Source organism: Caulobacter sp. LARHSG274 (assembly GCF_052871235.1).
On sequence record NZ_JBIXJO010000006.1, the window covers coordinates 113475 to 170228 of the forward strand.

At 67.8% G+C, this 56754-nt stretch carries 49 protein-coding genes (2 of these 49 running past the window's edge); 33 read left to right on the forward strand and 16 right to left on the reverse strand.

Going from position 1 to position 56754, the window contains the following annotated elements; all coding sequences use genetic code 11:
• The 5 genes from ACIPQB_RS13090 to ACIPQB_RS13110 all read left to right on the forward strand — a co-directional run.
• Positions 1-1811 carry the 3' portion of a flavin-containing monooxygenase gene (locus tag ACIPQB_RS13090; protein ID WP_446485676.1) on the forward strand. 16 nt of this gene lie to the left of the window's left edge, so only the last 1811 of its 1827 coding nucleotides appear in the window; the start codon falls outside the window, past its left edge; the stop codon is at positions 1809-1811.
• 60 nt (positions 1812-1871) lie between these two features.
• Positions 1872-3251: an aromatic ring-hydroxylating oxygenase subunit alpha gene (locus ACIPQB_RS13095; protein WP_446485677.1), complete on the forward strand. Its 1380-nt coding sequence runs from the start codon at positions 1872-1874 to the stop codon at positions 3249-3251.
• A gap of 346 nt (positions 3252-3597) precedes the next feature.
• The gene (locus ACIPQB_RS13100) at positions 3598-5331 is read left to right on the forward strand and encodes a thiamine pyrophosphate-binding protein (RefSeq protein ID WP_446485678.1); all 1734 of its coding nucleotides are present in this window, start codon (positions 3598-3600) and stop codon (positions 5329-5331) included.
• A gap of 89 nt (positions 5332-5420) precedes the next feature.
• Positions 5421-6848, forward strand: a complete 1428-nt coding sequence (locus ACIPQB_RS13105) for an aldehyde dehydrogenase family protein (RefSeq protein ID WP_446485679.1) — start codon at positions 5421-5423, stop codon at positions 6846-6848.
• A gap of 90 nt (positions 6849-6938) precedes the next feature.
• Positions 6939-8537, forward strand: coding sequence for an SMP-30/gluconolactonase/LRE family protein (locus tag ACIPQB_RS13110; RefSeq protein ID WP_446485680.1), 1599 nt, complete (start codon positions 6939-6941; stop codon positions 8535-8537).
• Between the two features lie 3 nt (positions 8538-8540).
• Here ACIPQB_RS13110 and ACIPQB_RS13115 read toward each other — a convergent pair whose 3' ends face one another.
• On the reverse strand, positions 8541-9350 hold the full coding sequence (locus tag ACIPQB_RS13115) for an IclR family transcriptional regulator (protein ID WP_446485681.1): 810 nt from the start codon (positions 9348-9350) through the stop codon (positions 8541-8543).
• A gap of 115 nt (positions 9351-9465) precedes the next feature.
• On the opposite strand from ACIPQB_RS13115, the gene ACIPQB_RS13120 reads away from it, so the two are divergent.
• Together ACIPQB_RS13120 and ACIPQB_RS13125 are read left to right on the forward strand one after the other, a co-directional pair.
• Entirely contained in the window at positions 9466-11034 is a 1569-nt protein-coding gene (locus tag ACIPQB_RS13120) for an acyl-CoA synthetase (RefSeq protein WP_446485682.1), read from the forward strand.
• 18 nt (positions 11035-11052) lie between these two features.
• Positions 11053-12204 carry an FAS1-like dehydratase domain-containing protein gene (locus ACIPQB_RS13125; protein WP_446485683.1) on the forward strand — a complete coding sequence of 384 codons (1152 nt, stop codon included), beginning with the start codon at positions 11053-11055 and terminating at the stop codon, positions 12202-12204.
• Between the two features lie 104 nt (positions 12205-12308).
• Here ACIPQB_RS13125 and ACIPQB_RS13130 read toward each other — a convergent pair whose 3' ends face one another.
• The 6 genes from ACIPQB_RS13130 to ACIPQB_RS13155 form a co-directional block, all read right to left on the reverse strand.
• Complete coding sequence (locus tag ACIPQB_RS13130) at positions 12309-13055, reverse strand: 3'(2'),5'-bisphosphate nucleotidase CysQ (protein ID WP_446485684.1); 747 nt, start codon at positions 13053-13055, stop codon at positions 12309-12311.
• Positions 13056-13063: 8 nt separating this feature from the next.
• Positions 13064-14992 (reverse strand): sulfate adenylyltransferase subunit CysN, encoded by a 1929-nt coding sequence (gene cysN, locus ACIPQB_RS13135; RefSeq protein ID WP_446485685.1) that lies wholly within the window; start codon positions 14990-14992, stop codon positions 13064-13066.
• On the reverse strand, positions 14992-15894 hold the full coding sequence (gene cysD, locus ACIPQB_RS13140; RefSeq protein ID WP_446485686.1) for a sulfate adenylyltransferase subunit CysD: 903 nt from the start codon (positions 15892-15894) through the stop codon (positions 14992-14994). The genes cysN and cysD overlap by 1 nt, the downstream gene beginning before the upstream one ends.
• Positions 15895-15982: 88 nt before the next feature.
• Positions 15983-17239 carry an alkyl sulfatase dimerization domain-containing protein gene (locus ACIPQB_RS13145; protein ID WP_446485687.1) on the reverse strand — a complete coding sequence of 419 codons (1257 nt, stop codon included), beginning with the start codon at positions 17237-17239 and terminating at the stop codon, positions 15983-15985.
• On the reverse strand, positions 17239-18249 hold the full coding sequence (locus ACIPQB_RS13150; protein WP_446485688.1) for a zinc-dependent alcohol dehydrogenase: 1011 nt from the start codon (positions 18247-18249) through the stop codon (positions 17239-17241). Before ACIPQB_RS13150 ends, ACIPQB_RS13145 begins: the two co-directional genes overlap by 1 nt.
• A 17-nt stretch (positions 18250-18266) precedes the next feature.
• A complete protein-coding gene (locus ACIPQB_RS13155; RefSeq protein WP_446485689.1) occupies positions 18267-19049 on the reverse strand; it encodes an SDR family NAD(P)-dependent oxidoreductase in 783 nt (260 codons plus the stop codon).
• 163 nt (positions 19050-19212) lie between these two features.
• On the opposite strand from ACIPQB_RS13155, the gene ACIPQB_RS13160 reads away from it, so the two are divergent.
• The 12 genes from ACIPQB_RS13160 (at position 19213) to ACIPQB_RS13215 (ending at position 33779) form a co-directional block, all read left to right on the forward strand.
• Positions 19213-20082: a helix-turn-helix transcriptional regulator gene (locus tag ACIPQB_RS13160; RefSeq protein WP_446485690.1), complete on the forward strand. Its 870-nt coding sequence runs from the start codon at positions 19213-19215 to the stop codon at positions 20080-20082.
• Positions 20083-20195: 113 nt separating this feature from the next.
• Positions 20196-21347, forward strand: a complete 1152-nt coding sequence (locus ACIPQB_RS13165) for a sulfotransferase family protein (protein WP_446485691.1) — start codon at positions 20196-20198, stop codon at positions 21345-21347.
• Positions 21348-21350: 3 nt separating this feature from the next.
• Entirely contained in the window at positions 21351-21818 is a 468-nt protein-coding gene (locus ACIPQB_RS13170; RefSeq protein ID WP_446485692.1) for a VOC family protein, read from the forward strand.
• 25 nt (positions 21819-21843) lie between these two features.
• Complete coding sequence (locus tag ACIPQB_RS13175) at positions 21844-22221, forward strand: VOC family protein (protein ID WP_446485693.1); 378 nt, start codon at positions 21844-21846, stop codon at positions 22219-22221.
• Between the two features lie 251 nt (positions 22222-22472).
• Positions 22473-24722, forward strand: a complete 2250-nt coding sequence (locus ACIPQB_RS13180; RefSeq protein ID WP_446485694.1) for a TonB-dependent receptor — start codon at positions 22473-22475, stop codon at positions 24720-24722.
• 162 nt (positions 24723-24884) lie between these two features.
• Entirely contained in the window at positions 24885-27539 is a 2655-nt protein-coding gene (locus ACIPQB_RS13185; RefSeq protein WP_446485695.1) for a TonB-dependent receptor, read from the forward strand.
• 294 nt (positions 27540-27833) lie between these two features.
• A complete protein-coding gene (locus ACIPQB_RS13190) occupies positions 27834-28526 on the forward strand; it encodes a TetR/AcrR family transcriptional regulator (protein WP_446485696.1) in 693 nt (230 codons plus the stop codon).
• A 162-nt stretch (positions 28527-28688) separates the two neighbouring features.
• Positions 28689-29672: an acrylyl-CoA reductase (NADPH) gene (gene acuI / locus ACIPQB_RS13195; protein ID WP_446485697.1), complete on the forward strand. Its 984-nt coding sequence runs from the start codon at positions 28689-28691 to the stop codon at positions 29670-29672.
• A 14-nt stretch (positions 29673-29686) separates the two neighbouring features.
• Positions 29687-30877 carry a MaoC family dehydratase gene (locus ACIPQB_RS13200; RefSeq protein ID WP_446485698.1) on the forward strand — a complete coding sequence of 397 codons (1191 nt, stop codon included), beginning with the start codon at positions 29687-29689 and terminating at the stop codon, positions 30875-30877.
• A 19-nt stretch (positions 30878-30896) separates the two neighbouring features.
• On the forward strand, positions 30897-32588 hold the full coding sequence (locus ACIPQB_RS13205; protein ID WP_446485699.1) for a class I adenylate-forming enzyme family protein: 1692 nt from the start codon (positions 30897-30899) through the stop codon (positions 32586-32588).
• Positions 32585-32998 (forward strand): nuclear transport factor 2 family protein, encoded by a 414-nt coding sequence (locus ACIPQB_RS13210; RefSeq protein ID WP_446485700.1) that lies wholly within the window; start codon positions 32585-32587, stop codon positions 32996-32998. The genes ACIPQB_RS13205 and ACIPQB_RS13210 overlap by 4 nt, the downstream gene beginning before the upstream one ends.
• 19 nt (positions 32999-33017) lie before the next feature.
• Positions 33018-33779: an SDR family NAD(P)-dependent oxidoreductase gene (locus tag ACIPQB_RS13215; RefSeq protein WP_446485701.1), complete on the forward strand. Its 762-nt coding sequence runs from the start codon at positions 33018-33020 to the stop codon at positions 33777-33779.
• A gap of 79 nt (positions 33780-33858) precedes the next feature.
• Here the strand turns inward: ACIPQB_RS13215 and ACIPQB_RS13220 are convergent, their stop codons facing one another.
• Positions 33859-34389 (reverse strand): cupin domain-containing protein, encoded by a 531-nt coding sequence (locus tag ACIPQB_RS13220; RefSeq protein WP_446485702.1) that lies wholly within the window; start codon positions 34387-34389, stop codon positions 33859-33861.
• A gap of 142 nt (positions 34390-34531) precedes the next feature.
• Here ACIPQB_RS13220 and ACIPQB_RS13225 point away from each other — a divergent pair, with 142 nt between their 5' ends.
• The 4 genes from ACIPQB_RS13225 (at position 34532) to ACIPQB_RS13240 (ending at position 38413) form a co-directional block, all read left to right on the forward strand.
• The gene (locus tag ACIPQB_RS13225) at positions 34532-35314 is read left to right on the forward strand and encodes a hypothetical protein (protein ID WP_446485703.1); all 783 of its coding nucleotides are present in this window, start codon (positions 34532-34534) and stop codon (positions 35312-35314) included.
• Between the two features lie 100 nt (positions 35315-35414).
• The gene (locus ACIPQB_RS13230) at positions 35415-36152 is read left to right on the forward strand and encodes an SDR family oxidoreductase (RefSeq protein ID WP_446485704.1); all 738 of its coding nucleotides are present in this window, start codon (positions 35415-35417) and stop codon (positions 36150-36152) included.
• A gap of 42 nt (positions 36153-36194) precedes the next feature.
• Positions 36195-37664: an aldehyde dehydrogenase family protein gene (locus ACIPQB_RS13235; protein ID WP_446485705.1), complete on the forward strand. Its 1470-nt coding sequence runs from the start codon at positions 36195-36197 to the stop codon at positions 37662-37664.
• On the forward strand, positions 37649-38413 hold the full coding sequence (locus ACIPQB_RS13240) for a TetR/AcrR family transcriptional regulator (RefSeq protein WP_446485706.1): 765 nt from the start codon (positions 37649-37651) through the stop codon (positions 38411-38413). Before ACIPQB_RS13235 ends, ACIPQB_RS13240 begins: the two co-directional genes overlap by 16 nt.
• A gap of 3 nt (positions 38414-38416) precedes the next feature.
• On the opposite strand, the gene ACIPQB_RS13245 is transcribed toward ACIPQB_RS13240, so the two are convergent.
• Genes ACIPQB_RS13245 through ACIPQB_RS13260 form a run of 4 tightly spaced genes read right to left on the reverse strand, consistent with a single transcriptional unit; the run spans position 38417 to position 42537 of the window.
• Positions 38417-39217: an enoyl-CoA hydratase/isomerase family protein gene (locus tag ACIPQB_RS13245; protein ID WP_446485707.1), complete on the reverse strand. Its 801-nt coding sequence runs from the start codon at positions 39215-39217 to the stop codon at positions 38417-38419.
• Positions 39218-39226: 9 nt separating this feature from the next.
• A complete protein-coding gene (locus tag ACIPQB_RS13250) occupies positions 39227-41434 on the reverse strand; it encodes an acyl-CoA dehydrogenase family protein (RefSeq protein ID WP_446485708.1) in 2208 nt (735 codons plus the stop codon).
• A gap of 28 nt (positions 41435-41462) precedes the next feature.
• On the reverse strand, positions 41463-42284 hold the full coding sequence (locus ACIPQB_RS13255; protein ID WP_446485709.1) for a coniferyl-alcohol dehydrogenase: 822 nt from the start codon (positions 42282-42284) through the stop codon (positions 41463-41465).
• A gap of 22 nt (positions 42285-42306) precedes the next feature.
• Complete coding sequence (locus ACIPQB_RS13260; protein ID WP_446485710.1) at positions 42307-42537, reverse strand: ferredoxin; 231 nt, start codon at positions 42535-42537, stop codon at positions 42307-42309.
• A 232-nt stretch (positions 42538-42769) separates the two neighbouring features.
• Between ACIPQB_RS13260 and ACIPQB_RS13265 the strand changes: the two genes are divergently transcribed.
• The 4 genes from ACIPQB_RS13265 to ACIPQB_RS13280 are packed head-to-tail and all read left to right on the forward strand — an operon-like array spanning position 42770 to position 46316.
• On the forward strand, positions 42770-44020 hold the full coding sequence (locus tag ACIPQB_RS13265) for a cytochrome P450 (RefSeq protein ID WP_446485711.1): 1251 nt from the start codon (positions 42770-42772) through the stop codon (positions 44018-44020).
• A 2-nt stretch (positions 44021-44022) separates the two neighbouring features.
• Positions 44023-44427 (forward strand): Zn-ribbon domain-containing OB-fold protein, encoded by a 405-nt coding sequence (locus tag ACIPQB_RS13270; RefSeq protein ID WP_446485712.1) that lies wholly within the window; start codon positions 44023-44025, stop codon positions 44425-44427.
• Between the two features lie 3 nt (positions 44428-44430).
• Positions 44431-45591, forward strand: a complete 1161-nt coding sequence (locus tag ACIPQB_RS13275; RefSeq protein WP_446485713.1) for a thiolase family protein — start codon at positions 44431-44433, stop codon at positions 45589-45591.
• An 8-nt stretch (positions 45592-45599) separates the two neighbouring features.
• Complete coding sequence (locus ACIPQB_RS13280) at positions 45600-46316, forward strand: DUF2889 domain-containing protein (RefSeq protein ID WP_446485714.1); 717 nt, start codon at positions 45600-45602, stop codon at positions 46314-46316.
• A 33-nt stretch (positions 46317-46349) separates the two neighbouring features.
• Here the strand turns inward: ACIPQB_RS13280 and ACIPQB_RS13285 are convergent, their stop codons facing one another.
• A complete protein-coding gene (locus ACIPQB_RS13285; RefSeq protein ID WP_446485715.1) occupies positions 46350-47216 on the reverse strand; it encodes a helix-turn-helix domain-containing protein in 867 nt (288 codons plus the stop codon).
• A gap of 433 nt (positions 47217-47649) precedes the next feature.
• Entirely contained in the window at positions 47650-48876 is a 1227-nt protein-coding gene (locus ACIPQB_RS13290; protein WP_446485716.1) for a CaiB/BaiF CoA transferase family protein, read from the reverse strand.
• 231 nt (positions 48877-49107) lie between these two features.
• Between ACIPQB_RS13290 and ACIPQB_RS13295 the strand changes: the two genes are divergently transcribed.
• Positions 49108-49899, forward strand: coding sequence for an SDR family NAD(P)-dependent oxidoreductase (locus tag ACIPQB_RS13295; RefSeq protein WP_446485717.1), 792 nt, complete (start codon positions 49108-49110; stop codon positions 49897-49899).
• Positions 49900-50252: 353 nt separating this feature from the next.
• A complete protein-coding gene (locus ACIPQB_RS13300) occupies positions 50253-50543 on the forward strand; it encodes a hypothetical protein (protein ID WP_446485718.1) in 291 nt (96 codons plus the stop codon).
• An 82-nt stretch (positions 50544-50625) separates the two neighbouring features.
• Here the strand turns inward: ACIPQB_RS13300 and ACIPQB_RS13305 are convergent, their stop codons facing one another.
• Together ACIPQB_RS13305 and ACIPQB_RS13310 are read right to left on the reverse strand one after the other, a co-directional pair.
• Complete coding sequence (locus ACIPQB_RS13305; protein ID WP_446485719.1) at positions 50626-51078, reverse strand: MarR family winged helix-turn-helix transcriptional regulator; 453 nt, start codon at positions 51076-51078, stop codon at positions 50626-50628.
• Positions 51079-51085: 7 nt separating this feature from the next.
• The gene (locus tag ACIPQB_RS13310) at positions 51086-52342 is read right to left on the reverse strand and encodes an acetyl-CoA C-acetyltransferase (protein ID WP_446485720.1); all 1257 of its coding nucleotides are present in this window, start codon (positions 52340-52342) and stop codon (positions 51086-51088) included.
• A gap of 269 nt (positions 52343-52611) precedes the next feature.
• Between ACIPQB_RS13310 and ACIPQB_RS13315 the strand changes: the two genes are divergently transcribed.
• The 4 genes from ACIPQB_RS13315 to ACIPQB_RS13330 all read left to right on the forward strand — a co-directional run.
• On the forward strand, positions 52612-54282 hold the full coding sequence (locus tag ACIPQB_RS13315) for an MFS transporter (RefSeq protein WP_446485721.1): 1671 nt from the start codon (positions 52612-52614) through the stop codon (positions 54280-54282).
• Between the two features lie 23 nt (positions 54283-54305).
• Positions 54306-55343 (forward strand): NAD(P)H-dependent amine dehydrogenase family protein, encoded by a 1038-nt coding sequence (locus ACIPQB_RS13320; RefSeq protein ID WP_446485722.1) that lies wholly within the window; start codon positions 54306-54308, stop codon positions 55341-55343.
• Between the two features lie 105 nt (positions 55344-55448).
• Entirely contained in the window at positions 55449-56204 is a 756-nt protein-coding gene (locus tag ACIPQB_RS13325; RefSeq protein ID WP_446485723.1) for an SDR family oxidoreductase, read from the forward strand.
• Positions 56205-56265: 61 nt separating this feature from the next.
• A protein-coding gene (locus ACIPQB_RS13330; protein WP_446485724.1) for a spinster family MFS transporter crosses the window boundary here: on the forward strand, positions 56266-56754 show its beginning. It continues 858 nt past the right edge of the window; the window shows 489 of its 1347 coding nt (coding positions 1-489); the start codon lies at positions 56266-56268; the stop codon falls past the right edge of the window.

The window sequence follows — 56754 nt, forward strand, 5'->3', positions numbered from 1 at the left end:
CCCGGACGCCCTTGGCCGAAGAAATCGATATCCCCGCGATGCGGGAGAAGTATCGGCACGAGCGCGACAAGCGCATCCGGCGGGAAGGCCAGGCGCAATATGTTCGTCCCACCGGCGGGGTGGTCGAGGACTATGTCACCGACCCGCACACGCCGGTCGCCCCGCGCGCGCCGATGTCCGAAGAGCTGGACGTCGTCATCCTGGGCGCGGGCTGGTCGGGGATCATGGCCGCCTACCACCTGGCCAAGGCCGGGGTGACCAGCTTCCGCAATGTCGACAGCGCCGGCGATTTCGGCGGCGTCTGGTACTGGAACCGCTATCCGGGCATCCAGTGCGACAACGAATCCTACATCTACCTGCCGCTGCTCGAAGAGACCGGCTTCATGCCGTCCAAGAAGTTCTCCGACGGCTGGGAGATCCAGGGCTACGCCAAGCGGATCGCCGAGACATTCGGCTTCGCCGACAAGGCGCTGTTCCACACCCAGACCAACGGGCTGCGCTGGGACGAAAGCCTCGGCCGCTGGCGGGTCTCGACCAATTGCGGCGATGAACTGCTGGCCCGCTTCGTGATCATCGCCAGCGGCGTGCTCAACATGCCCAAGCTGCCCGGCGTGCCGGGGCTGGAGACCTTCAAGGGCAAGATGTTCCACACCGCCCGCTGGGACTTCAGCTACACCGGCGGCGACTACCAGAACCCGGTGCTCGACAAGCTCGCCGACAAGCGCGTCGCCATCGTCGGGACCGGGGCGACCTCGATCCAGGCGGTGCCGCACCTGGGCAAATACGCCCAGCAGCTCTATGTCGTGCAGCGCACGCCTTCCAGCGTCGACGAACGCCCCAATCCGCCGACCGATCCCCAATGGGTCAAGTCGCTCCAGCCCGGTTGGCAGAAGGCGCGCCAAGCCAATTTCCACCGCGCCGCCATGGAGGCCTTCCTGCCCGGCGAGGAAGACCTGGTCTGCGACATCTGGACCGAGATCGCCCGCAACTTCGCCGCCGAGATGGCGGCCGAGGGCTGGCCGCAGCTGTCGCTGGAAGACTATGTCGCCAAGCGCGAGGTCGTCGACTATCGGGTCATGGAGCGCCTGCGCCGGCGGGTCGAGGCCCTGGTCGAGGACCCGGCGACGGCCGAGGCCCTCAAGCCCTACTACCGCTTCCTCTGCAAGCGGCCGCTGTCGAGCGACGAATATTATCCCACCTTCAACCGCCCCAATGTCGAGCTGGTCGATGTGTCGCTGACCAAGGGCGTCGAGCGGATGACCGAAAAGGGCTTCGTCGCCAACGGCAAGGAATACGAAGTCGACTGCATGATCTTCGCCAGCGGCTTCGAAGTGACCAGCGACCTGGATCGCCGCTGGGGCATCGACACGATCGAGGGGCGGGGCGGCCTGTCGATCTACCGTCACTGGGCCGACGGTCCCAGGACCTTCCACGGGGTGATGACCCACGGTTTCCCCAACCAGTTCTACATGGGCTACATCCAGGGCGGGCTGAACGCGTCGGTCACCGAGCAGAACGGCCGGCAGGGCTATCACATCGCCCACATCATCAGCCAGGCGCTGGCGCGCGGCGCCAAGGTGGTCGAGCCGACCCAGCAGGCGCAGGACGACTATGTCAGCCACTTCGAGTCGATGGAGATCGATGTGTCTTCGTTCGCGCACGAATGCACGCCCAGCTATTTCAACAACGAAGGCGAGGACAAGGCCAAGTGGCGCCTGTTCCGCGCCTATGGGCCGGGCTGGGACGCGTTCCAGAAGCTGCTGGAAGACTGGCGCGCGGACGACATGCCGGGGCTGGAATTCTCGAACTGACGGCCTCGGGCGGGCGGGGGCTCGTTTCAACCCGGGGGAAGAAGGCGGAGGACGAACGTCATGAACAAGCCGGTCAACATCGCCGTCGAAGATCTCGAAGAGCCGCTGACCTATCCGGTCGAGGCCTTCCTCTCCCGCGACTATGCGGCGGAGGAGGCCGACCGGCTGTGGTCCAAGGTCTGGCAGGTCGCCGGCCGGGTGGAGGAAATCCCGCAGGTCGGCGACTACATCACCTATGAAATCGGCGAAGAGTCGATCCTGATCGTTCGCGACGGTCCGGACTCGATCAAGGCCTACCACAATGTCTGTCCGCATCGCGGCCGCCGGCTGGTCGACGTGCCCGAAGGCGCCAACCGCGGCTGCGGCAAGAAGAAGAACTTCGTCTGCGGCTTCCACGGCTGGACCTTCGGTCTTGCCGGCAAGAACACCTACGTCCTCGATCCGCAGGACTGGAAAGGCGCGCTGACCGAAAAGCGCACTTCGCTGAACGCCATCAAGGCCGACAGCTGGGGCGGCTGGATCTTCGTCAACATGGATCCGGAATGCGGTTCGCTGCGCGACTATCTGGAGCCGGCCGCGGGCATCCTCGACCCCTTCCAGTTCGAGAAGATGCGCTACAAGTGGCGCCAGTGGGTGATCTACGACTGCAACTGGAAGACCGCGCTCGAAGCGTTCATGGAGCCCTACCATGTCGCCGGCACGCACCCGCAGCTGCTGGAATATGGCGAATACTACGCCTATAGCGCCGCCTACGGCCTGCACGGCGTCAGCGGCTTCGACGAGCGCGACGCCTCCAAGAAGACCAAGGAAAGCAGCAGCATCACCCGAGCCGGCAAGGGCGCCGACGCGCGGATCTCGACCTACGAGCTGCAGAACGAGATCTACCAGACCGTCAATAACGCCAGCACCACCGAGACCCTGGTCAATGCCGCCAAACGGCTGGTCGACGAGTTGCCGGAAGGCACGCCGCCGCAGGAGGTGATCAAGCACTGGCTGGCCTCGGCCAAGGCCGACGACGCCGCGCGCGGCGTCGAGTGGCCGACGATCACGCCCGAGCAGATGGGCCGGGCGGGCCTGGCCTGGAACATCTTCCCCAACACCGCCATCCTGCAGGGCGTCACCTTCGCCCTGTGCTACCGCACCCGCCCGTACGGCGACGATCCCAACAAGTGCATCTTCGAGTCCTACGCCATCGAGCGCTTTCCCGAGGGCCAGGAGCCCAAGACCGAATGGGTCTATGCCGAGGCCACGGCGGAGAACTGGGGCAGCGTGCTGGCCCAGGACTTTTCGAACATGGCCTGCGTGCAGAAGGGCATGAAGTCGCGCGGTTTCCGCGGCCCGTTGCCCAACCCGCACCAGGAGCGCAAGGTCACCAACTTCCACCGCAACCTGGCCCGCTACATGGGACGGGGCTCGCCGCGATTGCTCGATCGGGAGTGATCGGCGCCGGTCGATCCTGACGCATGACGACGCCCGGTTCCCGCAGAGGGAGCCGGGCGTTTTTCGTCGTCGTCGGCGCGCGACGAGGGGGCGATATCGCCCGGCCGCAGGGCCGAAATCCGGGCCGATCGGCCCGCCGATAGCGCCCCGGCGATAGGTCGCCGAGGCTTCATTGACGGGCGGTCTTGGACGCCTCTATGCACCGATCAAGTCATCATCGCAGCTGCTCGCCTGTCGTCGATATCACCGGCCGCCAGGACCACCTCACGCGGCTCCGGATCGAAAAAAGCGCAAGTTCGTCGCAAGGCCAGCAGGCCCGACGAGCTCAATGAAAAGGGACTTCTCCATGGGCGTACCGGTCTACAAGCGCATCCTGGACCTGTTCGAGGCCGAGGGGATCAACACGCTGTTCGGCATCCCCGATCCGAACTTCGTGCACATGTTCCTGGAGGCCGAAGCCCGCGGCTGGACCGTCGTCGCTCCGCACCATGAAGCCGCCGCCGGCTTCATGGCCGAAGCCGCCTCGCGGATGACCGGCAAGCCGGCCCTCTGCATCGGCACCCTGGGCCCGGGCATCGCTAACGCCGCCCCGGCGATCCAATGCTGCCTGGTCGAGAACTCGCCGGTGATCTTCCTCAGCGGCCAGCGGGCCCGGGTGACCGAGCAGCGCGTGCGCCGCGGCCGCATCCAGTTCGTCAAGCAGATGCCGCTGTTCGAGAACTCGGTGAAGTACGCCGCCTCGATCGAATATGCCGACCAGACCGACGAGATCATCCGCGAGGGCATCCGCCAGGCGATCGGCGGCACGCCCGGCCCGGTCTATATCGAATATCCCAGCCACATCATCACCGAAGAGCTGGACCTGCCCGAGCCGCTGCCCCCGTCGCGCTACCGCCTGGTCAACCAGGGCGCGGACATCGACCAGGTCGCCGAGGCGGTCAAGCTGATCCGGGCGGCCAAGAACCCGATCCTGCTGGTCGGCCACGCCGTCCACACCACGCGCATGGGCGCGGCGGTCAAGGAACTGGCCGAGCTGATGAACTGCCCGGTCATCCAGACCTCCGGCGGCACCTCCTATATTCCGGGCCTGGAGGACCGCACCTTCCAGTACGTGTTCTCCAACGCCTCGATCGAGGCGGTGACCGAGTCCGACCTCTGCCTGGCCCTGGGCACCGAGCTGGGCGAGCCGGTGCACTATGGCCGCTGGCGCTACTGGGTGAAGAACGAAGCCATCCGCAAGTGGATCTATGTCGAGCAGGACCCGACCGCCATCGGCGTCAACCGGCCGATCGACGTGCCGCTGGTCGGCGACCTTCGCGGCGTGGTGCCGCAACTGGTCGCCGCGCTGAAGGACAAGCCGTTGGCGCCGGCCCCGGGCCTGGCCAAGTTCATGAAGGACGGCCAGGCCGAGCTGGACTCGCTGGCCGCCGAGACCCTGACCAAGAGCGACGGCAGCGGCGAGGTGCCGATGCACACCTCGCGGTTCGTGGTCGAGGCCACCAAGGCCTTCCCGAAGGACGGGATCATGATCCGCGACGGCGGGGCCACGGTGATCTTCCAGTGGACCTATTCGATGTGCAAGCCGCACGACGTGATCTGGAACCAGAACTTCGGCCACATCGGCACCGGCCTGCCTTACGCCACCGGCGCGATGCTGGCCGACCAGGCCGCGACCGGCAAGAAGCGGCCGGGCATGCTGCTGACCAGCGACTCCTCGTTCCTGTTCCATATCGGCGAGCTGGAGACGGCGGTGCGCTGCAACCTGCCGCTGGTCTGCGTCGTCGGCGTCGACTTCCAATGGGGCCTGGAGGTGGGGGTCTACAAGCGCACCTTCGGCCAGGGCACCGCCGAGACCGGCACCCACTGGAGCAAGGAAGTGCGCTTCGACAAGATCGGCGAGGGCTTCGGCTGCTACGGCGAATACGTCACCAAGGCCGAGGATATCGGCCCGGCCATCGCCCGCGCCTACGCCAGCGGCAAGGTCGCGGTGATCCACGTCGCCATCGATCCGAAGGCCAATTCGGAAGAGATGCCGAAATACGCCGAATTCCGGACCTGGTACGCCGAAGGCACTCAGTAAATCGACCCGGATCCGGGCCGGCCCGCAAGGGCCCGGCGCGGACGATCAAGAACCCGAGACGTCAAACTCGGTGGTCCTAGGGAGATGTCATGCGCGAATATCTCAAGTTCTACATCGACGGCCAGTGGGTCGATCCGATCGAGCCGAAGACCACCGACGTCATCAATCCGGCGACCGAAGCGGTGTCCGGCGCGATCTCCCTGGGCTCGGTCGCCGACGTCGAGAAGGCCGTCGCGGCCGCGCGCAAGGCGTTTCCCAGCTGGTCGCTGACCACACGCGAGGCGCGGCTGGAGCTCCTGCTGGCGATCCAGGCCGAATATCATAGGCGCATGGGCGAGCTGGGCGAGGCGGTCGTCGAGGAGATGGGCGCGCCGTCCGCCCTGGGCAACGGCTTCCATGTCGGGCTCGGCGCGGGGCACCTGGCCGCCGCCATCGACTCCCTGCGCACCTTCAAGTTCGAGGAGCAGCGCGGAGCGACCCTGGTGGTCAGGGAGCCCATCGGCGTCTGCGCCCTGATCACGCCGTGGAACTGGCCGATGAACCAGACCACGGTGAAGATCTTCCCGGCCCTGGCGACCGGTTGCACCATGATCCTCAAGCCGCCGCAGCTGGCGCCCTATTCGGCCCATATCCTGGCCGAGATCCTCCACACGGCCGGTGTTCCGGCGGGCGTGTTCAACATGGTCCAGGGCAGCGGAGGCGTGATCGGCGCGGCGCTTTCGACCCACCCCGAAGTGGACATGATCTCGTTCACCGGTTCCGAGAGCGTCGGGGTCGAGATCGCCAGGAACGCCGCGCCGGGCGTCAAGCGCGTCTGCCAGGAGCTGGGCGGCAAGAGCGCCCATATCGTGCTCGACGACGCCGATTTGGCCAAGAACGTCGACGCCGCCACCGCCGGCATGATGGTCAATTCGGGCCAGACCTGCAGCGCCGGCTCGCGCCTGCTGATTCCCGCCTCGCGCCTGGAAGAGGCCGTCGCGGCCGCCAAGCAAGCCGCCGAAGGCGTCACCGTGGGGGATCCCAAGGGCGATTTCGCCATGGGTCCGGTGGTGTCCAAGGGGCAGTACAACGACATCCAGCGCTATATCGAGCTGGGGATCAGCGAAGGCGCCCGATTGATCGCCGGCGGCCCCGGCCGTCCCGACGGCCTCGCCAAGGGCTTCTATGTGAAGCCCACCGTCTTCGTCACCACCAACGACAAGACCATCGCCCGCGAAGAGATCTTCGGCCCGGTGCTGGTGATCATCGCCTATGACGACGTCGACCACGCCATCGAGATCGCCAACGACAGCCCGTTCGGCTTGGCCGGCTATGTTGTCGGCGCCGACGCCGCGCAGTGCAACGCCGTAGCCCGCCGGATGCGCACGGGCTGGGTCAGCATCAACGGCGGCTTCGACTTCCAGGCCCCGTTCGGCGGCTACAAGAAGAGCGGCAACGGCCGCGAGTGGGGCGAGTTCGGCTTCCACGAATATCTGGAAATCAAGAGCCTGCTCGGCTTCGCACCCGCGACGCAGTAGGGCGCTTCACTCGGGTTGACGCGGCCCTCGCCAGCCGGCGCCGGGCCGCCTTGAGACAAGGGGCGGCTGCCCTTGCAGGAGAGGCTAGGGATGTCGCTGCAACACGGGCGCTACACGACCTCGGTTCCGGCCACGGCGGCGGAGGGCTGGACGCTGGAGCGGATCACCCCGCCCAGCCGCCTGTTCGGCGCCAATGGCCTGCGCACCGGGCCTGACGGGCGCATCTATGTCGCCCAGGTGTCGGGCAGCACGATCAGCGCCATCGATGTCGACACCGGGGTGGTCGAGATCATCACCTCCAAGGGCGGCGACATCGTCGCGCCCGACGACCTGGTGTTCGACGACGCTGGCAACCTCTACGCCACCGAGATCACCGAGGGGCGGGTCAGCATGCTCGCCCCCAACGGTACGACGCGGGTGGTCTATGGCGACATCCCGGTCGCCAACCCGATCGCCTTCCGCCAGGGTCGGCTGATCGCCGGCGAATGCCGGATGGGCGGAAGGATCATGGAGCTCGACCGCGACGGCGGCGCGCCGCGGATGATCGCCACCGACCTGCCGATGCCCAACGCCATGGACGTGGGCCCCGACGGCAAGCTCTATTTCCCGGTGATGGGCGCCAACGAGATCTGGCGGATCAGCCTCGACGGCGGGGCGCCCGAGGTGGTGGCGCGCGACCTCGGCGTGCCGGACTCGGTCAAGTTCGACGCCCAGGGCTTCATCGTCTCGACCCAGGTGGCCAGCGGCCAGGTGCTGCGGATCGACCCGCGCAACGGCGATCGGACCGTGCTGGCGACGATCGCGCCCGGCCTGGACAACGTCACCTTCGTCGGCGAGCGGATCTTCGTCTCCAGCATCTCCGGCCAGGTCAACGAGATCCTGGGCGGGGGTGCGCTGCGCTCGGTAGTTCCCGACGGCTTCAACTGGCCGCTGGGTCTGGCGATGCTTGAGGACGGCGAGCTGTTCGTGGCCGACGGTCCGTACTGCTACTTCGTGAAGCCCGGCGAGGAGCGGCAGGTGGCGGGCATGCTCTTCACGCCTGGCTGCCCCGGCTATGTCCGCGGCGCGGCGGCGTCGGGGCCGGGCGAGGTGACGGTCACCACCGCCAACGGCCAGGTGGCGCGCTGGCGGCCGGCGGCGATGGAAAGCGAGATCCTCAGCGACGGCTACGATCGCCTCTACGGCGTGGCGGTCGCGCCGGGCGGCGGCGTGGTCGTCGCCGAGGCCGGCGGGGGCAGGGTGCTGGCGATCCAGTCCGGCCAGGCCGAGGTGCTGGCCAGCGGGCTCGACGAACCGATGGGCGTGGCGATCGGTGCGGACGGAACCGTCTATATCTCGGAGTCCGGCGCGGGGAGGGTGGTCAAGACCGCCGGCGGCCGCGCGGAAACCGTCGTCGACGGCCTCAAGGAACCGCAGGGCGTCCTGGTCCGAGGGAGCCTGCTCTATGTCGTCGACGCGCTGGCCAAGGACCTGGTCGAATACGACCTGGCCAGCGGCGCGCGCCGGACGATCGCCTCGGGCCTGCCGGTCGGCGCGCCCGCGGGCGTGACGCCGAAGTTCCTGGGCCCGATCGGCAATATGTCGGGCCCGATGGGACCGTTCGCCGGGATCACGGCGAGGGCGGACGGTACGCTGTACGTCTCCGGAGACGCGGAGGGCAGCGTGCTGGCGATACGGGTCAGCGGCTGATCTTCACCCGCCCATCCAGTCCCCGGATAGGTCGCGCGCCCCGGCCAGCAGCGCCTGGCCCAGCGCGGCCACGCCGCTGCGCTTGAGGGCGCTGCTGATGCCAATGGCGACCAGGGCGTGGCTGGGATTGCCGCTGCGTTTCCACACCGGCGCGGCGACCACGGTGACGCCGGAAATATAGCTGCTCTCGTCGACGCCGAAGCCCTGGACCCGGGTCTCGGCGACCTGCTGCTTCCAGGTCTCGAAGGTCGGCGGTTCGTCCCAGCGCAGCGTGTGGAAGCGAGCCTCGAGCTCCGTTTCCGGATAGTCGCCGAAGGCGGCGATGCAGCGTCCGGTCGCGCTGATCAGCGCGGGGAAGCGGCTGCCGACCTGGGTGCTGAGCTGGATGGTGGCGCCCGAGCGCGAAACCGCCACGGCGATGATGTGATCCAGCCCCACGATCTGGACCCCGAGCATGGTCACGCCGAAGTCTTCGGCGATCCGATCCAGCACCGGCTGGACCTGGTCAGGGAACTGGTTTCGCCGCAGCCACTGCCGGGCGAGGGTCAGGATTCCCGCCTCCAGCGCATAGCGCTTGGTGTCGGCGTCGAAGGACACCAACTCCTCCGCCACCAAGGCCCGCAAGACATAGAGGCAGGTGCTGGGCACCAGTCCCAACTCCCGCGCGATGGTCTGCAGGCCCAGGGGGACGTCGCTCTTGCCCAGCAGGCGCAGGACGGCGGCGGCGCGCGAAATGGCGGGCGCCTTGCTCTCCTTGACGGCGGCGGCCAGGGCGCGATCGACAGGCGGGGTTTTGCGTGCGGGACTTTTCATTCAATATATTGAATATCATTCTATATTTACAACAACAAGCGATTAGGCCCATCTGCGGATCATTCCTGAGCCGGCGCGCGATCGCACGCGGCGTCGCTCCGAAACCGGTGGGTCCATGGTGAAGCTGACAGACTATTCGCGCTTCGCAGACGCCCAGGCGCACGGCAGCTCGGCCGCGCTGTGGGCGCTGTTCGACGGCGACAAGGACGAACTCAACATCGCCCACGAGTGCATCACCCGCCACGCCGACGGGATGGGCCGGGCGGCGGTGCGCATCGCCCATGCCGACGGCCGGGACGAAATCCTGAGCTTCGACGCGATCGCCGCCGGCGCCGCCCGGTTCGCCCATTGGCTCGACGCGCAAGGGATCCGGAAGGGCGACCGCATCGCCTTCATGCTGGAGCCGTCTCTGCCCTTCTATGTCTGCCTGTTCGGGGCGATGCAGACCGGCGCGATCAGCGTGCCGCTGTTCACGCTGTTCGGGCCCGATGCGCTGCGGCTGCGGGTCGACGACTGCAAGCCGACGATCCTGATCACCAATTCGGAGAAGGCGCCGCTGGCGCGCCAGATCGACGGCCTGCGCGTCGTCGTCGCCGACGACGGCCTGCTCGACGACATCCTGGTCTATCCGGCCACCTACACGCCGAAGTCCAAGGCGGGCGACCTGGCGGTGTTCCAGTACACCTCCGGCACCACCCGCGAGCTGCCCGAGGCGGTGAAGCACACCCACCGGGCGCTGGTCACGCTGATGTTCGCGGCGCTCTACGGCACGGGCGTACGCCCTGGCGACGAATTCTTCTGCCCGTCCTCGCCCGCCTGGGGCCACGGCCTGTGGCACGGCACCCTGGCCCCGCTGGCGCTGGGCGTCTCGACCGGCACCTTCGCCGGCCGCTTCGACGCCGTGCGGCTGATGAAGGCTCTGCAGGACCACAGGATCACCAACATGTCGGCCGCGGCCACCCACTACCGGATGATGAAGAACACCGGCAAGGCGGCGGACTTCGACTTCTCGATCCGCAAGCTGTCCTACACCGGCGAGCCGATCGACCCGGCGACGCTGGATTTCATCGAAGCGACCTTCCACGTGCCGGCCTGCAGCATGTACGGCACCACCGAGATCGGCGTGGTGCTGGTCAATTATCCGGGCGCCGACGATTTCGTGGTCAAGCCCGGCTCGCTGGGCAAGCCCGTGCCGGGCCTGAAGCTGCAGGTGCAGACCCCCGACGGCGCCCCGACCGCGCCCGGCGTGGTCGGCGAGCTGATGCTGTGGCGGCGGGACCGCTGGGAAACCACGAAGGACCTCGCGAAGGTCGATGCGGACGGCTATTTCTACCACGCCGGGCGCGCCGACGACGTGATCATCTCCGCCGGCTGGACGATGAGCGCGGTCGAGATCGAAAACACCCTGCTCAAGCATCCGGACGTCAACGAATGCGCCGTGATCGGCGCGCCGGACGCCACCCGCGGCCTGGTGGTCAAGGCCTTCGTCGTCTCGCCCCGCGCGGCCAGCGACGCCTTCGTCAAGGAACTGCAGGACTTCACGCGCGAGCGGCTGGCCCAGCACGAGTTCCCCCGCCTCGTCGAGTTCACCGACGAGCTCCCCAAGACCCCCGCGGGCAAGGTGAACCGCAAGGTTCTGCGCGACCGCGAAGCCGCCGCGGCGGCGACCGCGCCCGTCCACTGAATTTCAGGAGAAGACCAAATGACCGACGTAATGGAAGAGACCGTCAACCGTTTCCCGAAGATCACGGAAGCCGGCCTGGACGACCTGCGTAAGCGCATCGGCGTCAAGATCACCGACACGATCGAGCCGTGGAACTACGAAGCCACCCGCGACGGCATCCGCCACTACGCCCACGGCATCGGCGACGACAACCCCCTGTGGTGCGATCCGGCCTATGCCGAGAAGACCGCGTTCGGTTCGATCGTCGCCCTGCCGAGCTTCCTGTTCAGCACCAGCCGCATCGTCTCGGGCTATGTCGGCGGCCTGTCGGGCGTCCACGCCATGTGGGCCGGCGCCGAATGGACCTGGGAAAAGCCGGTCCTGCGCAACGACACTATCAGCACCGAAGCCCACCTGAAGGACCTGATCGAGCACCAGACCCGTTTCGCCGGCCGCTCGTTCCAGCAGATCTATCACGTCGACTTCTTCAACCAGCGCGGCGACAAGGTCGCCGACTGCAACAGCTGGGTGTTCCGCACCGACCGCGACGAAGCGCGCGAGCGCGGCACCAAATATACCGAAGCCCGTGGCCGCGTGGAGCCGTTCACCGAGGAGCAGCTGGCGTCGTTCTCCGACATCTATGCGGCCGAGGAAATCCGCGGCGCTGTCCCGCGCTACTGGGAAGACGTCAAGGAAGGCGAGGCCCTGCCGCGCATGATCAAGGGCCCCATGACCGTCACCGGCTTCATCGCCTATGCGCAAGGCTGGGGCGGCCTCTATATCCGCTGCAACAAGATGGCCTGGCAGATGCAGCAGAAGCACCCGGGCCTGGGCATCAAGAACCGCTTCAACGTGCCCGACTGCCCCGAGCGGGTGCACTGGGACGAAGCCTTCGCGCTGGAGGTCGGCGCGCCGGGCGCCTACGACTACGGCCCCGAGCGCTGCTCGTGGCTGACCCACCACATCACCAACTGGATGGGCGACGCCGGCTTTCTGTACAAGAACAAGTGCCAGATCCGCCGCCACAATCCCGACGGCGACGTGATCTTCATCGACGGCTATGTGGCCCGCAAGTTCGTGCAGGGCGGCAAGCACTATGTCGAGATCCAGCAGGAGGCCCTGACGCACCGCGGCGAGATGTCGGCGATGGGGTCGTCGATCGTCGAGCTGCCGAGCCGCGTCGCCGGCTGATCTCAGGCCAGAAAAAAGCCCTCTGCTGTCCGCTGCGGCGGGCAGGAGAGGGCGATGGCCGATCGAGCCGCCGGGCGCCTGACGCCCGGCGGCTTTCCGTTGGGCTATTCGGCGGCGGCCTTGGGCATCGCCTGGACCAGGGCCAGAACCTGCTGCGCCCATTCTGGCCGGCAGATCAGCAGGTCGGGCAGGTAGGGGTCGCTGCAATTGTAGCGCAGCGGCGAGCCGTCTACGCGGCTGACATGCAGCCCCGCCGCCTGGGCCACGGCGACGGGCGCGCAGCTGTCCCACTCGTATTGGCCGCCGGTGTGGAGGTAGATGTCGGCCTCGCCGCGGACGACGGCCATGGCCTTGGCCCCGGCCGAGCCCATGGGCAGAAGCTCGGCGCCGATCGCTTCGGCCACCGCCACCGCCTCCGCGGCGGGGCGGGTGCGGCTGACCAGCATGCGCGGCGGCGTGTTGGCCGGCGCGAGCGGCCGGGGCGCCGCGGTGGTCAGGGTCAGGTCCATCCCGGGCAGGGCGACCGCGCCGATCGTGGCCACGCCGTCCACCGCCAGGCCGACATGCACCGCCCAGTCGGTTCGGCCTTCGCCATATTCGCGCGTGCCGTCGACGGGATCGATGATCCACACCCGGCCCTGGCCAAGCCGGGAGCCGTCGCACTTCATCTCCTCGGACAGCAGCCCGTCCTCGGGCCGCTGTTCGCGCAGCGCATGGACCAGGAACTGGTTGGCGGTCTGGTCCCCGGCCTTGCCCAGCGCCTTGGCGCTGAACAGGCCGGAGTCGCGAACCTGGACCAGGATCTTGCCGGCGGTTTCCGCCAGGTGGGCGGCGAGTTCGACATCGGTCATGCTGTGGGTCATTTGAGCGGCATGATCTGGCGGATGATGTACTCGGCGGCCTGCTCCGGCGTCATCTCGACGGTGTTGACCCGGATCTGCGGCTGCAGGGGCGGCTCGTACGGACTGTCGATGCCGGTGAAGTTCTTCAGCTCGCCCGCCCGCGCCTTCTTGTAGAGGCCCTTGACGTCCCGCGCCTCGGCGACCTCCAGCGGCGTGTCGACGAAGATCTCGATGAACTCGTCCTCGGGCAGCATGGCGCGGACCATGTCGCGCTCGGCCCGGAAGGGCGAGATGAACGCGGTCAGCACGATCAGTCCAGCGTCGGCCATCAGCTTGGCGATCTCGCCGACCCGGCGGATGTTTTCGATGCGGTCGGCCTCGGTGAAGCCCAGGTCCTTGTTGATGCCATGGCGGATGTTGTCGCCGTCGAGCAGGAAGGTGTGGCGGTTCATCAGGGCCAGGCGCTTTTCGACCTCGTTGGCGATGGTCGACTTGCCCGAGCCCGACAGGCCGGTGAACCACAGCACCTTGGCCTTCTGGTTCTTCAGGCTGGCGTGGGCCTCGCGGCTGATGTCGGTGGCCTGCCAGTGGACGTTCTGGGCCCGGCGCAGGCTGAAGTGCAGCGTGCCGGCGGCCACGGTGGCGTTGGTGATCTTGTCGATCAGGATGAAGCCGCCCAGCGTGTGGTTTGCGGCGTAGGGCTCGAACACGATCGGGCGGTCGGTGGCCAGCTCGGCCACGCCGATGGCGTTGAGCTCCAGCGTCTTGGCGGCCAGATGCTCCATCGTATTGACGTTGATCTGGTATTTCGGCTGGTGAACGGTCGCCGAGACCAGCTGGGTTCCCAGCTTCAGCCAGTAGGACCGGCCGACGATCAGCGGATCGTCGTCCATCCAGACCAGCGTGGTCTCGAACTGGTCGGCCACCTCGGGCGGGCTGTCGGCGGCCGCGATGACGTTGCCGCGCGAGCAGTCGATCTCGTCGGCGAAGGACAGCGTCACCGACTGGCCGGCCACCGCCTCGTCCAGGTCGGCGCCCAGGGTGGTGATGCGGCTGATGGTCGAGGTCTTGCCGCCGGGCAGCACGCGGATGGCGTCGCCGGGCTTGACCGTTCCGCTGCTGATCTGGCCGGAGAAGCCCCGGAAGTCGAGATTGGGCCGGTTGACCCACTGGACGGCCATGCGCAGCGGCTTGGCCTGGTCGGTGGCGACGCCCACCTCGACCGTCTCCAGATGCTGCATCAGCGTCGGCCCCTTGTACCAGGGCGTGTTTTCGCTGGGGTCGGTGATGTTGTCGCCCTTGAAGCCGGAGATCGGCATGGGCGTGAAGGCGGTGATGCCGATGCTCTGGGCGAAGGCGGTGTAGTCGGCGACGATGGCGTCGTACTTGGCCTGGTCGTAGCCGACCAGGTCCATCTTGTTGACCGCCAGCACCAGGTTCTTGATGCCGATCAGGTGCGCCAGATAGGAGTGGCGGCGGGTCTGGGTCAGCACGCCCTTGCGGGCGTCGATCAGGATCACCGCCAGGTCGGCGGTCGAGGCGCCGGTGACCATGTTGCGGGTGTACTGCTCGTGGCCGGGGGTGTCGGCGACGATGAACTTGCGCTTGTCGGTCGAGAAGAAGCGATAGGCGACGTCGATGGTGATGCCTTGCTCGCGCTCGGCGGCCAGGCCGTCGACCAGCAGCGCGAAGTCGATCTCCTGGCCCTGGGTGCCGACTCGCTTGCTGTCGGCTTCCAGCGCCGCCAGCTGGTCCTCGAAGATCATCTTGCTGTCATAGAGCAGCCGGCCGATCAGGGTCGACTTGCCGTCGTCCACCGATCCGCAGGTGATGAAGCGCAGCATCGTCTTGTGCTGATGGACTTGCAGATAGGCGTCGATGTCCTCGGAGATCAGCGCGTCGGTCTGGTAGACGCTGTCCTGCTGGCCGGAAGTGGCGGTCGCCATCAGAAATAACCTTCCTGCTTCTTCTTTTCCATGCCGGCGCCGCCGGCATCCTTGTCGATCGCACGGCCCTGGCGTTCCGAGGTCGTGGTCAGCAACGTCTCCTGGATGATCTCCGACAGGGTCGAGGCGGTGCTCTCGACCGCGCCGGTCAGCGGATAGCAGCCCAGCGTGCGGAAGCGGATCGAGCGCTCCACCGGAACCTCGCCGGGACGCAGCGGGAAGCGATCGTCATCGACCATCAGCAGCATGCCGTCGCGCTCGACGGTCGGGCGCTTGCCGGCGAAATAGAGCGGCACGATCGGCACGTCGTTCAGCTGGATGTATTGCCAGACGTCCAGCTCGGTCCAGTTGCTGATCGGGAACACGCGGATGCTCTCGCCCTTGTTCTTGCGGGCGTTGTAGAGGTTCCACAGTTCGGGGCGCTGCTTCTTGGGGTCCCAGCCGTGGGTGGCGGTGCGGAACGAGAAGATGCGCTCCTTGGCGCGGGACTTCTCCTCGTCGCGCCGGGCGCCGCCGAAGGCCGCGTCGAAGCCGTACTTGTCGAGCGCCTGCTTCAGGCCCTCGGTCTTCCACATGTCGGTATGCAGCGCGCCGTGGTCGAACGGGTTGATGCCGCGCGCGATGGCCTCGGGGTTCTGGTAGACCAGCAGCTCCATGCCGCTGTCCTGGGCCATGCGATCGCGCAGCTTGTACATCTCGCGGAACTTCCACGTCGTATCGACGTGCAGCAGCGGGAAGGGCGGGGGCGACGGATAGAACGCCTTGCGCGCCAGATGCAGCATCACGGCCGAGTCCTTGCCGACCGAGTAGAGCATCACCGGCTTCTCGGTTTCGGCGACGACCTCGCGCATGATGTGGATCGCCTCGGCTTCGAGCCGCTCCAGGTGGGTCAGTGTCTTCATGGGTTCGGTTCTCCGCAGGCGGTTCGACCGGAACGGGCGGGCGCCTGCAATCAATGCTTTCTTAGGGCCGAGTTAGCCCGGCTATCCGTCAGGTCCCCTGGTTGGCCGCCAACCGACTTTCGGCGTCGGCGATCTCGGCCCTCAACCACATGGTCTGGCTGAGGTTGGAGCCCGGATTGGCGGCCGCCAGCTGTTCGAGCGCGGCCTTCCGGACGGTGAGCGCCTCGGCGTTCGCCGGCTCGATCGCAAGCGCGATATCGACCAGATGCAGCGCCTTCAGCGGCTCGTTGCCGTCGACCCGCGCCTTGGCGCGCCCCGCCAGCGGCCCGACGCCGCCGGCCAGTTCGACGATGTCCCTGTCGACCGACGACCGCGGCGAGCCGTACAGCCCGGTCGTGCCGTCCTCGAAGTGGAACCAGCCGGCGTTCTCTTCCCAGATGGCGCGCACCACCCACGAGGTCTTGCCATGGAACTCGCCGATCTTCAGCGTGTCCGGCAGGACGATGGTGTTCATCAGCTCATGGACGGTCTTGCCGGCGTTCATGCCGGCGATGGTCTCGCGCTCGAGGTAGGAGACCGCGACATGCATGGTGTCGAGATCGGCGCGGATCTTGTCGGCCCCGCGGATCGGCTCGCCATGGCCGGTGATCACCAGCTCCGGCGCCAGGGCGCGAACGGCCTCCACGGATTTGAGATAGGCGCGGACCAGCCGGGGCTTGTCGCCGCGGATGGTGACCAGGTTGGGCATGGCCCGCCACACCGGCCCGAACAGGTTGCCGGTGAACACGGTGCGCTCGTCCGGCATCCAGACGAACACCGCGCACAGCGTCTCCCCGCCCGGCGTCTTGACCACCTCGAAGCGGCGTCCGCCCTGCTCGAAGCGGTGGACGTCGGCCACCTCCAGATCGGGGGTCACGACGGGGGGTACGGGCGGCGGGCCGCTGCGCCGGGTCATCGAGGCCCACAGCTTGCCCGACCGGCGACCCAGGAACGGCGCAAGGCGATCGAAATAGTCGGCGGTCTCGGTGAAGCCCGCCCCGGCGATCACCTGGGTGGCGGCTTCCTTCTGTTCGGGCAGCGCGCCGTAGTGATCGGCATGCGACTGGGTCAGCAGGATGCGGCGCAGCGGGCCGGTGCGATGCGGCGCGAACAGCGCCTTGTTGCGCTCGCCATTGCCGATGAAGCCGGTGTTGACCAGCAGGTCGCCGTCGCCGGTGGTCACCAGATAGGCGTTGGAGATGTCCTTGACCATGAAGATGGTGTCGGTGATCGCCTCGGCTTCGGTCTGACCCTGGCCGGCCATCACCAGCGCGCCGAGGGGCGTCTGCTTGTCGGCGGCGCTCATCAGTCGGCTCCCTCGAACGCGATCATCACCTTGGCCGATTGCGGCGTGGCGGCGATGTTGAGGCCTTCGAGCACCCGGTCAAACGGCAGCGTATGACTGATCAGCCCAGCGATCTTGTCGCGCAGGCGCGGCATGGCGGCGATCACGTCGGGCATTTCGGTGGGATAGCCCACGGCCGTGGTGATGGTCATTTCCGTGGTCAGCATCTGGCCGGCCGGAAGCTCGATCGGCCTTAGGTAGGCGGCGGTGATGACGTGGCGGGCATGGGTCTTGGCCAGGGCCACCACGTCGCTGAGGATCGAGGGCGCGCCGGCGGCGTCGATATAGGCGTCGGTGCCGGACTTTTCGCGGCCGAACACCATTTGCGTGCCATGGATCTCCTTGATGCGGGCGGCGACGTTCTCGCGTCCGGGATTGATCGTGTGGGCGCCCAGGGCCCGGGCCCGCTCCAGCCGCTCCTCGGCCAGGTCGAGGGCGATCACGTCCTGGCAGCCGCGGTCGACGGCCCACATCACCATGCCCAGACCGATCGGGCCGCAGCCGAAGATCACGACCTTGTCGCCGGCCTTGGCCTGGGCCCGGTTGACGCCGTGCAGCGCCACCGACAGCGGCTCGCACATGGCCGCGACGTCGTAGGGAATGCCTTCGGGGATCGGCAGCAGGCTGTCGCCCAGCCGCGCATCGCGCACCAGCAGCTCCTCGGTGAAGGCGCCCTCGGGGCCGCCGCTGCCGATGAAGCTGGGGGTCATCATCGGATTGATGATGACCGACTGGCCGACCGCGACGCCCTGGACCTCGGCGCCGACGATCATGATCTCGCCCGCGCCTTCATGGCCGAGCGCCGTGGGCTTGCCGGGGCCCGGAATGCCGCCGTTCTTGATGTAGGACAGGTCGCTGCCGCAGATGCCGCAGGCCTTCATCTTGACGACCACGTCCCGCGGGCCGGGCTCGGGCCGCTCGTAGCTGTCGAGCCGGACGTCGTTGACGTCATGGATGTTGAGGAGGTGCATGGCGCTGTCTTTCCGGGTCACATCGGTCGGACCATGTAGCCGCCGTCGACGGTGATGGTTTCGCCGGTCACGAACGAGGAGGCGTCGCTGGCCAGGAACGCGCCGACGCCTTCGAAATCCTCGGGATAGCCCGCGCGGCCGATCGGGGTGCGCTGCGAGAACATGTCGATCACATGCTCGGCGCCGGCCATCATGCCGGTGACGATGAAGCCCGGCGCGATGGTGTTGGCGCGGATGTTGTACTTGCCGAACTCGACCGCCATGCCTCGAATGATGGCGCCGAGCGCGCCCTTGGAGGCGGCGTAGTTCTGGCGACCGGGCAGGCCCTGGAACATCGACAGGCTGCCGCAGCCCACCAGGCTGCCGCCGCGGTCGCCGGCCTCGGCCCGCTTGACCATCGCCCGGGCGCCTTCGCGCAGCGTGAAGAAGGTCCCGTGGAGGTTCAGGTTGAGGAGGTCGTGCCACTCCTCGGTCGGCATGTCGAGCAGCGCGTGCTGCTTGGCCGAGCGGCCCGAATTGGCGAAGACGCAGTCGACGCGGCCCATGTCGGCGATGAGCCGCTCGTAGCCGGCGACGACCTGGTCTTCGGAGGTGACGTCGACCTGGTAGGTCTCGACCCGGCCGGCGCCGCAGTCCAGCAGCTCCTTGGCGGCCTCGGCGTTGCGTTCGGCGTTGCGCGCCCAGATGGCGATGTCGCCGCCCACCTTGGCCACGCCCCGGGCGAAGCCCAGGCCGATGCCGCTGTTGCCGCCGGTGACCAGCGTCACCTTGCCCGTGCAATCGAAAAGACCCTTGGCCATCTGCATCCTCCCGTCGCGCCCTGGTTCCGCCGGGCCGATCCGTGGCCTCGAATGTCCAGGAGAGCCGGGCCGGTCGCAATTGACCTGGCTATCGACATCGAGACATTTTGCTGTCAGATGGCCAAAGGCGAACGCGCGGGATCCCGCAGGGGAGGGCGACGCAGTGCAGTCCGATACCTTTACCGCGACCGTCTTCGAGGCGGAGCTGGCCATCCCCCACGGGATGGCGCGCATCATGAGCTTTTCCAACGCCCAGCCGACCAACCACGTCTTCCGGCGCGAGGAACACTACTGGCTCGACCTTTGCCTCTCGCCGCGCCCGGAGAAGGCGAGGGGGTGCTATTTCGAGCGCTGGGGACCCCACCGCTTCGAGCGGCTGGGCGAGATCATCCTCATTCCCCCCGGCGAGGCCCTGCACGTGCGCACCGAGGCCGGCGAGAACCAGGCGTCGATCGTCTGCGAGATCCACGCCCAGGCGGTGGACCGCTGGCTGGACGGCGGCCTGGAATGGACCGACCGCCGCCTTGAGGGCGGCCTCGACATCGTCCACCCCCACATCCGTTCCTGCCTCGCCCGCCTGGCCCAGGAAGCCTATCGCGGCGGCACCGGCAGCGCGACCCTGGCCGAAATGATCGCCGGCCAGCTGGCCATCGAGGTCGCGCGCTATTGCGAGGCCATCGCCGAGGGACACATCATGGGCGGCCTGGCCTCGTGGCGGCTGCGCCTGATCGACGAGCGGCTCCAGCGCGGCGGGGCGCCGCCGTCGCTCGGGGAGCTGGCAGCGCTCTGCAGCCTGTCCGTCCGCCAGCTGACGCGCGGCTTCCGCTCCAGCCGCGGCTGCACCATCGGCGACCATATCGCCCAGACGCGCATCGAAATGGCCAAGCGCCTGCTGATCTCCGACGACAGCATCAAGTCGATCGCCTTCGCCCTCGGCTTCGTGTCGCCCTCAAGCTTTTCCTACGCTTTTGGCCGGGCCACGGGGGTCACGCCGCTGCGGTTTCGCCAGAGCCAGCTGCGAAAGCCCGCCTGAGGGCTTGTGGCCCGATATCGATAGATCGTCCGGATAACGACATCCATCCGCGTTGGCGCGTGCCGGCGTGCTGCCCATGATGCCCGCAAAATGAGAACGTGGGAGGGAATGCTATGGGCAAGCCGCTCGTCGCCGACGCGCTGATCGAACAGGCCATGAAGAAGACCGGGCTGGACCGGTTCGATTCCGAGTCCTATCGCGAGGGGCTCGACGTCCTCGTCGCCGACTACAATTCCAGTGAACATCCCGAGCCGCTGATCGAACGGATGAGCGGCAATCTCGTCCAGATGCTCGCCGACCGCCTGTCGACCACCGACTATCTGGCCCAGCGCCCGGAGCTGCTGGAGCGCTCGATCGAGCGCCCCCTGTTCGTGTTCGGCATGCCGCGCACCGGCACCACCCTGCTCAGCAACCTGCTGGCCTGCGACCCGGCCCGCCGCTCGGCCCTGACCTGGGAGATCGAGGAGCCGGTGCCGCCCCCGACGACGGCGACGCTGAAGACCGACCCGCGCGCCCTGGCCAAGCTGGCCCAGGAAAAGGCCATGCTCGCCGCCCATCCGGAAATGGGAAAATATTATCGCAATTCAGCGGTCTACCCGAACGAGTGCATGTTCTTCATGATGCACGACTTCAAGGGTCTGGCCTATGAGTCCCGGGGCAAGCTGCCGGCCTATCGCGACTGGCTGCTGTCGACCGACATGACCTCGACCTACCAGTACCACAAGCGCTTCCTGCAACTGCTGCAGGCCGATGCGCCGGGGATCTGGAACCTGAAGATGCCGAGCCACGCCCTGTGGCTGGAGACCCTGCTGGCGGTCTATCCCGACGCGCGGCTGGTCTGGGCCCACCGCGACCCGTTCACCGCCACCAGCTCGTTCTGCAGCATCCTGTCGATGGCCCACCGGGGCTATACCGGCAAAATCGACTACGAATGGCTGGGCGAGGACTGTCCGCACCAGGCCCAGCTGCATCTCGACCGGATCATGGACACCCGGGAAAAGCTCGGCCACGACCGGATCGTCGACATCCACTATGCCGACATCACCCGCGATCCGATGGGGGCGATCCGCAGGCTCTACGCCGACCTGGGCGACGCGCTGACGCCGCAGGCCGAGGCGGCGATGCAGGCCTGGCTCGACGAGAACCCGCAAGGCAAGTTCGGCAAGCACGAATATGCGCTGGAGCAGTACGGCCTGTCCGTCGAGGCGCTGGCGCCGCGCTTCGAGCGCTACCTGTCGCAATACGACGTCGCGCGGGAGGGCTGAGCCATGAGCACCGGTCGCCACTACCAGAACGCCTATGTGACGCGAGACGTCGACAAGGCGGTCGCCGGATTCAAGCAGTACGCCGACGTCCGCGCGCTGATGGAGATCGAGGTTCCCGTCCAGGTCTGGACCCCGAAGGGCGAGGGCACGGGCGTGCAGAAGCTGGCCTTCGTCTGGGTCGGCGATCTGAACTACGAACTGATCCAGCCCAAGGACGGCGACGTCCTGGCCATCTATCGCGACGCTCTGCCCGCGGACGACAGCCTGTCGTTCCACCATGTCTGCCATGTGGTCGACGACTTCGCGGCGCTGATGGCCCGGGTCGAGCAGCAGCCGTTCCCGGTGGTGCTGAAGGGCGACACGCCGGGCCTGCTGGAGTTCGTCTATGTCGATACCCGGCCGTGGCTGGGCCACTACACCGAATATGTCTGGATGGTCCCCGAGCGCTGGGCCGCGATGGGCGGGCGATGAGCCTCCAGCCGCTGGGAGAAGAGAGATGTTGACCGTTGGGCGATATGGCGTTCGCGACTTGGCGCGGGCGCGAACCTTCTATGATCCGATCGCCCAGATGCTGGGCGCGGTTCTGGCGTTCGAACGGCCCGATCTCGCCGCCTACAAGGGCGCGGAGGGCGGGATGTTCCTGATCGGCAAGCCGTTCGCGGGCGAAGCCACGGTCGGCAACGGCAGCCAGATGGGCTTTTTCGCCTCCAGCCGCGCGCTGGTCGATGCGGTCTACGCCAAGGCGATCGAACTGGGCGGCAAGTGCGAGGGCCCTCCCGGCGTGCGCGGCCCGGATCCGGACGGCTTCTACGGCGCCTATTTCCGCGACCTGGACGGCAACAAGCTGACCGTCTTCCACATGAAGCAGGCCTGATCGGCGACCTACAGCAGGCTGCCGCCGTCGACCCGAGCTCGATCGCTCGGGCGATATACGCGCCGGAAGCCGCGCTCTTCTTTACCCGCGGGTAGGCATCGCGTAATCAAGACCGCTATGTATTCACGAGTGAAGTTGCTGATGGCTTAGCCCTCGGCGAGCGGTCTAGACGCGGCCAGACTGAAGACGATCGGCAAAGAATGTCGATCCGGAATGCAGCAAAAATAAAAATAAGCGCGCAGGGGGTAAACATGAAGTCCTTTTCCAGCCGGACCATGACTTCGATCTTTGGGCTCGCCGCCGTCCTGGGCTTCGCGCCCGGGGCCGCCCTGGCCCAGGCGGCCAGCGCGCAGAGCGCCGTCGATGCGGTCATCGTGACGGCGCAGCGCCGCGACGAGCGGGCCCGCGACGTTCCGATCTCGATCACCACCGTCGCCGCCACCCAGCTGCAGGCCGCCAACGTGATCCAGCTGTCGGACATTCCGCGCCTGACCCCCGCGCTGCGCTTCGACAGCTCCGGCAGCTTCTCGCAGCCGACCATCCGCGGCGTCGGCACCGCCGTCACAACCTCCGGCGGCGGACCCAATGTCGGCATCTATGTCGACGGCTTCTACGTCGCCAATCCAGAGTCGACCGCCTTCGACCTGACCAACGTCAAGAGCATCCAGGTGCTGAAAGGGCCGCAGGGCACCCTGTTCGGCCGCAACACGACGGGCGGCGCCATCCTGGTGACCACGGCGGATCCGAGCACCGCGACCGCGGGCCAGTTCAAGGCCAGCTATGGCCGGTTCAACGCCCAGACCTACCAGGGCTACGCCACCGTCGGCCTCAGCGACAAGGTCGCTTTCGACGTCGAGGGCCAGCTGCGCAAGGGCGACGGCTATTTCACCAACGCCGTCGACGGCGACAAGAAGGTCGGCGCCTACCAGAACTGGTCGATCCGCACCGGGCTGAAGGCCGAGGTTTCGGACGCCGTCTCGGTCCTGCTGCGCTACGGCCACTCGAAAACCGACGACCCGACCCTGCTGCTGACCAACGCCTATGTCGACCGCGATGGCGGCTCCGGCATGCTCTCGCGGGTCCCCGCGGCCGCCTATGGCACGAACAGCACCGCCAACCAGCAGCTGGTCTATTTCTACGCCCCGGCGGCGACCTATGCGACCAAGCCGGGCCAGGTGGCCGTGGACCCGGCGGCCCCCGACAGCTTCACCAACACGTCCGACACCTTCCAGGGCACGGTCCGGGCCGATCTCGGCTTCGCCGACCTGACCTCCTACACCCAGTACCGCAAGGATTCCGCGGTCAATCTGGGGGACCTGGACGCCACAGCGATCAATCTCTTCAACATCTATCTGGGCATCGAAAACCGGACCTTCACCCAGGAGTTCCTGTTCACCTCCAAGCCCGGCGCCGCCCTGCAATGGACGTCCGGCCTCTACTATTTCCGCAACCGCGACACCTACATCGTCGAGGCCGCCTTCAGCCCGCCGCCCTACATGCCCTTCGGCGGGTCGAGCACGACGACCTATTCCTATGCGGCCTTTGTCGACCTGACCTACGAGATCTCGCCCAAGCTCTTCCTGACGGCGGGGGCGCGCTACGGCCATGACGAGGTCAAGGACGCCTATTACCGGATCCAGTTCGTCCAGACCAAGGTTCCGGCCGAGGACTATCCGACCAACAAGCTGACGCCGCGGGTCGTGCTCCGCTACAAGCCTACCGACACGTCGAGCCTCTATGCTTCGTACAGCAAGGGCTACAAGGCCGGGATCCTCAATGTCGGCGGCCAGTCGACCAAGCAGATCAAGCCCGAGGACATCGACGCCCTGGAAGCCGGCTACAAGTACGACGGCGGGCGTCTGTCGTTCGACCTGGCGAGCTACTACTACTTCTACAAGAACCTGCAGGTCTCCAGCTTCCAGAGCGGACTGGCGGACATCACCAACGCCGCCAAGGCGCGGATCTACGGCCTGGAAGGATCGGCGCGCTACCGGCTTTCGGACGCCTTCGACCTGAACCTCGGCGCGGCCTACACCCACGCGCGCTATCGCTCGTTCCCGGCGGCCGCCTATTACAGCTATTGCGACCCGACCGGCGCCGTCGCGGCCCTGGCTTGCGGCGCGATCGGACCGGGCTCGATCACCCAGACGGTGAACGACTCCAGCGGCTACCAGATGCCGCGAGCGCCGGACTTCACGGGCAATATCGGCGTGAACTACCATCGGCCGGTTGCTGAGGGTCAGCTGACCGTGTCCGGCAATCTCTACTACACCTCGAAATTCTACTTCGATTCATCCAGGCAGTTCGTGCAGCCCGGCTATGAAGTCCTGGCGTTGCGAGCCCAGTGGGTCGACCCGTCCGAGCGCTACACATTCGCCGTGTTCGGCGACAACCTGACCAACCAGCGCTACCGCACCCAGGTGCTGTCCAACACGCTGGGCATCGGGTCGATCTGGAGCGCCCCGACGACCTGGGGCGTGTCGTTCGGCGCCAAGTTCTGAGGTGGGACCGCGCCGGCAACGCCGCGGCGATATCTGCCGAGACGCAGAGATGGAGCCCTATCCTAACGCCGTTCCGGACGTGAGGATGGAGGAAATAACGCCCGCGGTCGTAGCATTGCATCAGCGATGTCCTCCGACGGGTCAAAAAGGGGAGGTCATACCGTGAATGCAATTGCCGCCAATGCTTTGAAGGGCGTCAGTCTTCTGGCGCTGCTCGCGCCGATGTCGGCGCTGGCGCAAACCGCCCCCGCGCCCGCGGCCCAGGAAGCCGCGTCCAACAGCCTGACCGAGATCGTCGTGACCGCCCGCCGTCGCGACGAAAACATCCAGGACGTTCCGATCTCGATCGCGGTGCTGACGCCGCGGGTGCTGGCCAACGCCAACGTCGTGAACGCCTCCGATCTGGCCCTGGCCACCCCCGGCCTGGTCTCCAACGAGCGCTTCGGTTCCGACAACGCCTCGTTCACGATCCGCGGCTTCACGCAGGAACTGCGCACGACCCCGTCGGTCGGCGTCTATTTCGCCGACGTCGTGGCGCCGCGCGGCGCGACCCCGGTCACCTCGGGCGACGGCGCCGGTCCCGGCAGCTTCTTCGACCTGCAGAACGTCCAGGTCCTGCGGGGACCGCAAGGCACCCTGTTCGGCCGCAACACCACGGGCGGCGCGGTTCTGCTGGTGCCGCAGCGCCCGAGCTATGACTTCGGCGGCTATATCGAAGGCTCGGTGGGCAACTTCGACATGAAGCGGCTGCAGGGCGTGCTCAACCTCCCGATCGGCGAAAAGGTCCGGGCCCGTTTCGGCATCGATCGCCAGACGCGCGACGGCTATTTCAACAATGTCTCTCTGGTCGGACCGAAGAAGTTCTCCGACGTCGACTACACGGCCGCGCGGGCCAGCTTCGTCATCGACCTGCCGGCCGACATCGAGAACTACACGGTCCTGAGCTATACCGACTCCAAGAACAACGGCACCGCGTCGCAACTCTTCGCCTGTAATCCGGCCGGCGGATCCCTGCCCAGCGTCAACCGGCAGCTTTGCGGGGCTTCGCTGCCGTCGGGCGGCAAGTTCTACGATGTCCAGAACTCGATCCCCAATCCGCAGAGTGCGATCAAGCAGTGGCAGGCCATCAACACCACGACCTGGAAGGCCACCGATAACCTGACGGTCAAGAACATCCTGGCGTTCTCGAACCTCAAATCGACGCTGGTGAGCCCGATCGTCGGCACCGACTGGGATATCGCCGACATCACCACCACCCTGTTCGGCTCTCCCTGGGCGGCCGGCGGAAGCCCGGGCACGAGCCCCAATCGCTACATCGTGCAGATGTCCGGCGTCGTCCCGGGCACGCCCACGGTCGACCAGGACAGCTTCATCGAGGAACTGCAGCTCCAGGGCAATGCGTTCGACAACCGGCTGATCTGGCAGGGCGGCGCCTATTACGAGCACAGCAAGCCTTCCGGGACCCAGGGCGGGCAGTCCATCAGCGGACTGCTGTGCGACTACAGCTCCCTCGGCACCGATCCCACCCAGTTCCGGTGCGCGGACACCAACTACATCGTCGCCCGCGCCAGCGGCCTTCCCCAGTCCACTGCGACCCTGATCTCGCGCGGCGTGGTGAACCGGGCCCTCGGCTCGACCGAGTTCGAGAACAAGGCCCTCTACGCCCAGGGCACGTTCAAGCTGATCGAGAAACTGAGCGTCACCGGCGGCATCCGCTACACCTGGGACGAGTCGACCGGCGTCATGCAGTCGGTGAACTATTTCTTCAATCCGACTGGCGTCGGCGGCGACGGCATCGTGACCGGCGGCCGCAATGCGTCCACGGCCAACGACCTGGTCGCCCCGACCTCGATCGCCTGTGCGGACACCACCCTGGCCTATGCCGGCAACCCCGCCAACTGCGTCGTCAACATGCGCCAGAAGAGCAAGGCCCCGACCTGGCTGCTGGGCCTCGACTATCATCCGGTCGAGGACGTTCTGCTGTACGGCAAGTATAGCCGGGGCTATCGCCAGGGCGGCGTCAACATCGCCAGCGTGCGCGGCGGCTACACCTACGAGCCCGAAAAGGTCGACACCTACGAAATCGGCGCCAAGACCAGCTTCAAGGGCCGCGTGCCAGGCACCTTCAACGTCTCGGCCTTCTACAACGACTTCCGCAACCAGCAGATTCAGCAGGGCCTGCTCCCGGCCGGCGGCGTAGGAACGACCGCGATCGTCAATGTCGGCGCGTCGACGATCTACGGCGTCGAAGCGGACGCCAACGCTCAACTGTTCGACGGCTTCACCCTGAGCGCCTCCTACACCTATCTGAACAGCAACTTCGACGAGGTGTCGGATCCCATCACGGCCAGCGACGCCGGCTGCGGCGGCGGGCCGTCGTTCCACGGCGTCTGCATCCTGGGCGGCACGACCGCCGCCCTGAAGGGCTTCCCGACGACCTTCTCGCCCGAGCACCAGTTCTCGGCGACGGCGACCTATCGCCTGCCGGCGCCGGAAAGCATGGGCAAGGTCGAGGTTTCGGCGACCTATACCTTCTCGTCCGACTATCTGGCCCTGATGCCCTACAACAAGGACCCGTCGCTGGCCGGCGCGACCTTCAATCCCTATGCGAAGATCCCGTCATTCGAACTGGTCAACCTCAACCTGAACTGGACCGGCATCGCCGGCTCCAAGGTCGACGGGGCGCTGTTCGTCACCAACCTGCTGCGCGAGCGGTACTATACCTACGTCGCCGGGCAATATAGCTCGACCGGCTTCGACTATCGCTCGCTGGGGCGGCCGCTGACGGTGGGCGCCCGCCTGCGCTATAGCTTCTAAGACAGGTCCTCTTGGGGCGCCCATCCCGCCGGATGGGCGCCCTTCTTCTTTTCAGCCCTCGCGGGTGGCCGCGCCCGAACCGCGCTGGACGAAAGCCGATCAGATCTCTCCGGATCGCATCGGCTGAAGACGCAGAAAACCGGCGCCGGCGACGGCGCGCCCGCAGGACCGGAAGGATGTTCTTGAGGCTCTCCCCGCAATGATCATAAAAGCGGGGCGTTTCAGGACGTTGTCCCTTGAAAACGGAGGATATTCGTCCTGACCGTCCGCGTTCCGAAAGAGGGGGGTGACGCCTTGACCAAGAGCCGCACGCGTCGTCCCCGCGACCCCGCCGCCACGCGCGAGGTGATCCTGGCGGCGGCCCGCGCGCTGCTGGCCCAGGATGGGCTCGAAGGGATCAGCGTCTCCGCCGTCGCCAGCCTGGCGGGCATCAACCGCGGCACCGCCTACCAGCATTTCCAGACCCGCGAAGACCTGGTGCTGGCGACGACGAAATCGGTGTCGGACCAGCTGTTCCATGCCGCCTTCGGCGATCCCGAGACCGCGATGCGACGGCGTCTCGAGGAAGTCGACATCATGCGGCTGACGACCACCCTGGCGGACTTCGCCGTCGACAATCCCGTGCTGTGCCGCATCTGGTTCCTGCAACTGCTCGCCTCCGACGAGCCCGCCCAGGACCCGTTCTGGCGCGAATATGCCGGCTCGTTCCGGCGCTTCGCCCAGACCGACATGGCCAAGGCCGGCATCGATAGCGAGGTCTTCTCGCTCATGCTGCTGGCGGGCAATTTCCTGTGGCCGGTCTGGGCCAAGTCGCACGAGAAGACCGAAGACGAGCGACGCGCCCTGGCCCGCCGCTTCGCCCTGGAAAGCGTCCGGCTTTCGCTCTACGGGACGATGCGGGAGGAGAAATTCCCCGAAATCGCCGCCCTGGTGCCCGCGCCGCGACCGGACAGCCGGGGGCAGAAGCGTCCGATCCGCGCCGTGTAGCGGGGGGGCGATGAATCGGTCTCCGCCGGTGATTTTGGGTGACCGGGGCGGGCGATAATAGGAAGTGTCGAGCCTGAATTTGCACCGTGGCCCTCCGGCCAGGACGAGGTGATCGCGCCTCGCTCGGAGGACGCCGCCCTGCAAGACCCGAGGTGAGGCACAATGTTTTCAGCCATTCTGATCGACAGGACCGAGGCGGGCCAGACGGTGGCCGTGACCCAGATCGACGAGAGCCAATTGCCGGACGGCGACGTCACGATCGACGTCGATTTCTCGACCCTCAATTTCAAGGACGGCCTGGCCATCACCGGCCGCTCGCCAGTGGTGCGCAAGTTCCCGATGGCGCCGGGCATCGACCTGGCGGGCACGGTGCGCGAGTCGCAGCATCCCGACTGGAAGGCCGGCGACAAGGTCGTGCTGAACGGCTGGGGCGTGGGTGAAACCCATTGGGGCGGCCTGGCCCAGGTCGCGCGCCTGAAGGGCGATTGGCTGGTGCCGCTGCCCTCGGCGTTCACGCCGCGGCAGGCGATGGCGATCGGCACGGCGGGCTACACCGCCGCCCTCTGCGTCGAGGCCCTGGTCAAGGCCGGCGTGTCGCCGGAGCAGGGCGAAGTGCTGGTCACCGGCGCGACCGGCGGCGTCGGCAGCGTCGCGGTGGCGCTGCTGAAGAAGGCGGGCTTCACCGTCGTGGGCTCGACCGGCAAGGCGTCGGAAGCCGACTACCTGAAGCAACTGGGCGCCGACGCGATCATCGACCGCGCCGAGCTCTCCGCGCCCGGCAAGCCGCTGCAGAAGGAGCGTTGGGCGGGCGTGGTCGACTCAGTCGGCAGCGCCACCCTCGCCAACGCCTGCGCCCAGACCCGCTACGGCGGCGCCGTCGCGGCCTGCGGCCTGGCGCAGGGCGCGGACTTCCCGGCCACGGTCATGCCTTTCATCCTGCGCGGCGTCCGCCTGCTCGGGGTCGACAGCGTGATGGCGCCCAAGGCCGCGCGCCTGACGGCGTGGGCCCGGCTGGCGCGCGATCTTGATCCGTCCCTGCTGGACGTGATCGCCACCGAAATCGGCCTGGGCGAAGCCATCGACGCCGCCGCCGACCTGCTCGACGGCAAGGTGCGCGGTCGCGTCCTCGTCGACGTTAACCGCTAAGAGGGGCTGAACACATGTCTGACACCGAGACTCCGGTCATCATGGACCTTTCGGACGTCGAGCCCCGCGTCGGCGTTCTGATCGGCGGGGGGCAGGTCCGCGATCCGCTCGCCTCGAGCGACCTGCGCCGCTGGGTGATGGCGATGGACTATCCCAACCCCATCCACTGGGACCCGACCTTCGCAGCCAGCACCAAGTTCGGCGGCCTGGTCGCGCCGCAGTCGATCGCCGTGGCCATGGACTATGGCCACGGCTGCGCGCCGGCCTGCGTGGGCTACATCAAGGACTCCCACCTGATCTTCGGCGGCGAGGAATGGTGGTACTACGGCACGCGCATCAAGCCGGGCGATCACCTGACGCAGGAACGCCGTTTCCACGACTACAAGGTCACCGACACCAAGTTCGCCGGGCCGACCATGTTCTCGCGCGGCGACACCCGGCACTACAAGCAGGACGGGTCGCTGGTCGCCAAGGCGCGATCGACCGCCATCCGCTACCTGAAGGAAGAGGCCGAAAAGCGCGGCATGTACGACGCGATGATCGGCGAGATGAAGGATTGGAGCGCGGCCGAACTGGCCGTGGTCGACAAGGTCCGGTTCGACTGGCTGATGTCCAACCGCATGGGCGTCTCGCCGCGCTGGGAAGAGGTCCAGGTCGGCGACAAGCTGCAGCGCCGGGCGATCGGCCCGCACACCAAGGCCAGCTTCGCGACCGAATATCGGGCGTTCCTGTTCAACATCTGGGGCAGCTTCGACTGGGTCGCCCCGGAAGGCGTCAAGGATCCGTGGGTCTACCAGGATCCGGGCTGGGCCGAGGGCTTCGGGTTCGACGAGGAAGGCGCGTTCATCGACCCGCGCAAGCGGGATGGCCTTTATCTCGGCCCGTCGCGCGGCCACGTCGACGACAAGAAGGCCGGCGAGGTCGGCATGAGCCGCTCCTACGGCTATGGCGCGACGATGCAGGCCTGGGCGACCGACTATCTGGCCTTCTGGGCCGGGCACGACGGCTTCGTCCGCTGGATCAAGTCCGACTTCCGCGGCCCGGCCTTCGAGGGCGACGTCACCTATTTCGACGCCGAAGTGGTCGAGAAGCGGGAGGTCACCGAATGGGGCATGCCGCTGGTGCGGGTGGTGCTGACCCTCTCCAACCAGGACGGCACGGTGCTGGTGAAGTCGACCGCCGACGTCGAGCTGCCATTGAAGTAATCGGCAGGATAGGCGTGACATGAACGATCGGCCGCTTTCCATCATCTCGGGCCCTCCTCTTTCGGAGGAGGAGGGCCTGGGCGCGCTGACCCTGGGCGGCTGGCTGCGCGAGGTCACCGAGCGCTTCGGGCCGCGTGAGGCGCTGGTCCTGCACGAGGCCGGCGGGGTTGTCCGCTGGACCTATGACGAGCTCTGGGCGCGGGCCAATGCGGTCGCGCGGGCGCTGCTGGCCTGCGGCGTCGGCAAGGGCGTCCGGGTCGGCGTGCTGATGACCAACCGGCCGGAATTCCTGTCCGCCGTCTTCGGCGTCGCGCTGGCCGGCGGGGTGGCGACGACGCTCAGCACCTTTTCGACGCCGGCCGAGCTGGAGCACCTGCTGCGGTCCTCGGCCTGCTCGGTGCTGTTGCTGGAACGCCGGGTCCTGAAGAAGGACTTCGCCGAGATGGTGACGGGGCTGGAGCCGTCCATCGCCTCGACCACGCCCGGCGGTCTCGCCTCGCTGAAGTTTCCGTTCCTGCGCCACGTCGTGGCGATCGGGGCGGCGGTCGGGGACGGCGAGGGGGCGATCGAGGACTGGGACGGGTTCCTGTCGCGAGGGGAGGCGGTCTCCCAGGCGCTGGTGGAGGCGGCGGCGGCGAGCGTGACGCCCGCCGATCCCGGCGTGCTGTTCTTTTCGTCCGGATCGACCGCCAAGCCCAAAGGCATATTGAGCGCCCACCGCGGCGTCACTCTGCAGCTCTGGCGCTGGAAGCGCTATTACGCGGCCGGCGACGACGTTCGGATCTGGTCGGCCAACGGCTTCTTCTGGTCGGGCAATTTCGGCATGGCGATCGGCGGCGGACTGTCGAGCGGCGGCGCCCTGGTCCTCCAGGCCACCTTCCAGCCCGAGGAGGCGCTGGCCCTGATGGAGGCCGAGAAGGCGACCATGGCCGTCGCCTGGCCGCACCAGTGGGCCCAGCTGGAGGCGGCGGCGAACTGGAACGAGGTCGACCTCTCCGCGCTCAAATATGTCGACGCCAGGACGCCGCTCGGCCGCCATCCGACCGTCAGGACCGACTGGCGCGAGCCGATGGCGGCCTACGGCAATACCGAGACCTTCACGATCAGCGCCATCTATCCGTCGGGCACGTCCGACGAGGAGATCGCCGGCAGCAGCGGCAAGCCGCAGCCGGGCGGCGTCTTCAAGATCGTCGATCCGCTGACCGGCGAGATCGTGCCGGTCGGCGAGCGCGGCGAGATCGCCGTCAAGGGCCCGACCCTGATGCTGGGCTATATCGGCACGCCGCTGGACGAGACGCTGGACGCCGAGGGTTTCTTCCGCACCGGCGACGGCGGCTATGTCGACGAGGCCGGCCGTCTTTACTGGGAAGGCCGCCTCAACGACATCATCAAGACCGGCGGCGCCAACGTCTCGCCGATCGAGATCGACACGGTCCTCAAGCAGTGCCCGGGCGTCAAGGTGACCCAGACCGTCGGCGTGCCGCACGAGACCCTGGGCGAGCTGGTCGTCGCCTGCATCGTGCCGCACGAGGGCGCGGCGCTGGACGAGAAGGCGGTGCAGGCCTTCGCCAAGGCCGAGCTGGCCAGCTACAAGGCGCCGCGCCGGGTCCTGTTCTTCAGCGAGGACGAACTGCAGCTGACCGGCAGCGCCAAGATCAAGACCGCCGACCTGAAGGCGGCGGTGATCAAGCGGTTGGAGGCCGAGGCATGACGACGCTGGCCGACGATGTCCTGGCCATCCAGAACCTGAAGGCGCTCTACTGCGCCACCGCCGATCGCGCCGCGGGCGATCCTGAGGGCGCGCTGGCGGCCTTCGGGTCGATCTTCCTGCCCGACGTCGTCGCCGACTACGGCTATGAGCCGATGCTGGGCGTGGACGCGCTGGGCGGCTTCCTCTGTACGGCGATCGCCGGCAATTCGGAATGGGTCCTGCACATGGTCCATTCGCCGAGGATCGAGATCACCGGCGACACGGCCACCGGCGACTGGACCGTGATGGCCCACCTGAAGCGCCGCGAAGGCGGGCGCGTGGACGTGGTGATGGGCCGCTACGCCGACGCGTTTCGCCGCACGCCCGAGGGCTGGCGGATCTCGCGCGTCACCTTCACGCGGCTGACCTAGCCCATAAGGACCGCTGAGCATGACCAAGCGTTTTTCGGGCAAGACGGTGCTGGTGACGGGCGGGGCCGGCGGCCTGGGCCGGGCCTACGCCCTGGCCTTCGGCCGCGAAGGCGCGCACCTGATCCTGGCCGACATCAATGAGGCCGGGCTGGCCGAGAGCCAGCGCCTGGTCGAGGCGGTCGGCGGCAGCGCGTCGTTCCATCGCCTCGACATGGCCGTCGAGGCCGAGATCGAGGCCTTCGGCCGCGAGATCCTGGCCCGGCACGAACGGCTCGACGTGCTGATCAACAACGCCGGCCTGCACGCGGGGGAAATCGCCCGCGGCTTCTTCGGGCTCGGCCAGGCCAAGTGGCAGTATTTCTTCGCGGTCAACACCATCGGCCCGCTGCTGCTGGCCGAGGCGCTGCGTCCGGCGCTCGCCAGGGCCAAGGGGCTGATCATCAACAAGTCGTCGATGGCCAGCTACAATCCGGCGACCGCCTATGGGATCACCAAGGCCTCGCTCAACGTCTTCACCCACGCCATGGCGATGCAGTTCGGGGCCGACGAGATCCGCTGCGTGGGCATCGCGCCGGGCCTGATGCAGACCGAGGCCGCCCGCGACGGCGTCGCCGACGACAACTGGCAGCGGCTGAAGGGCATGCAGTCGGTCAAGCGCCAGGGCACGGCGGAAGACATCGCCAACCTCGGCGTCTTCCTCGCCTCGGAGGAGGGGAGCTTCGTCAACAACCAGGTCATCCTGTGCGACGGCGGCAACCAGATGCGCGGCTTCCGAATCTGACCGCCGCGCCGGGCTTCGCCGACGGAGCTGGAAAAGCGCCGAGTCCCGCCTGACCCGGCCGTACCTGGACCTGCTGCCGTCAGGCTGAGCCGGGCGTTGATTGCGAAGGCGGGCTCTCCTTCGCCCAGCCGTCGCGGCGGCGCTCGACGCTCTCGACCGCCTTGGCCCAGAAGGCGGGGTTGTCGGCCATCAACCTGATGTCGAAGCTGTTGGATCCTCGGAACTCCAGCACCTCCACGCCCTCCGGCCCGGGGAGGTAGCTGTAGGGAACCCCGGCGCCGACGAAGAACCCGTCGCCGCGGCCCAAGTCCTCGATCCCGATCCGCAGCGCGCCGGCCAGGATGTAGTAGAGGCAATCGACATTGTGGGTGTGGCGCGGCAGGGGAAAGCCGCTCTTGAACCAGGCGTGGGTGAGGCTGAGCCCGGGAAGGTCGAACAGCAGGCGCACGGTCGTGCCCTCCAGCATGCCGGCGTCGACGGCCGCCACCGCGCCGGCCATTTCGATCTGCGTCGGCGCGCCCTGGGACATGATGCCGCTCTGCTCGAAATCCCGGGAGTCCGCGCTCCGGAACAGCGCAAAACGAGGCGGGGCGGGCGCGGAGGCGGCCATGGCGGTCTTCCTGCAAAAGGCCGCGCAAGGGTGGTGCAGGCTCCCTGACCGGTCAACAACGCGGCAGCGATATGGGTTTGGCGCTCCGCCGTCCGCGGCGATGCTAGGGTGCCTCAAACCGCGTCGGTCGGAAGAGAGTGGAATGAGCCTGCATACGACCCTGCATCTGCACAACGTGCCGGCCGGCGGCGAGGCCGCCTATGCGCAATGGTTCGACGGCAAGCATCTGGAGGATCTGAGCCGGCTTCGCGGCTTCGTCTCGGCCGACCGCTACGAGGTGACGCGCGAGCAGATCATGCCCGACATCCCCCAGCCCTGGCGGTTCCTGAGCGTCTACGAGTTCGACTACGCCGCGCCCGAGATCGACCTGCCGGCCCTGGGCCCCTTGCTGGCCGAGGCGCGCGACGCCGGCCTGATCGACGACAGCGACGAAAGCGAGCGCATCCACAGCTACGCCCTCTATTCGGACTGGGTTTCCAGCCCCAACCACCAGAAGGACAAGGCGTTTTCCGGGGTCAGCATCATCCTGGCCAACTTCGTGGCGGGGCGCGAGGCCGAGTACCACAAGTGGTACAACGAGGTGCATGGACCCGAGGTCACGCGCGTGCCCGGCAAGGTTGCCATGAAGCGCGGCCGGCTGTCGCCGCTGCAGATCGAGCCCAGGCGTTACTGCCCGGGCAGCGATCTGGTGTTCTGCGCCCAGCAGACCGACGACCTACTCTTCACGGTCAAGGATTTCAGCGCCCGCGCCCGCGGCATCAGCCCCAGCGGCGTGGCCTTCCAGGAACGCTCCTCGGCCGGGTCGTTCGCCCGCACGGTGCACTATTTCAGGAAGATCAGCGGGACTGAATTCTGGCCCGGCGGCATCGCCTACGACGGCGACCTTTCGGTCTATCCGGCCGATTTCGCGCGGCCCGCCGGCTGATCGTCCGAACCATCGCCGCCGCGATACGCCCCCCTCTTGTCGCGAACCGGGCGGCGGGCGCAGTTAGCAGCGTACAACAAGCCAGATAATAGGGCGGATCGTGGGCAAAGTCGTCGTAGTGACCGGGGCGGGGGATGGACTGGGGCGGGCTCTGGCCCGCCGCCTGGCCGCCGATGGCGACACGGTGGTGCTGCTCGGCCGGACGCTCGCCAAGGTCCAGGCCGTCGCCGACGAGCTGGGCGCGCCGCACTTCGCGGTCGAGTGCGACGTCAGCGATCCTGACAAGGTCCGCGCCGCCTTCGCGACGATCGCGCAGCGCCATCCCAAGATCGACGTGCTGATCAACAACGCCGGGATCTTCGAGCCCTTCACCCTGGCCGAGGCCAGCGACGCCCAGGTGCTCGGCGCCCTGACCACCAACCTAGCCGGTCCGATCTTCTGCGCGCGATCCGCCCTGCCGCTGTTCGGCGGCAGCGGCCACATCATCAATGTCACCAGCGAGTCCGTCCATGTGCGGATGCCGATGCTGTGGATGTACGCCGGCGGCAAGGCGGGCCTGGAGTTCATATCCGACATGTGGTCCCGCGAGCTTGAGAGTGACGGGGTGCGGGTCACCGTCGTCCGGGCCGGCCAGATGATGGACGAGACTAAGACCGGCACGAGCTGGCCGATGGATGTCGCCGTGCGGTTCGCGCAGGAGAACGCCAAGGTCGGCCTCAACCTGCGTGAGCGTCCGATCTCGCACTACAGGTCGGTGACCGACGCGTTCCGCGCGGTGCTCGACACCCCGGCCGATCTGCACATCGGCATGGTCACCCTCAGCGGCAGCCGGCGCTAGAGCCACCGGCCAGTACCGAAGTTCGATAGGAAGACGATCACCATGACGAGCCTCCCCGACGCGAAACTCTTCATCGACGGTGAGCTGCGCGGCGCCGAGGGCGGCAAGACCTTCGACGTCATCGGTCCCTGGACCGGCGAGACGGTGGGCCGAGCGGCGGACGCCTCGGCCGCCGATGTCGAGGCGGCGATCGTGGCGGCCCGCCGCGCCTTCGACCAGACCGACTGGTCGACCAACATCGAAAAGCGCGTGGCCCTGGTCAAAAAGCTGCGCGCGCTGTTCGAGGCCAACAAGGACCGCCTGTCGGACCTGGCCCGGATCGAAGCCGGCGCCGCCTGGGGCGCGGTGGGCCGGGCGCATGTCGACATGGCGCTGGAGGGCTGGGACGACTATCTGGCCGTCTTCCCGCAGGTGCGCTGGGAAAAGGACCACGGCTCGCGCATCGGCTACGGCTTCGAAACCGTCCGCAAGGCCGTGTACGAGCCGATCGGGGTGGTCGCCGCGATCACGCCGTGGAACGTGCCGCTCTACGTCAATGTCGGCAAGGTGGTCGCGGCGCTGCTGGCGGGCTGCACCCTGATCCTCAAGCCCGCCCCCGACACGCCCGGCATGGGCGCGATCTTCGGCGAGCTGGCCCTGGAGGCCGGCTTCCCGCCCGGCGTGATCAACGTCGTCTTCGGCGCCGATCCGGCCCTGGCCGGCGAGATGCTGGTCAAGGACCCGCGCGTGGACCTGATCTCCTTCACCGGCTCGACCGGGGTCGGCAAGCGGATCATGGAGCAGGGCGCGGCGACCCTGAAGCGCGTGTTCCTCGAACTGGGCGGCAAGTCGGCCAAGATCGTGCTCGACGACGCCCCGAACTTCGCCATGGACGTGGCCACCGCCATGCTGGTGTTCCACGCCGGCCAGGGCTGCGCCGTCCATTCGCGCCTGCTGGTGCCCAGGAGCCGCTATGAGGAGGCCAAGGCCATCCTCAAGCATTCGTACGCCAGCTTTGGCGAAAACTGGGGCGTGTTCGACGACCCCAAGCACATCATGGGTCCGGTCATCTCCAAGCGACAGATGGAGCGGGTGCTGTCCTATATCGCGCTGGGCCAGCAGGAAGGGGCCACCCTGATCGCCGGCGGCCACGCCCGGCCGGACAAGGGTGGCGGCTTCTTCATCGAGCCGACCTGCTTCGCCGACGTCACCAACGACATGCGCATCGCCCAGGAGGAAATCTTCGGACCCGTGCTGGTGGTCATTCCGTTCGAGGATGACGAGGACGCCATCCGCATCGCCAACGAGAGCGCCTATGGCCTGTCCGGCGGCGTGTGTTCGGCCGATCTCGACCGCGCCCTGCGGGTGGCCAAGCGCATCCGCTCGGGCTCCATCAGCGTCAATGGCGGCATGTGTATCGCCGGCGACGTGCCGTTCGGCGGCTACAAGGCCAGTGGCATCGGCCGCGAATGGGGACTAGAGGGCATTGAAGAGTTTCTTGAGACCAAGTTGATTGCATGGCGCGCCGCTTAGGCACGAAGGAGATTTCAGGGGTGGAGTCGGGCGAGACGGCGAGCGTCGCAAAAGCGAAACGCGGATCTTCCACGGTCGCCAAGCCGAACAGCCATAACCTCAACGGCCAGCGCCTGGGCCGCAAGGGGCGTCTGACCCGCGACCGCATCCTGGCGGCGGCCAACGAACTGCTGGCCGCGCCGGGCGAGGTCTCGATCTCGCTGAGCGCGGTGGCGCGCCAGGCCTCCCTGGGCATGACCTCGCTCTATCTCTATTTCACCGACCTGACGGAGCTGCTGCTCGCCATCCTTGAGCCGGTGATGGTCGAGGCGGAGACCGCCTATCTGGGTCATCTGCGCGAGCGCTGGCCGGACGAGACCCTCAATGCGCACTGCCTGGAATTCGTGACCGCGCTGCACGGCTTCTGGCACAAGAACTCCGCCGTCCTCCACCTGCGCAACAGCATGTCCGACCAGCGCGACAAGCGGATGATGGAAAACCGCGTCCGGGCGGCGCAGCCGGTCATCGGTCTGCTGGTGATGCAGATGGACCAGGATCCGCAGGAGACGGGATCCCTGGCCGCGGGCATGGCGACGGTTCTCTATACCGGCATCGAGCGCGTCGTCACGGTGGCGACCGACCGCATTCTGCCGACCGTGCTGCCGGGCCAGTTCGCCCCGAACGTGCGCAATTTCCTGCGCTCGGAGGCGCGCCTGCTGGAGCTCGGCATCCGCGATTTCCGCGAGCTTGCCCGGGCCGAGGCTGGCTGAACCTTATTTGTCCTTGGCGCCCAGGTTCTTGATGTAGCGCTCGATGCCTTCGAGATAGGCGGGGTTGAGCATCAGGGCGCTGTTGGCCATGCGCTCGACATGGCGGCCGCTTTCGCGGCCGAGTTCGGCGGCCAGGTCGATGGCGATCTTAGCCGCCCCCATCTGTTCGGCGGATGACTGGGTCAGGTGGCGGCAGAAGGCCAGCGCCGCCTCGGCGAAGCCTTCGTCCGGCAACACCTCGTGCACCAGGCCCATGATCAGCGCGCGATCGGCGTCGGCCTTCTGGTTGCCCATGATCAGCCAGCGCGCCCAGTGCGGCCCGCAGAGGCGGGTCAGGCGGCTGACGCCGTTCGAGGCCGGGAGCACGCCGAACAGGCCCTCGGGAAAGGCGAACGACGCGCCCTTGGCCGCCAGCCGGAAGTCGCAGGACAGCACCAGCTCCAGCCCGCCGCCGACGCAGGCGGCGTGGATGGCGCTGACGATCGGCTTTTCGACATGCTCCATCTCGTCATAGATGCGGTGCATGCCGTTGAGGTTCAGGCGGTGGTTTTCGCGGATGGCCGAAGCCGTGCGCGCCGGCGCGGTCGAGGATCCGCCGCGCAGGTCGGCGCCGGAGCAGAAGTAGCGGCCGTTGGCGCGGATCAGCAGCACCTTCAACTCGGGCGTGTCCCGGAAGCGGTGCAGGGCCTGTTCGAACAGCTGCATGGTTTGCGCCGACAGCGCATTGAGCTTGTCGGGACGGTTCAGCGTGGCGATCAGGACGCCGTCCTGTTCCTCGGTCAGGAGGTGCGGTTCGTCCGACATGAAGACTCCTTAGGCTCGCGTACGCGGCAGGCCCAGTCCGCGCTCGGCGATCATCGAGCGGTGGACCTCGCTCGTGCCGCCGTAGATCGTAGACCCCTGGGCGTGCCGATAGAACATGTTGATCTCGGCCGCCGGACCCTTGCGCTTGGACAGCGAGAGCGGGGCGGTCAGGTCGATCAGGTCGCGGGCGTCGCTGAGGAACTTCTCGGACGAGAACATCTTGGCCATCGGGCCATAGGCCAGGTTGATCTTCTTCTCGGCGATCACCCAGGTGGCGCGGTAGGTGAGCAACTCCGAGACCCACAGGTTAGCGGCGGTGCGCGCCAGCCGGGCCCGGGCCGACCCGTCCTCGATCAGCGGCTCGCCCTGGTAGACGATCTCGCGACACAGCTTCTCGCCGGCTTCGAGCATCTTGCGCTGGTACTTGGCGAAGCCGCCGCCATGTTCGAGCTCCAGGCTGGCGCTCATCGTCCGGACGCCGCCGTCGACCTCGCCCAGCCGATAGCTGTCGGGGATCTGGACGCCGTCATAGAAGGTGATGTTCGTCCGCTCGTCCTGGAAGGTGTAGACGGGCTGGATCGTGACCCCGTCGGTCTTGAGGGGGACGATGAACATCGTCAGCCCCTTGTGCTTGGCCACGTCGGGATTGGTGCGGGCCAGCAGCAGCACATAGCTGGCCAGGTTGGCGCCGCTGGTGAACATCTTGGTGCCGTCGATCCGCCAGCCGTCGCCGTCCGGCGTGGCGCGGCATTGGGCGGCGAAGACGTCCGAGCCCGATCCCGGCTCGGAATAGCCCAGGCTGCAGATGACCTCGCCCGACATGATCTGCGGCAGGACGTCCCGCTTCAGCTCTTCCGTGCCGAAGCGCTGGATGATCAGCGCCACCATCTGCGACACGCCGGCGGCGGGGTTGTTGTAGCCCTGGGTCTCGAGCGCATCCATCGCCGCGATCTTGGCGTAGGCCGACAGGCCGCGGCCGCCGACGTCCTTGGGCAGGCCCAGATACAGCAGGTTGGCCTCGGCGAGCTTCCTGTTGAGCTCCGGATTGTAGCCTTCCCAGCTGTAGTGGAAGGTCTCGCGCATTTCGGGCGTGACGTGCTTGGCGAAGAAGGCGTCGATCTCTTCGGCGATCGCGCGGGCGTCCTCGCCCAGGTCGAAGTCGATCGGGCTTTCGCCGGCTTCGGGCAGGGCGGCGGTTTCGCCGGCATAGAGGCGGCGGCCGGCCTCGTCGAGCAGCCGCTGCGGATCGCCCAGCACCAGCGGCCAGGCCTTGGCGCGCAGGTTGAACAGGAAGATGTCGTACTCGGTGGTGAGGCCATAGCCGCCGAAGGTGTGCAGGGCCTGGGCGACCGTGCGGGCGGCGGCCCCGGCGTTCCACCAGGCGGCGATGGAGACGGCCGCGGCGGCTTCGGGAGCACCGTCGGCGATGTCGCGGATCGCCTTCCAGACCAGGAACTTGCCGCCGTCGACCTCGCAGGCGAGGTCGGCGAGGGGGTGCGAGATCGCCTGGAACTGGCCGATGAACTGCCCGAACTGCTTGCGCTCGCTGGCGTAGGCGGCGGCCAGCTTCAGCGCCTCGCGGCCAAGGCCCGCCAGGGCGGCCGAGATCAGCAGCTTCCACTCTTCGACCCCGGCCGCGAAGGTCGCCAGCGCGGCCGGACCCGAGGCGAGGACCGTCTGGGGCAAGCCCGCCAGGTCGATCTCGGCCAGCGGGGTCGAGGCGAGATTGTCCTCGGCGACCCGCGCGCTGGGCGGCACGGACACCAGCACGACGTCGTCGCCCCGGCGGGCGATCAGGCTCTCGGCGACCAGGCCGCCGGCGATCCATTGGCGCGGCTGGGCGGCGAGGTCATGGAAGGCGAGGGTGACCACGGCCTCGCCGGCCAGGGCGCGGGCCAACAGGTCGGCGGTCTGGTCCGAGCCCAGCTGGGCCAGCAGGCGCGCGGCGACCAGGGCTTCGGCCAGGGGCCCCGAGGCGAGCGTGCGGCCGGCCTCCTCCATCAGGACGACGGCGTCGATCAGGCCCAGGCCCAGCCCGCCGGCCGCTTCCGGAACCCGGATCGACAGGGCGCCCTGCTCGGCGAGGCCCTTCCAGAGCGTCGCATCGAAGCCGGACGGCGCCGCGGCCCGGACGCGGGCCATCGAGCTGTTGGCGTCCAGGAAGCGCGCGAACATGTCGCGCATCATTTCCTGATCTTCGGGCAGGTCGAAATTCATGGCCTTTGCCTCGCTTCCCGACCCTGGCTCAAGCCTGGCGCCGGCGCATCATGACGCTGAGGTCGACCTGGCCGGTCGCCACCCCGCCCATGAAGCCGCCGTCGACTGGGAAGACCACGCCGTTGACGATGCTGGCCAGGTTGCTGTTGACGAGCACCAGGCCGCCGGCCTGTTCGGCGGCGGTCGAATAGCGGCCCATCGGCTGGGTCGCGGCCTCGACCACTTCCTTGCCCGAGGTCTTCTCGAACGCGTCCATCATCGGCGTCTGGGTCGGGGAGGGCAGGGTGCAGTTGATGCGGACGCCCTTCTTGATCAGGTGGGCGCCCATGAACTGGGTCCAGACGATGATGTTCTCCTTGGAGAACGAATAGCCCTCGGCGACGACGTCCATGTGCGCCTCGCACCAGTCGACCGCGGCCTGGAAGCCCTGGGCGGCGATGATTTCCATGCTGGTGGGGATGCGGCGGCTCCAGCCCAGACCGCCGGTCGAGGCGATGCTGGCGATCGCGCCGCCCGGGCCCATCAGCGGCACGACCTGCTCGGTCAAGTGCCGCGTGCCGATGAAATTGACCTTCATCACGTCCAGCGGCGGGAAGGACTGGGGCAGGCCGGCGCAGTTGAACAGGGCGTCGACCTTGCCGCCGATCGCGGCCACCCCCGCCTCAATCGAGGCGGGGTCGCGCAGGTCGACATTGTTGAACGAGGCGAGGGGAAGGGCGGAGTCCTTGTAGTCCAGGCCGTGCACCTCGGCGCCGAGGTCGAGCAGCAGCTTGGCCGTCGCCTCGCCCATGCCGGAGAAACAGCCGGTGACGATGACCCGCTTGCCCCTGTAGCCCAAGACGTCGTTCATTGTTCTGCTCCGTGGAATGGGGTCAGGCGGGCTTCTTGGGCGGCCAGGAGATCGTGCCGTCGTCTTCCTCGACATAGATGATGCGTTCGGGGCAGGCGCGGGCGCCGTTCCTGGCCAGCTTTTCCATGCCCTCGGGCACGTCGAAGCCGTCGGTGTCGATGTAGCCGTCCTCGTTCAGGGGGAAGAGTTCCTTGGAAACCGCGGCGCAACGGGCGTTGCCGACGCAGGCGGCTTTCTCGATGCGAATCCTCATGCGACCTCTCCCACACCCTGGCTTGGCCAATCCTATGAACGGAGAACCAGCGTACGATCAACGTCGCCCGCCGTCCGGTTCGCGTGCAATCGCCCGGGCGTTATTGGCCGCCGCTGGCGCGGGGCGGCCATTGCCATCGCCGGGGGTGCGCGCGACACATTGGCCATGCTGCGCGGACCCGTTCGTCGCGGTCGCGCATAAACACATTCAGCGGCGTTCGCCGGAGACACCCATGGTCCAAGCCAGCCTGACGCCAGCCGTTCCCAAGCCGGATCACGTGCCGGACGCGCTGGTGTTCGATTACGATCACTACTTCGACCCGGCGCTGCACAAGGACGCCCACGCCCGCATCCTGGAGATCGCCAAGACCGCGCCGCCGATCTTCTGGACCCCGCGCCATGGCGGCCACTGGGTGCTGCGCGGCCACAGCGCGGTCTACAACGCCTCGCGCGACCCCAGCATCTTCAGCAATGCGCCGATGCCCTACGAGATGCTGGCGCACATCAACGCCGATCTGCCGGATGAGAAGAAGATGCTCATTCCGCTGCCGATCACCGTCGATCCGCCGCACCACACCCACTATCGCGGCCCGCTGCAGAAGCCGTTCTCGCCCAAGGCGATGCTGGCGCTGAAGGACAACATTCGCACCCTGGCCGCCGAGCTGGTGCAGAAGGTGCGGCCCGACGGCGGCTGCGAGTTCATGACCGCCCTGGCCGAGCCGCTGCCGGTCACCATCTTCCTGCTGCTGTTCGGCCTGCCGGTCGAGAAGGGCCGCGTCTATCGCGACCTCGTCGCCGAGCACCTGCATTCGCACACGACGGACTCCAAGGCCGTGCAGGCCCGCCTGCGCAAGGTGGCCGACGCGATGAACGAGACGATCCTCGACCGTCGCGACAATCCCCAGGACGACATCATCTCGATGCTCTGGCAGTCGGAGTACAACGGCAAGCCGGCGACCCTGCACGACATCGAGAACTATGCGGTGATGCTGTTCATCGCCGGCCTCGACACCGTGATGAACGCCATGGGCCTGGGCGTGCGTCACCTGGCGATGCATCCCGAACTGCAGCAGCAACTGCGCGACAACCTGGCCCTGGTGCCCGAGGCTGGCGAGGAGCTGCTGCGCCGCTACACCTTCACCGTACCGCCGCGCTTCCTGCTGAACGACGCCGAGTTCGAGGGCGTGCAGATGAAGAAGGGCGAGACGGCGCTGCTTTTCCTGCCGGCCGCCGACCTCGACCCGACCGAGTTCAAGAACCCGGAAGAATACAACCTGGCCCGGGAGAACAAGGTGCACATCGCCTTCGGCACCGGTCCCCACCGCTGCCTGGGCTCGCACCTGGCGCGGATCGAACTGCAGGTGCTGTACGAGGAAATGCTCAAGGGCCTGCCGGAATTCCGCCTCGACCCGACCAAGGAGGTCACCTTCCACGGCGGGCATGTGATCGGGCCGGACGCGCTCCACCTGGTGTGGGATGTCTGAACTTGACCTGGCAGCGCTCGCGTCCCCGGCTCGACAAGGATAACCGGGCCTTCTGGACCGGCGGCGCCGAGGGCAAGCTCAACATCGCCAAGTGCGGCGACTGCGGCGGGTTCATCCACCCGCCGCGCGAGATCTGCCGGTTCTGCCTGTCGGAAAACGTCGCCCCCCACGCCGTGGCCGGGACGGGCGTCGTCGACACCTACACCGTCAACCACCAGGCCTGGGCCAAGGACATGGACGTGCCCTTCGTCATCGCCCGGGTGAAGCTGGATGACGCGCCGGGGGTCTATCTGACGACCAATATCGTCAACTGCCCGGTCGACGCGGTCGATATCGACGATCCGGTCCGCGTGGTCTTCGAGGAACAGGACGGCGTCTGGTTTCCGCTGTTCGAAAAGGTGGGCTGAGCGGTGGCGCAGGAAGCCTATATCACCGGTATCGGCATGTCGGAGGTCGGCGTGCGGCTGGCGCGCTCGCCGCTGGGCCTGACGGTCGACGCGGTCAGGGAAGCCATCGCCGATGCGGGGCTGAGGCTCGACCAGATCGACGGCGTGGCGACCTATCCGGGCAAGATGCAGACCTTCCTCGGCTTTTCGCCGATCGGGGCCGACGAGCTGATCGAGGCGCTGGGCCTGAAGACCCGCTGGCATGTCGGGGCGGCGGAAATGACCGCCCAGCTCGGCGCGATCGCCGAGGCCGCCAACGCCGTCAAGGCCGGCCTGGCCCGCCACGTCCTCTGCTTCCGCACCGTCTATGAGGCCGCGGCCCTGTCGCGGCCAGACGAATTCCCGCCGCTGGAACGGCGCGAAGGCGTGACCGGCAATTCGCAATGGGTCTCGCCGTTCGGGGCCTTCTCGGCCGCCAACTGGACGGCCCAGTTCGCGATGCGGCACATGAAGCGCTATGGCCTGACGCGCGAGCAGCTCGCCCAGGTGGCGCTCAACGACCACGCCAACGCCGCGCTGAACCCGCGGGCGCTGGTCAAGAAGCCGCTGACCATGGACGACTACATGTCGGCGCGGATGATCTCGACGCCGTTCTGCCTCTATGACTGCGATCGGTTCACCGACGCCTCGACGGTGGTCATCGTCTCGGCCGGCGACGCGCTGGGCGAGGTCAAGACCACGCCGGTCCGCATCGCGGCCTCGGCCGGCTCGGTGGAACGCTACAGCTGGGACCAGGCCGAATGGGCCAGCGCCTATCCGACCGGCCGCGACCTGTGGAAGACTACCGACTATCGGCCCAAGGACGTCGACACCGTCCAGCTCTATGACGGCTTCGCCTTCCAGCCGATCACCTGGCTCGAGGGGCTGGGCTTCTGCGAGGTCGGGGAGGGCGGCGCCTTCCTCGAAGGGGGCGCGCGGATCGCCCGCGACGGCGACCTGCCGATGAACACCGGCGGCGGCCAGCTCGGTTGGGGGCGCCTGCATGGCTTCGGCTTCGCCTATGAGGCCGTGGTGCAGCTTCGCGGGCAGGGCGGCGCGCGGCAGATTGCAGGCGATCCGAAGGTCGCGGTCGCCACCTCCGGCGGCGGGCCGATGGCGGCGGCGCTGCTGCTGACCCGGGACTGAGGCGGGGCGTGCGCCAGGACGCCCGCTCCCTTCCGGCGTTTCATCGCCACGTGCTGGTGACCCCCGGCGACGGCTGGGTCCGCGCCTGGGTCGAGGACGACTTCCATCATATGGGCGTGACCCTGCGCCACGACGGCGAGACCATCCTTGGCGTCGAGGCCGAGTTGGTGCGCGCCCCGTGGTCGACCTGTCCGGGCGCCGTGCAGCAGCTGGCCGCCACCTTCACCGGCGTCCGGCTGGACGCGGCGGCGGCGCGCGGCGAAAAGTCGGCCAATTGCACCCATCTCCATGACATGGCGCTAATCGCCGCCGCCCATGCCGGCGACGCCGCGTCGATCCGCTATGAAATGACGGTGACCGACGCGACCGACGGCGTCCGTATCGGCGACATCACGCGTGACGGGCGGCCTGCACTGCGCCTTGTCGAGCGGAACGATGTGATCGAAGAACCGGCCGGCGCGGCGGGCAAGACCCTGTTCCAGCTCGGCGACTGGATCGCCTCCCTGGACGGCCAGGCCCAGGAGGCGGCGCGCCTGCTGCGTTGGGGCGCCATCGTCGCGCGGGGCCGGGCGATCCCGATGGAGCGGCAGTCCGACGCGAGCCGCATGCCGCCCACCTGTTTCACCTTCCAGGCCGGGCGCAAGGAAGAGGCCAGGCGGGTCGGGGCAGTGGTGGATTTCTCCATCGCCGCCAGGCGACCGCTGGAGGATCGGTCGCCGGAATAGGCCGGTCGGGCCGCCGCAGCGGCCCGACACGCATCAGCTGGGCATCGACATCGACATTCCGGCCGTCGGCGCCCGAGCCGCCGCCGAGACGGTCTGGAGATCGGCGGTTTCGAACAGCGGCTGGACCACGGCCGACGCGGCGGCCTGTTCGCTGAAGCAGCGCTCGACCGAGTCCCTCAGGGTCTGCAGCAGCAGGGAGGGATCGATCTGCTCGCTGGGCTCATAGGCGAAGCCGATGGCCAGCGGCTGGTTCTGCGGCAGGCCCGGGAACAGCATGGCGGTGATCTGCGCGTTCGAGCCGAAGCCCGCCGCGTCGGTCACCGAGCCTTGCTCGTGGCATTGCTGGACCCGCGCGGCCAGCTCGGAAACGCAGAACTTGCGGTCCGCGGAGGCTTCGGCGTTCAGCCGGCGCAGCATGTTCTCCCGGCGCGGCTGGGCGACGGTCGACACCAGCAGCCAACCGGCCGCCGAGCTGGAAAGATGATCCTTCTGCCCGCCGCAGATGCCGAACGGGTTCGAGGTGCGCAGGGCCTTCTGGCCGCCGCGCCAGCTGTAGATCTGCACCTGCAGGCCGACCATGCCGAAGACGCCGACGCCGAGGCCGGTCTGGGCGCTCAGCCGGTCGATCAGGCCGGTCAGGCGGCCGTCGCGAACCAGGCTCGGCTGCGCGGCGCATCCGAGGATGGCGGCGCGCGGGGTGGGGGAATAGGAGCGCGAATGGGGGTCCTTGTAGAGCAGGCCCACCTCGACGAGGCAGTACAGCAGCTCAGACGTGCTCGACTGGGGGCGATCGAAGCGGCGGACGATGTCCATCACCGTCGCCTGGGGATGCTCCTCGTCGAAGAACTCGAGCACCTCGATCACGCGCTTGGCAAACTTGGCCTTGTTCGATCCGTTCATCGCCGTGGGCCTCCCTGTGTTTTTTTATAATAGACAGGAGTGTTGAATAGGCCGGGTCTGATGTCAACAAAGATGAGAGTATCTCGGTTTTTTTCAAGCCGCCAGCGGTGGCGAGGCGCGCCGTTCCATCGGGAGCGCGAGGGACGCAAACTGACACTCGGCCACGGCCGACCGGGTCTTTCCTGCCGCGCCACGCAACCGGCGGAGGCCCATTCAAGGCGCCGTATCCTTATGTATTCTTTAGGATTTCCAGGGCCGCCGTTGCGACCTTTCGAAGCGGCGAGCCGACCGCACGCAAGCCAGGTTTCCGCCCGTCGCCCGGTTGCGATGGGGGAGGGCGCGGGCCCGCCGCCAGGCGCGGCGGCGCGGCGACGGGTCGCACAGGAACCGCGGAATCGCGGCCTGGAGGGGCGAAAAGGACCGCGTCAGGCGGTCAGGCGATGGCGCCCTTGGCCTTCAGGTCCTCGATCCGGTCCCATTCCAGGCCCATTTCCATCAGCACCAGCTCGGTGTGCTCTGAGGGCTGGGGCGAGCGAGTCGTCTGCACGGGAACCCCGTCGAACTGCACCGGCCCGCGAACGAGCCGAAGCGGCGCGCCGCCGTCGGCGCCCTCGACCTCGATGATCATGTCGTTGGCCACCGCCTGGTCGTCGGTCAGCAGGTCCTCGAAGCTCTGGATCGGCGCCCATTGGCCCTTCATGGTCTTCAGGTGCTGGCGCCAATAGGCGAAGGGCTTGGCGGCGAACGCCTTGACCAGGATGTCGCTGGCGGCCCCGGCGTTTTCGATCAGCGACAGCACGTCCTTGAAGCGGGGGTCGTCGGCGGCCTCGGGCGCGCCGGCATGCTCGAAAGTGTCGCGGATCAGGCCGGTCGGGCTGACCATGCACAGATTGATCGTGCCGCCGTCCGAGGTGCGGAAATTGCCCATGAACGGGTTGCGCGACGCCCCGCCGGAGGTCGGCATCGGGTTGCGCGTGACGATGCCGGTTTCCATCACCTGCGACACCAGAGCGCCCGACGCCCACCAGGCGGCGCTCAGCAGCGAGACGTCCAGTTCCGCGCCTTCTCCGGTCTTTTCGCGATGGTACAGGGCCGCGGCGATGCCGCCGGCGATGAACATGCCGCCGATCGAGTCGCCGAAGGCCGGAATGCCCTGGGTCAGCGGGCCTTCCATTTCGGCCGGCGTCATGGCGTGGGCGACGCCGCTTCGCGACCAGAAGCAGGTGCCGTCGAAGCCGCCGGTCTCGCGCTCGGGCCCCTTGTTGCCCAGGGCGCTGCCGCGCGCATAGATGATGTTGGGATTGACCGCGCGGATGTGCTCTACGTCGAATTTGTTCTTCTGGCGGACCTGCGGCAGGTAGTTGGTCAGGAAGACGTCGGCGGTCTTGGCCAGTTCGTAGAGCACGGCCTGGCCCTCGGGCGTCGAGACGTCGATCCCGACGCTGCGCTTGCCGCGGTTGGGGTGTTCGAACAGCGTGTGGCGCAGCGGGTCGAGCTTGACTCCGCCCATGTTGAGGAAGCCGCGCTGGGTGTCGCCCCGCACGGGATGCTCGATCTTGATGACGTCCGCGCCCCAGTCGGCCAGGATGCCTCCCGCCGCCGGCACGAAGGTGAACTGCGCCACTTCCAGCACGCGCACGCCCTTCATGACCTGAGTCATAGTCTTCCCCTTGTCCGGATCACGCTGAAAGGCGCCAATACTCCGAGGAAAACTAGAAGCTGGGGCGACCGCGGCAACCCGTGGGCGGCGTCCGCGCCGCCGCCATCGCCGGCGCGATGCGCGCCCGGCCGTTAGCGCCGGGGCGATATCCGGAAGCGGTCGCCGGGGTGTCTGTTGAGAACCGGTCGCCGGTGGCGATAGCTGCGATCAAACCGGGCTTGGAGAACCAGCATGAAGATCGACTCGTCGCTTTCCGCCGTCGTCACCGGCGGCGCATCGGGCCTGGGTCTCGCCTCGGCCCAGGCCCTGCTGGCGGCCGGCGTGAAGGTCGCGATTTTCGACATCAATGCGGAGAACGGCCAGAAGATCGCCGACGACATTGGCGCGCTGTTCTGCAAGGTCGACATCACCTCCGAGGACAGCGTCCTGGCCGGGTTCGAGCAGGCCCGCGCCGCCAACGGACAGGAGCGCGTCCTCGTCCACTGCGCCGTCGTCACCAAGGGCGGCAAGACCGTCTCCCGCGACAAGGAAACCGGCGGCTTCAAGCGCTTCTCGACCGAGGACTACGCCCTGTCGGCCCAGGGCGTGCTGGTCGCCAGCTATCGGGTCGCGTCGATTTCCGCCCTTGGCATGGCCGGTCTCGACCCGCTGGAGGACGGCGAGCGCGGCGCCATCATCCTGACCTCCAGCGCGGCCGCCCAGGACGGCCAGGTAGGCCAGGTCGCCTACGGGTCGCTGAAGGCGGGCGTCAATGGGCTGGTCCTGCCCATGGCCCGCGACCTGATGGACCTGGGCGTTCGCGTCAATTCGATCATGCCCGGCATCTTCGCGACCCCGCCGATGCTGCGGTTCAAGGACGCCAATCCGGCCATGTGGGACGCGCTGAACCAGTCGGTCCCGTTCCCCAAGCGCCTGGGCAAGCCGGAAGAGTTCGCCAGTCTGGTGATGGAACTGGCGCGCAACAGCTACTTCAACGCCCAGACGATCCGCCTCGACGGCGCGATCCGGATGCCGCCGCGCTAGCGTACCGATCTTAGATCGACGCGTTCGCTCCTTCTTCCGTCTTCCCGGCGAAGGCCGGGACCCAGATTCATCCTGAGCGGCTCGTGGGTTTCACCTGGGCCCCGGCCTTCGCCGGGGAGACGGGGATTTGAAATGCGCGATTCAACCTGAGGAAACCTGTCCCAGCCCGCCACCGGATCGATCTCTCAGGCCCTCCGCGGCCTGGCCGGTTTCCGGCCAGGCCGTTTGCTGTCCGGCGCACGCAGAGGTTTTTGTGCGGCGCGGCACGGGAGCGCTTGACAGCGAAAATATACTAACCTAGCTTAGGATTATCGAACGACCTCCCCGACGCGTTTTTTGAACACGGAGCTAACGTGAAAAAGTTTGGCCTCATCCTGGCCCTGGTGGCCGCCCTGCCGGTTTCCGCTCTCGTGAGCGTCAGCGCGGTCGCCGCCGCCGAGCCCGAAGGCTTGGTCAAGGTGGCGGTGGGCAAGATGCTTTACGACGCCGACGGCAAGAAGCTGGCCGCGATCTACAAGCTCGACTCCAAGGGCCCGCAACTGTTGCTCGACGGCAAGGTCGTGACCGTACCGGCCGCGACCCTGACCGAGGTCGACGGCAAGTTCGCCACCAGCATGACCAAGCGCGACCTGATGACCCGCTAGACGGGATCGGCGGGCCCTGGCCCGCCGCTCATCGAGAATAGGGAAGGGGCCGCAACCTGGGTTGCGGCCCTTTTCGTGCCGGCTATCGCGAGCCGGCGAGGTTGGCGGCGATCAGGCTCAGATAGCCGTCCAGCTTCTGCAGGTCGTCGTCGCTGAACCCGGCGAAGGCGATCTTCTCGTGCTCGCTGGCCACCGCCGAGATCTTTTCCAGGATCGCGCCGGCGGCTTCGGTCAGGTGGACGCAATAGGCGCGACGATCGTCTTCCTTCGGCCGCCGCTCGAGCAGGCCGTCGGCGCAGAGCCGGTCGATCAGCCGGCCCGTGGAGGCCTCCGACATCTCCAGGATCTCGGCGACTTCGCGCTGGGTCGCGGCGGGGCGCCGGACGATCACCGCGATCAGCGTCCATTGCGAGCGGGTGACGCCGATGCTGGCCACGCTCTGGTCGAAGCTCATGCGCATCTGGCGGGTCAGCACCGTCAGCTTGAGCGAAATGGCCCGCCTGTCCACGGGCGCGTTCTTGTCCGGCTGGCCCATGGGCGCCTCAGAGACGCTCGATGATGATCGCGGGGGCCATCCCGCCCGCCGCGCACATGGTGATCAGGCCGTAGCGCCCGTTGGTGCGCTCGAGCTCGTCGAGGGCGGCGCCGATCAGCACCGCGCCGGTCGCGCCGATCGGGTGGCCCAGGGCGATCGCCCCGCCGTTGGGATTGACCTTGGCCCGGTCCAGATCGAGGTCGCGGATGAATTTCTCGACCACGACGGCGAAGGCCTCATTGACCTCGAAGACGTCGATATCGTCGGTGGTCAGGCCGGCCTTGGCGAGCACCTTCCTGGCGGCGGGAACCGGTCCGTTGAGCATCAGGGTCGGATCGTCGCCGACATTGGCGGTCGCCACGATCCGCGCGCGCGGCGTCCAGCCCTGCTTTTCGGCATAGGCCTTGGACGCCAGGAGAATGGCCGCCGCCCCGTCGACGACGCCCGAAGAGGTGCCGACATGGTGGACCGGCTCAAACTCAAGGTCGGGATATTTCTGCTGGACCAGTTGCTTGAAGGTGGGGCCGCCCGGGCTCGACGGCAGGTCGTAGAACGCCGCGAACGCCGGCTTGATCTGGGCCAGGCTTTCCACCGTGGTCTCCGGACGCGGATACTGCTCGTGATCGAGGACGAGATTGCCGTCCTCGTCGCGGACCGACACGGTCGACCGGGCGAAGCGGCCTTCGGCGATGGCGTGGGCCGCCCGGCGCTGGCTTTCGGCCCCGAAAGCGTCCAGCGCCTCGCGGCTGATCCCCTCCATCCCCGCGATCGCATCGGCGGCGACCCCCTGGTTGGTCTGGGGATGCCGGGCCTGCAGCCGCGCATTGCCGGTGCCCAGGCCGCTGGCGGCGTTCACCTTGGCCTCGCGCAGCTTCATGCCGTAGTCGACGACATGGCTCATCATCTCGGTGCCGCCGGCGATGACGCAGTCTTCCATGCCCGACATGATCTGGGCCGCCGCCAGGCTGGTGGCGGTGATGCCCGAGCCGCAGAAGCGGTCCAGCGTCACGCCGCTGGCCTTGACGTCGAAGCCGGCGTCCAGCGCCGCCATCCGGCCGAGGTCGCCGCCCTGCAGGCCGGCCTGGGCGCTGGTGCCCCAGATGATGTCGTCGACCTCGTCGGTCCGGATCGCGTTGCGGTCCTTGAGCGCGGCGAGCACCGTCGCGGCCAGATGCTGCGGGTGCATGCCCGAAAAGGCGCCCTTGCCGGTCTTGCCGATCGCGCGGGGCGTTCTGACGGCGTCGATGATATAGGCCTCGGCCATCGTTTTCTCCCGGAGCCGCGCAAAGCGCTTTAGCGGATATCGCACGCAGTCCGAGCGCGCGCCATCCTCCCACCAATCGCGACGGCGATGGATGGGCGGCGAAGCGCGCAATCGAGATCGAAAAAACAGTAGCATAATCAATGATATGCTCGGCTCTCTCCCGGCCGACGCCCGTGCCGGCGCAAGCGGCTCGGCTTCCCTCCCGCAGGCCTGGCGGATACCAATTTCGGGAGAGACGGATCACGCACGCTGATGGGGTGAACTCCGCGATGGCGACAGACAGCGGCGGGGAGCCGGAGCGGCGAGGCGGCGCGTTTGAGCCGCTGCGCGATCCCGTGTTTCGAGGCATCTGGTCCGCCAGCGTCCTTTCCAATTTCGGCCAGCTGATCCTGGGGGTCGGCGCCGCCTGGGAGATGACCCGCCTGACCTCGTCGGCCAGCCTGGTGGCGATGGTCCAGACGGCGCTGATGCTGCCCTTGATGCTGGTCGCAGTGCCGGCCGGCGCGGTCGCCGACATGTTCGATCGGCGCAAGATCGCCATGACCGGCCTGGCCTTCTCGGTCGCCAGCGGCGGGCTGCTGACCCTGCTGGCCTGGCTGGGACTGACCTCGCCCTGGATGCTGCTGGGCTTCTGCTCGCTGATCGGGGCGGGGGTGGCGCTCTACAGCCCGTCCTGGCAGGCCTCGATCAGCGAGCAGGTGCCGCCGGCCCATCTGCCCGCCGCCATCGCCCTGGGATCGATCAGCTACAACTTCGCCCGCAGCTTCGGCCCGGCCCTGGGCGGCCTCATCGTCCTGGCGGCCGGGGCCAAGGCGGCCTTCGCCGTCAATGCGGTCTGCTACCTGCCGCTGCTGGGGGCCTTCTTCCTGTGGAAGCGACGGCATGCGCCGTCGCGACTGCCGCCCGAGCGGATCGACCGGGCCATCGTGTCCGGCGTGCGCTATGCGCTGCATTCCGGCCCGGTCCGGACCGTTCTCGTCCGCGCCTTCCTGTTCGGACTGGCCGGCGCCTCGGCCACCGCCCTGGCCCCGCTGATCGCCAAGGATCTGCTGGCGGGGAACGCCAGCACCTATGGGCTCCTGCTCGGATCCAGCGGGGTCGGCGCGGTCGTCGGCGCGCTGATGGTCAGCCGGGTCCGCGAGCGGCTGGGCAACGAGACGGCGGCCCGGATCCTGGCCCTGGCGTCCGGCCTGGCGCTGGTCCTGGTCGGTTTCAGCCACTCGCTGGCGCTGACCTGCGCCGGCCTTTTCCTGGCCGGGGCCGGCAACATCCTGACCATCGCCCTGTTCAACATCTCGGTCCAGCTGGCCTCGCCGCGTTGGGTGACGGCGCGGGCCCTGTCGCTGTTCTCGTCCGCCCTGACCGGCGGCATCGCGATCGGGGCGGTGCTCTGGGGCGTGGTGGCCAACGGCTGGTCGGTGCAGGTCGCGGTGATCGCTTCGGGAGTCTGCCTGTGCGCGACGCCGCTGCTGGCGTTCCTGTTCCGGCTTCCCGAGATGGGCGTCGACGGGGTCGAGGCCGTCGAGCTCGACCATGAACCGGAAGTGGCGATGGCCCTGACCCTGCGGTCCGGCCCGGTGGTGATCGAGATCGACTACCAGGTCGCTCCCGACCAGGCGCGGCCCTATTACGACGCCATGCTGAAGGTCCAGCGCACGCGGATGCGCAACGGGGCCTTCAACTGGTCGATCTCGCGCGACATCGCCGATCCGGCCCTGTGGACCGAGCGCTTCCAGTTCCCGACCTGGGGCGACTATCTGCGGATGCGCGATCGCTTCACCCAGGCGGACCTGATTGTCCAGTCGGAGGTGGAGGCCTTCATCCAGGAGGGCGCGCCCAAGCGGGTCCGCCGCCGGCTGGAGCGGCCGTTCGGATCGGTTCGCTGGCGGGCGGATTCGCCCGACCCGCGCCAGGAAACGCTCGGCTACCTGGCTCCATAGACAAGAAACTCAGGGAGGCGGCCGTGTCCGGACCTTACCGCGTCATTCAATGGGCGACCGGCAATATCGGCGCGCGCGCCCTGCGCGCCGTGATCGAGCATCCCGAGTTGGAGCTGGCTGGACTCTGGGTGAGTTCGCCGGCCAAGGCGGGCCAGGACGCCGGGGTTCTTGCCGGCGTCGCCCCCTGCGGGATCGTCGCCACCCATTCGGTGGACGCGATGGTCGCGACGGAGGCCGATTGCGTCCTCTACATGCGCCAGGGCACGGACATCGACGAGCTCTGCGCCCTGCTGGTCTCCGGCAAGAACGTTGTCACCACCCGCGGCGACTTCCACCACCCGCCGGCGATGGACCCCCAGGTCCGGGCCCGGGTCGAGGCGGCGTGCCAGGCCGGCGGGACCTCGATCCACAGCACCGGCTCCAGCCCCGGCTTCGTGACCGAGGCGCTGACGCTTCCGCTGCTGTCGCTGTCGCGCCGGCTCGATTGTCTGACGATCGAGGAGTTCGCCGACATGTCCAGCCGCAACTCGCCCGACCTGCTGTTCCGGGTGATGGGCTATGGGGCCGCGATCGGCGCGTTCGACCCGCGCAAGGTCGAGCATGTGAGGCGCAACTTCGCCGACTCGCTGGCCCAGATCGCTGAGGGTATCGGGATCGAGATCGACGAATGGGTCGCGGCCGGCGAGATGTCGCCGGCGGCCAAGCGGGTGGAGATCGCCGCGGGCGTGATCGAGGCCGGCCAGGTCGCCGCCCAGCGCATCACCGTTTCGGGCCTGCGCGGTGGCAAGCCCGCGCTGCGCTTCCGCGCCAACTGGTACTGCTCGCGCGACATCGCCCACGCCGATTGGGAGCTGCGCGAATCCGGCTGGCGGATCCGGGTCGAGGGCGACACGCCGCTCGACGTCGGCATCACCTTCCCGGTCGCGCCCGAGCACTACGCCGCCTTCACGCCCGGCCTGACCGCCCACCGGGCCGTCAACGCCGTCGCGGCCGTGTGCGCGGCGGCGCCGGGCATTCGCACGACCGTCGACCTCCCGCAGGTGATCGCGCGCTTCCCATAAGGCCGGGCAAGTCCGCCCGAGCGATATCTGGAGGCCGACGGCTCGACGCGGTCGAGGAGGCTGCGCAAGGCTGGGCGGAACGGCGAACCGTCGGGAGGAAACGACATGTCGGATAGCCTGTCGGGCAAGGTCGCGCTGGTCACCGGCGCATCGTCGGGCATCGGCGAGGCCGCGGCGCTGGCCCTGGCCCAGGCCGGCGTCACGGTCGCCGTCTCCGGCCGGCGCGCCGAGCGCCTGCACGACCTGGTCGCGCGGATCGCGGCGGCAGGCGGCAAGGCCTTGGCCCTGCCCGGGGACGTTTCGGTGGAAGCCGAGGCTGTGGGCGCGGTCGAGGACACCGTCGCCCGGCTGGGCCGCATCGACATCCTCGTCAACTCGGCCGGGGTGATCCAGTCCGGCGGCGTCGAAAGCCTCTCGACCGACGAATGGCGGCGCGTCCTCGACATCAACCTGCTGGGCACGCTCTACACCTGCAAGGCGGCGATCGGCCCGATGAAGGCCCAAGGGGCGGGTGACATCATCAACATCTCCTCGACCGCCGGCCGCCGCGCCGCGGGCCTGTTCGGCCCCTATTCGACCAGCAAGTTCGGGCTCACCGGCCTGACCGAGGGCCTGCGCCAGGAGGTGGGCGGGGCCGGCGTTCGCGTCAGCATCGTCGAGCCCGGCGCGACCCAGACCGAAGTGGCCGGCGGCATCAGCGATCCGGCGATGCGCGCGGCGATGACGCAGCATGTCGGCAAGGAAGGCGCGATGCAGCCGTCCGACATCGCCGCGGCGATCGTTTTTATCGCCTCGCTGCCGGCCCGCGCGAACGTCTCGCAAATCTTGATAAGACCGACGATCGATACCGCCGCGATGTGAACCCGCGGCCCGGCGGCGACGCCGAAATCGACACAAGCGTGACAGGCGCGGGAGAGGAAAAATGCTGAGCACGACCGAGGTCGAACCGCCGGCCGAAGCCCCGCGCGAAGAGCTCCCAGGGCTCGGCTACCGATCCTATTTCCTGCTGATCATGGTGCTGCTCTCGGCCTGCGTGGTCGCCGAGCGCTATATCCTGTTCGTGCTGGTCGAGCCGATCCGCCACGATCTTCACCTCAGCGACTTCCAGATCGGCCTGGTCAAGGACCTGATCCTGGCCATCGTCTACGTCCTGGCGGTGATCCCGTTGGCCCACCTGTCGGACCGCTGGTCGCGCAAGCGGATCGTCGCCATCGCCGCCCTGGTCTGGACGGTCTCGGTCGTCATCTGCTCCGCCGCCAAGGGATTCTGGGTGATGCTGCTCGGCCGCGCCGGCATCGGCCTGGGCGAGGGGGCCTTCACGCCGCCGTCCCAGGCCTGGATCGCCGACCTGTTCCCGCCCAAGCAGAGAGGCACGGCGCTGTCGATCTTCCTGCTGGGCGCCTCGATCGGG

What these genes read in the sequence shown, in the direction of transcription:
- ACIPQB_RS13095 (WP_446485677.1), top strand. Translation starts at nt 1,872, where the DNA reads ATGAACAAGCCGGTCAACATCGCCGTCGAAGATCTCGAAGAGCCGCTG.
- ACIPQB_RS13100 (WP_446485678.1), top strand. Translation starts at nt 3,598, where the DNA reads ATGGGCGTACCGGTCTACAAGCGCATCCTGGACCTGTTCGAGGCCGAG.
- ACIPQB_RS13105 (WP_446485679.1), top strand. Translation starts at nt 5,421, where the DNA reads ATGCGCGAATATCTCAAGTTCTACATCGACGGCCAGTGGGTCGATCCG.
- ACIPQB_RS13110 (WP_446485680.1), top strand. Translation starts at nt 6,939, where the DNA reads ATGTCGCTGCAACACGGGCGCTACACGACCTCGGTTCCGGCCACGGCG.
- ACIPQB_RS13115 (WP_446485681.1), bottom strand. Translation starts at nt 9,350, where the DNA reads ATGAAAAGTCCCGCACGCAAAACCCCGCCTGTCGATCGCGCCCTGGCC.
- ACIPQB_RS13120 (WP_446485682.1), top strand. Translation starts at nt 9,466, where the DNA reads ATGGTGAAGCTGACAGACTATTCGCGCTTCGCAGACGCCCAGGCGCAC.
- ACIPQB_RS13125 (WP_446485683.1), top strand. Translation starts at nt 11,053, where the DNA reads ATGACCGACGTAATGGAAGAGACCGTCAACCGTTTCCCGAAGATCACG.
- ACIPQB_RS13130 (WP_446485684.1), bottom strand. Translation starts at nt 13,055, where the DNA reads ATGACCGATGTCGAACTCGCCGCCCACCTGGCGGAAACCGCCGGCAAG.
- cysN (WP_446485685.1), bottom strand. Translation starts at nt 14,992, where the DNA reads ATGGCGACCGCCACTTCCGGCCAGCAGGACAGCGTCTACCAGACCGAC.
- cysD (WP_446485686.1), bottom strand. Translation starts at nt 15,894, where the DNA reads ATGAAGACACTGACCCACCTGGAGCGGCTCGAAGCCGAGGCGATCCAC.
- ACIPQB_RS13145 (WP_446485687.1), bottom strand. Translation starts at nt 17,239, where the DNA reads ATGAGCGCCGCCGACAAGCAGACGCCCCTCGGCGCGCTGGTGATGGCC.
- ACIPQB_RS13150 (WP_446485688.1), bottom strand. Translation starts at nt 18,249, where the DNA reads ATGCACCTCCTCAACATCCATGACGTCAACGACGTCCGGCTCGACAGC.
- ACIPQB_RS13155 (WP_446485689.1), bottom strand. Translation starts at nt 19,049, where the DNA reads ATGGCCAAGGGTCTTTTCGATTGCACGGGCAAGGTGACGCTGGTCACC.
- ACIPQB_RS13165 (WP_446485691.1), top strand. Translation starts at nt 20,196, where the DNA reads ATGGGCAAGCCGCTCGTCGCCGACGCGCTGATCGAACAGGCCATGAAG.
- ACIPQB_RS13170 (WP_446485692.1), top strand. Translation starts at nt 21,351, where the DNA reads ATGAGCACCGGTCGCCACTACCAGAACGCCTATGTGACGCGAGACGTC.
- ACIPQB_RS13175 (WP_446485693.1), top strand. Translation starts at nt 21,844, where the DNA reads ATGTTGACCGTTGGGCGATATGGCGTTCGCGACTTGGCGCGGGCGCGA.
- ACIPQB_RS13180 (WP_446485694.1), top strand. Translation starts at nt 22,473, where the DNA reads ATGAAGTCCTTTTCCAGCCGGACCATGACTTCGATCTTTGGGCTCGCC.
- acuI (WP_446485697.1), top strand. Translation starts at nt 28,689, where the DNA reads ATGTTTTCAGCCATTCTGATCGACAGGACCGAGGCGGGCCAGACGGTG.
- ACIPQB_RS13200 (WP_446485698.1), top strand. Translation starts at nt 29,687, where the DNA reads ATGTCTGACACCGAGACTCCGGTCATCATGGACCTTTCGGACGTCGAG.
- ACIPQB_RS13205 (WP_446485699.1), top strand. Translation starts at nt 30,897, where the DNA reads ATGAACGATCGGCCGCTTTCCATCATCTCGGGCCCTCCTCTTTCGGAG.
- ACIPQB_RS13210 (WP_446485700.1), top strand. Translation starts at nt 32,585, where the DNA reads ATGACGACGCTGGCCGACGATGTCCTGGCCATCCAGAACCTGAAGGCG.
- ACIPQB_RS13215 (WP_446485701.1), top strand. Translation starts at nt 33,018, where the DNA reads ATGACCAAGCGTTTTTCGGGCAAGACGGTGCTGGTGACGGGCGGGGCC.
- ACIPQB_RS13220 (WP_446485702.1), bottom strand. Translation starts at nt 34,389, where the DNA reads ATGGCCGCCTCCGCGCCCGCCCCGCCTCGTTTTGCGCTGTTCCGGAGC.
- ACIPQB_RS13225 (WP_446485703.1), top strand. Translation starts at nt 34,532, where the DNA reads ATGAGCCTGCATACGACCCTGCATCTGCACAACGTGCCGGCCGGCGGC.
- ACIPQB_RS13235 (WP_446485705.1), top strand. Translation starts at nt 36,195, where the DNA reads ATGACGAGCCTCCCCGACGCGAAACTCTTCATCGACGGTGAGCTGCGC.
- ACIPQB_RS13240 (WP_446485706.1), top strand. Translation starts at nt 37,649, where the DNA reads ATGGCGCGCCGCTTAGGCACGAAGGAGATTTCAGGGGTGGAGTCGGGC.
- ACIPQB_RS13245 (WP_446485707.1), bottom strand. Translation starts at nt 39,217, where the DNA reads ATGTCGGACGAACCGCACCTCCTGACCGAGGAACAGGACGGCGTCCTG.
- ACIPQB_RS13250 (WP_446485708.1), bottom strand. Translation starts at nt 41,434, where the DNA reads ATGAATTTCGACCTGCCCGAAGATCAGGAAATGATGCGCGACATGTTC.
- ACIPQB_RS13255 (WP_446485709.1), bottom strand. Translation starts at nt 42,284, where the DNA reads ATGAACGACGTCTTGGGCTACAGGGGCAAGCGGGTCATCGTCACCGGC.
- ACIPQB_RS13260 (WP_446485710.1), bottom strand. Translation starts at nt 42,537, where the DNA reads ATGAGGATTCGCATCGAGAAAGCCGCCTGCGTCGGCAACGCCCGTTGC.
- ACIPQB_RS13265 (WP_446485711.1), top strand. Translation starts at nt 42,770, where the DNA reads ATGGTCCAAGCCAGCCTGACGCCAGCCGTTCCCAAGCCGGATCACGTG.
- ACIPQB_RS13285 (WP_446485715.1), bottom strand. Translation starts at nt 47,216, where the DNA reads ATGAACGGATCGAACAAGGCCAAGTTTGCCAAGCGCGTGATCGAGGTG.
- ACIPQB_RS13290 (WP_446485716.1), bottom strand. Translation starts at nt 48,876, where the DNA reads ATGACTCAGGTCATGAAGGGCGTGCGCGTGCTGGAAGTGGCGCAGTTC.
- ACIPQB_RS13295 (WP_446485717.1), top strand. Translation starts at nt 49,108, where the DNA reads ATGAAGATCGACTCGTCGCTTTCCGCCGTCGTCACCGGCGGCGCATCG.
- ACIPQB_RS13305 (WP_446485719.1), bottom strand. Translation starts at nt 51,078, where the DNA reads ATGGGCCAGCCGGACAAGAACGCGCCCGTGGACAGGCGGGCCATTTCG.
- ACIPQB_RS13310 (WP_446485720.1), bottom strand. Translation starts at nt 52,342, where the DNA reads ATGGCCGAGGCCTATATCATCGACGCCGTCAGAACGCCCCGCGCGATC.
- ACIPQB_RS13315 (WP_446485721.1), top strand. Translation starts at nt 52,612, where the DNA reads ATGGCGACAGACAGCGGCGGGGAGCCGGAGCGGCGAGGCGGCGCGTTT.
- ACIPQB_RS13325 (WP_446485723.1), top strand. Translation starts at nt 55,449, where the DNA reads ATGTCGGATAGCCTGTCGGGCAAGGTCGCGCTGGTCACCGGCGCATCG.